This is a genomic window from Pseudomonas sp. HY13-MNA-CIBAN-0226 (assembly GCF_040310305.1).
Taxonomy (GTDB): Bacteria; Pseudomonadota; Gammaproteobacteria; order Pseudomonadales; family Pseudomonadaceae; genus Aquipseudomonas; species Aquipseudomonas gregormendelii.
The window spans coordinates 1-57,671 of sequence record NZ_JBEOPS010000004.1 but is presented as its reverse complement, the minus strand read 5'-3'; the positions used below and the strand labels follow the sequence as shown (position 1 = coordinate 57,671).

Annotated in this window: 45 protein-coding genes and 2 pseudogenes (1 of these 47 running past the window's edge); 26 read left to right on the top strand and 21 right to left on the bottom strand. The window is 59.6% G+C overall.

Annotated features, from left to right (window positions below; all coding sequences use genetic code 11):
• Positions 1-641, bottom strand: partial view of a LysR family transcriptional regulator gene (locus tag AAEZ05_RS05615; RefSeq protein WP_045058370.1) — the 5' portion only. Its footprint begins 289 nt before the window's first position; the window shows 641 of its 930 coding nt (coding positions 1-641); it begins with the start codon at positions 639-641; its stop codon lies off the left edge, out of view.
• A 265-nt stretch (positions 642-906) separates the two neighbouring features.
• On the opposite strand from AAEZ05_RS05615, the gene AAEZ05_RS05610 reads away from it, so the two are divergent.
• From AAEZ05_RS05610 to pgm, 4 genes are all read left to right on the top strand, one after another.
• Positions 907-1,929: a zinc-dependent alcohol dehydrogenase family protein gene (locus tag AAEZ05_RS05610; RefSeq protein ID WP_350646774.1), complete on the top strand. Its 1,023-nt coding sequence runs from the start codon at positions 907-909 to the stop codon at positions 1,927-1,929.
• Positions 1,930-2,494: 565 nt separating this feature from the next.
• Positions 2,495-3,949, top strand: a complete 1,455-nt coding sequence (locus tag AAEZ05_RS05605) for a hypothetical protein (protein ID WP_350646773.1) — start codon at positions 2,495-2,497, stop codon at positions 3,947-3,949.
• Complete coding sequence (locus AAEZ05_RS05600; protein WP_350646772.1) at positions 3,946-5,346, top strand: aminotransferase-like domain-containing protein; 1,401 nt, start codon at positions 3,946-3,948, stop codon at positions 5,344-5,346. The genes AAEZ05_RS05605 and AAEZ05_RS05600 overlap by 4 nt, the downstream gene beginning before the upstream one ends.
• Before the next feature lie 109 nt (positions 5,347-5,455).
• The gene (pgm, locus tag AAEZ05_RS05595; RefSeq protein ID WP_045058373.1) at positions 5,456-7,102 is read left to right on the top strand and encodes a phosphoglucomutase (alpha-D-glucose-1,6-bisphosphate-dependent); all 1,647 of its coding nucleotides are present in this window, start codon (positions 5,456-5,458) and stop codon (positions 7,100-7,102) included.
• Positions 7,103-7,178: 76 nt separating this feature from the next.
• Here the strand turns inward: pgm and AAEZ05_RS05590 are convergent, their stop codons facing one another.
• On the bottom strand, positions 7,179-7,874 hold the full coding sequence (locus tag AAEZ05_RS05590) for a pirin family protein (RefSeq protein WP_350646771.1): 696 nt from the start codon (positions 7,872-7,874) through the stop codon (positions 7,179-7,181).
• Positions 7,875-8,568: 694 nt separating this feature from the next.
• On the opposite strand from AAEZ05_RS05590, the gene AAEZ05_RS05585 reads away from it, so the two are divergent.
• Positions 8,569-11,946 (top strand): ATP-binding cassette domain-containing protein, encoded by a 3,378-nt coding sequence (locus AAEZ05_RS05585; protein ID WP_350646770.1) that lies wholly within the window; start codon positions 8,569-8,571, stop codon positions 11,944-11,946.
• A gap of 308 nt (positions 11,947-12,254) precedes the next feature.
• Positions 12,255-14,738: a UvrD-helicase domain-containing protein gene (locus AAEZ05_RS05580; RefSeq protein ID WP_350646769.1), complete on the top strand. Its 2,484-nt coding sequence runs from the start codon at positions 12,255-12,257 to the stop codon at positions 14,736-14,738.
• 85 nt (positions 14,739-14,823) lie between these two features.
• Here the strand turns inward: AAEZ05_RS05580 and AAEZ05_RS05575 are convergent, their stop codons facing one another.
• A complete protein-coding gene (locus AAEZ05_RS05575; RefSeq protein ID WP_045058376.1) occupies positions 14,824-15,096 on the bottom strand; it encodes a DUF1652 domain-containing protein in 273 nt (90 codons plus the stop codon).
• Between the two features lie 273 nt (positions 15,097-15,369).
• Between AAEZ05_RS05575 and AAEZ05_RS05570 the strand changes: the two genes are divergently transcribed.
• From AAEZ05_RS05570 to AAEZ05_RS05555, 4 genes are read left to right on the top strand one after another with little or no spacing between them, the layout of a single operon-like run.
• A complete protein-coding gene (locus AAEZ05_RS05570) occupies positions 15,370-16,182 on the top strand; it encodes a helix-turn-helix transcriptional regulator (protein WP_045058377.1) in 813 nt (270 codons plus the stop codon).
• Positions 16,183-16,230: 48 nt separating this feature from the next.
• Positions 16,231-17,637, top strand: coding sequence for an NAD(P)/FAD-dependent oxidoreductase (locus tag AAEZ05_RS05565; protein ID WP_350646768.1), 1,407 nt, complete (start codon positions 16,231-16,233; stop codon positions 17,635-17,637).
• A 28-nt stretch (positions 17,638-17,665) separates the two neighbouring features.
• Complete coding sequence (locus AAEZ05_RS05560; RefSeq protein ID WP_122840473.1) at positions 17,666-18,007, top strand: cupin domain-containing protein; 342 nt, start codon at positions 17,666-17,668, stop codon at positions 18,005-18,007.
• A 46-nt stretch (positions 18,008-18,053) separates the two neighbouring features.
• Positions 18,054-19,139, top strand: a complete 1,086-nt coding sequence (locus AAEZ05_RS05555; RefSeq protein ID WP_045058380.1) for a polyamine ABC transporter substrate-binding protein — start codon at positions 18,054-18,056, stop codon at positions 19,137-19,139.
• A 188-nt stretch (positions 19,140-19,327) separates the two neighbouring features.
• On the opposite strand, the gene AAEZ05_RS05550 is transcribed toward AAEZ05_RS05555, so the two are convergent.
• Positions 19,328-19,552: a YgdI/YgdR family lipoprotein gene (locus tag AAEZ05_RS05550; RefSeq protein ID WP_122840471.1), complete on the bottom strand. Its 225-nt coding sequence runs from the start codon at positions 19,550-19,552 to the stop codon at positions 19,328-19,330.
• Between the two features lie 147 nt (positions 19,553-19,699).
• Here AAEZ05_RS05550 and AAEZ05_RS05545 point away from each other — a divergent pair, with 147 nt between their 5' ends.
• The 4 genes from AAEZ05_RS05545 (at position 19,700) to AAEZ05_RS05530 (ending at position 26,283) form a co-directional block, all read left to right on the top strand.
• Positions 19,700-21,382, top strand: a complete 1,683-nt coding sequence (locus tag AAEZ05_RS05545; RefSeq protein ID WP_350646767.1) for a VRR-NUC domain-containing protein — start codon at positions 19,700-19,702, stop codon at positions 21,380-21,382.
• On the top strand, positions 21,379-23,658 hold the full coding sequence (locus AAEZ05_RS05540) for an ATP-dependent DNA helicase (protein ID WP_350646766.1): 2,280 nt from the start codon (positions 21,379-21,381) through the stop codon (positions 23,656-23,658). Before AAEZ05_RS05545 ends, AAEZ05_RS05540 begins: the two co-directional genes overlap by 4 nt.
• An 84-nt stretch (positions 23,659-23,742) precedes the next feature.
• Positions 23,743-25,665 (top strand): hybrid sensor histidine kinase/response regulator, encoded by a 1,923-nt coding sequence (locus AAEZ05_RS05535; protein ID WP_350646765.1) that lies wholly within the window; start codon positions 23,743-23,745, stop codon positions 25,663-25,665.
• 81 nt (positions 25,666-25,746) lie between these two features.
• The gene (locus AAEZ05_RS05530; RefSeq protein ID WP_045058385.1) at positions 25,747-26,283 is read left to right on the top strand and encodes a hypothetical protein; all 537 of its coding nucleotides are present in this window, start codon (positions 25,747-25,749) and stop codon (positions 26,281-26,283) included.
• Between the two features lie 55 nt (positions 26,284-26,338).
• On the opposite strand, the pseudogene AAEZ05_RS05525 reads toward AAEZ05_RS05530, so the two are convergent.
• From AAEZ05_RS05525 to AAEZ05_RS05510, 4 genes and pseudogenes are all read right to left on the bottom strand, one after another.
• Positions 26,339-26,467: pseudogene (locus AAEZ05_RS05525) on the bottom strand (hemerythrin domain-containing protein); the annotation flags it as partial.
• Positions 26,468-26,477: 10 nt separating this feature from the next.
• Entirely contained in the window at positions 26,478-26,765 is a 288-nt protein-coding gene (locus AAEZ05_RS05520) for a hypothetical protein (protein ID WP_350646764.1), read from the bottom strand.
• A gap of 116 nt (positions 26,766-26,881) precedes the next feature.
• The gene (locus tag AAEZ05_RS05515) at positions 26,882-28,225 is read right to left on the bottom strand and encodes a cation:proton antiporter (protein WP_350646763.1); all 1,344 of its coding nucleotides are present in this window, start codon (positions 28,223-28,225) and stop codon (positions 26,882-26,884) included.
• A gap of 111 nt (positions 28,226-28,336) precedes the next feature.
• Positions 28,337-29,194 (bottom strand): SDR family oxidoreductase, encoded by an 858-nt coding sequence (locus AAEZ05_RS05510; protein WP_045058388.1) that lies wholly within the window; start codon positions 29,192-29,194, stop codon positions 28,337-28,339.
• A gap of 168 nt (positions 29,195-29,362) precedes the next feature.
• Here AAEZ05_RS05510 and pssA point away from each other — a divergent pair, with 168 nt between their 5' ends.
• From pssA to AAEZ05_RS05475, 7 genes are all read left to right on the top strand, one after another.
• Positions 29,363-30,706 carry a CDP-diacylglycerol--serine O-phosphatidyltransferase gene (gene pssA, locus AAEZ05_RS05505; RefSeq protein WP_045058389.1) on the top strand — a complete coding sequence of 448 codons (1,344 nt, stop codon included), beginning with the start codon at positions 29,363-29,365 and terminating at the stop codon, positions 30,704-30,706.
• Positions 30,707-30,959: 253 nt separating this feature from the next.
• On the top strand, positions 30,960-31,976 hold the full coding sequence (locus tag AAEZ05_RS05500) for an AraC family transcriptional regulator (protein ID WP_350646762.1): 1,017 nt from the start codon (positions 30,960-30,962) through the stop codon (positions 31,974-31,976).
• 258 nt (positions 31,977-32,234) lie between these two features.
• The gene (locus AAEZ05_RS05495) at positions 32,235-33,899 is read left to right on the top strand and encodes an AMP-binding protein (protein WP_045058391.1); all 1,665 of its coding nucleotides are present in this window, start codon (positions 32,235-32,237) and stop codon (positions 33,897-33,899) included.
• A 16-nt stretch (positions 33,900-33,915) separates the two neighbouring features.
• Positions 33,916-34,677 carry an SDR family NAD(P)-dependent oxidoreductase gene (locus AAEZ05_RS05490; protein ID WP_045058392.1) on the top strand — a complete coding sequence of 254 codons (762 nt, stop codon included), beginning with the start codon at positions 33,916-33,918 and terminating at the stop codon, positions 34,675-34,677.
• Positions 34,678-34,688: 11 nt separating this feature from the next.
• On the top strand, positions 34,689-35,882 hold the full coding sequence (locus tag AAEZ05_RS05485) for an acetyl-CoA C-acyltransferase (RefSeq protein ID WP_045058393.1): 1,194 nt from the start codon (positions 34,689-34,691) through the stop codon (positions 35,880-35,882).
• Positions 35,883-36,004: 122 nt separating this feature from the next.
• A complete protein-coding gene (locus AAEZ05_RS05480) occupies positions 36,005-37,132 on the top strand; it encodes an acyl-CoA dehydrogenase (RefSeq protein WP_350646761.1) in 1,128 nt (375 codons plus the stop codon).
• 14 nt (positions 37,133-37,146) lie between these two features.
• Entirely contained in the window at positions 37,147-37,920 is a 774-nt protein-coding gene (locus tag AAEZ05_RS05475) for an enoyl-CoA hydratase (RefSeq protein ID WP_045058395.1), read from the top strand.
• Between the two features lie 86 nt (positions 37,921-38,006).
• Here the strand turns inward: AAEZ05_RS05475 and AAEZ05_RS05470 are convergent, their stop codons facing one another.
• The 3 genes from AAEZ05_RS05470 to AAEZ05_RS05460 form a co-directional block, all read right to left on the bottom strand.
• Entirely contained in the window at positions 38,007-39,158 is a 1,152-nt protein-coding gene (locus AAEZ05_RS05470) for an acyl-CoA dehydrogenase family protein (protein WP_045058396.1), read from the bottom strand.
• 3 nt (positions 39,159-39,161) lie between these two features.
• Positions 39,162-40,268 (bottom strand): enoyl-CoA hydratase/isomerase family protein, encoded by a 1,107-nt coding sequence (locus AAEZ05_RS05465; protein ID WP_045058397.1) that lies wholly within the window; start codon positions 40,266-40,268, stop codon positions 39,162-39,164.
• A 142-nt stretch (positions 40,269-40,410) separates the two neighbouring features.
• Positions 40,411-41,121: an HPP family protein gene (locus tag AAEZ05_RS05460; protein WP_045058398.1), complete on the bottom strand. Its 711-nt coding sequence runs from the start codon at positions 41,119-41,121 to the stop codon at positions 40,411-40,413.
• 427 nt (positions 41,122-41,548) lie between these two features.
• On the opposite strand from AAEZ05_RS05460, the gene AAEZ05_RS05455 reads away from it, so the two are divergent.
• The gene (locus tag AAEZ05_RS05455) at positions 41,549-42,400 is read left to right on the top strand and encodes a site-specific integrase (RefSeq protein ID WP_412548503.1); all 852 of its coding nucleotides are present in this window, start codon (positions 41,549-41,551) and stop codon (positions 42,398-42,400) included.
• 206 nt (positions 42,401-42,606) lie between these two features.
• Here the strand turns inward: AAEZ05_RS05455 and AAEZ05_RS05450 are convergent, their stop codons facing one another.
• The 7 genes from AAEZ05_RS05450 to AAEZ05_RS05420 form a co-directional block, all read right to left on the bottom strand.
• A complete protein-coding gene (locus AAEZ05_RS05450; RefSeq protein ID WP_045058400.1) occupies positions 42,607-43,164 on the bottom strand; it encodes a PqiC family protein in 558 nt (185 codons plus the stop codon).
• Between the two features lie 17 nt (positions 43,165-43,181).
• Positions 43,182-44,837, bottom strand: coding sequence for a PqiB family protein (locus AAEZ05_RS05445; protein ID WP_045058401.1), 1,656 nt, complete (start codon positions 44,835-44,837; stop codon positions 43,182-43,184).
• Positions 44,818-45,474 (bottom strand): paraquat-inducible protein A, encoded by a 657-nt coding sequence (locus AAEZ05_RS05440; protein WP_045058402.1) that lies wholly within the window; start codon positions 45,472-45,474, stop codon positions 44,818-44,820. Before AAEZ05_RS05440 ends, AAEZ05_RS05445 begins: the two co-directional genes overlap by 20 nt.
• Positions 45,471-46,067: a paraquat-inducible protein A gene (locus AAEZ05_RS05435; RefSeq protein ID WP_045058403.1), complete on the bottom strand. Its 597-nt coding sequence runs from the start codon at positions 46,065-46,067 to the stop codon at positions 45,471-45,473. Before AAEZ05_RS05435 ends, AAEZ05_RS05440 begins: the two co-directional genes overlap by 4 nt.
• A 206-nt stretch (positions 46,068-46,273) precedes the next feature.
• Complete coding sequence (locus tag AAEZ05_RS05430) at positions 46,274-47,575, bottom strand: NAD(P)/FAD-dependent oxidoreductase (RefSeq protein WP_045058404.1); 1,302 nt, start codon at positions 47,573-47,575, stop codon at positions 46,274-46,276.
• Entirely contained in the window at positions 47,572-48,660 is a 1,089-nt protein-coding gene (locus AAEZ05_RS05425) for a polyamine ABC transporter substrate-binding protein (protein ID WP_350646760.1), read from the bottom strand. Before AAEZ05_RS05425 ends, AAEZ05_RS05430 begins: the two co-directional genes overlap by 4 nt.
• 174 nt (positions 48,661-48,834) lie before the next feature.
• Entirely contained in the window at positions 48,835-50,193 is a 1,359-nt protein-coding gene (locus AAEZ05_RS05420; RefSeq protein ID WP_045058651.1) for a glutamine synthetase family protein, read from the bottom strand.
• A gap of 162 nt (positions 50,194-50,355) precedes the next feature.
• On the opposite strand from AAEZ05_RS05420, the gene AAEZ05_RS05415 reads away from it, so the two are divergent.
• The gene (locus tag AAEZ05_RS05415) at positions 50,356-51,279 is read left to right on the top strand and encodes a helix-turn-helix domain-containing protein (RefSeq protein ID WP_045058406.1); all 924 of its coding nucleotides are present in this window, start codon (positions 50,356-50,358) and stop codon (positions 51,277-51,279) included.
• Between the two features lie 72 nt (positions 51,280-51,351).
• Here the strand turns inward: AAEZ05_RS05415 and AAEZ05_RS05410 are convergent, their stop codons facing one another.
• Positions 51,352-53,739, bottom strand: a complete 2,388-nt coding sequence (locus AAEZ05_RS05410) for a DUF3772 domain-containing protein (RefSeq protein ID WP_045058407.1) — start codon at positions 53,737-53,739, stop codon at positions 51,352-51,354.
• Between the two features lie 41 nt (positions 53,740-53,780).
• Positions 53,781-54,434, bottom strand: a complete 654-nt coding sequence (locus AAEZ05_RS05405) for an MliC family protein (RefSeq protein ID WP_045058408.1) — start codon at positions 54,432-54,434, stop codon at positions 53,781-53,783.
• Positions 54,435-54,845: 411 nt separating this feature from the next.
• Between AAEZ05_RS05405 and AAEZ05_RS05400 the strand changes: the two genes are divergently transcribed.
• The 3 genes and pseudogenes from AAEZ05_RS05400 to AAEZ05_RS05390 all read left to right on the top strand — a co-directional run.
• Positions 54,846-55,190, top strand: coding sequence for a helix-turn-helix domain-containing protein (locus tag AAEZ05_RS05400; RefSeq protein ID WP_045058409.1), 345 nt, complete (start codon positions 54,846-54,848; stop codon positions 55,188-55,190).
• Positions 55,190-56,401 (top strand): type II toxin-antitoxin system HipA family toxin, encoded by a 1,212-nt coding sequence (locus tag AAEZ05_RS05395; protein WP_045058410.1) that lies wholly within the window; start codon positions 55,190-55,192, stop codon positions 56,399-56,401. The genes AAEZ05_RS05400 and AAEZ05_RS05395 overlap by 1 nt, the downstream gene beginning before the upstream one ends.
• 30 nt (positions 56,402-56,431) lie before the next feature.
• Positions 56,432-56,866: pseudogene (locus AAEZ05_RS05390) on the top strand (agmatine deiminase family protein); the annotation flags it as partial.
• A 280-nt stretch (positions 56,867-57,146) separates the two neighbouring features.
• Here AAEZ05_RS05390 and AAEZ05_RS05385 read toward each other — a convergent pair.
• A complete protein-coding gene (locus tag AAEZ05_RS05385) occupies positions 57,147-57,497 on the bottom strand; it encodes a hypothetical protein (protein WP_152644244.1) in 351 nt (116 codons plus the stop codon).
• Positions 57,498-57,671: the final 174 nt, after the last annotated feature.

The following is a 57,671-nucleotide window of genomic DNA, read 5'->3' as shown; positions in this document are numbered from 1 at the left end:
TCCAGCTCTTCATCGATAAACCCGCTCAGGTCGCCGGCGAACGACACCAGCGCATGGGGGCGGGCGCAGAAGTCGTCCAGGCTCAGGGGGCCCGGCACCGTATCGGCACGCAGCAATTTGGGCATGCTGCGGCGCAGCACCTTGCGTTTGGCGTTGGCCGGCAGGTCGGCGGTGTAGCTGACGCCGATGGAGATCTCGCCCGAAGCCAGCAAGGCCGGCATCAGGATGTAGTTGGCGCGGCGCACTACCAGCACGATCCCTGGGGATTCGGCGCGCAGGCGCTTGAGCAGCATCGGCAGCAGGGCAAATTCGACATCGTCCGACAGCCCGATGCGAAATACCGCCGTGCTGGTGGCTGGGTCGAATTCTGCTGCGCGGCTGACGGCCGTGGAAATCGAATCCAGTGCCGGGGAGAGCAGGGCAAAGATCTCCACTGCCCGTGCGGAAGGCTCCATGCTGCGTCCGGTGCGCACGAACAACGGATCATCGAACAGCCCACGCAGGCGCGAGAGCGCGGCGCTGATCGCGGGCTGGCCAAGGAACAATTTCTCCGCAGCGCGGGTCACACTGCGCTCGTGCATGAGTGTTTCGAATACGATCAACAGGTTCAGGTCGACACGACGCAGGTCATTACGATTCATCTGGAGTCCTGGCAGAGTCAAGGCTTGACGGGGGCGGTCATATGAGAACAATGACCGGCATGAATCTTACGGGGAAAGGCTGGTACTCTGCACCGAATAATTCATTTTTACCGATGCAGTTCGCCCATGTCCTGGCCAACCGTTGATCCTTTCGAGGGTGCGGAATCAATGACAGGCATGTCGACTATTAATAGCCACTGATAGTCTTGGCTACAAAGCCCATATAGAGTTCGGGGCATTAGAGGTTTCTTTGACGAGGTTTGCGATGTCACGCACGATCCGTTTTCACAAGTTTGGTCCGGCCGAGGTGCTCAAATGCGAAGAGCATGCGGCTGCTTTGCCCGCACCGGGCGAAGTGCAGGTGCGCGTCGAGGCGATTGGCATCAGCTGGTACGACATTCTCTGGCGCCAGAACCTGGCTCCCTCTCATGCTCGCCTGCCTTCGGGCCTGGGGCATGAAATGTCTGGCGTGGTCACGGCGCTCGGAGAGGGCGTCGACGATCTGGAAGTGGGCGACAAGGTTGCCAGCTTCCCGGCGCAGAGCCCGAATGATTACCCGGTGTACGGCGAACAGATTGTACTGCCACGCACTGCGCTGACCCGTTACCCGGATGTACTCAGCCCGGTTGAAGCCAGCGTGCACTACACGCCGCTGTTGATCGCCTATTTTGCTTATGTCGACCTGGCACGGGTCAAACCCGGCCAGTTCGCCCTGGTCACTGACGCCAGCCACTGTGCCGGTCCGTCTTTTGTGCAACTGGGCAAGGCGTTGGGCGTACGGGTTATCGCGGCGACGAAGAATGCCGAAGAGCGGGAAAACCTGCTGTCCCTCGGGGCGGAAAAAGTCATCGTCACCGAGGAACAGGATCTGCTGATGCAGATCAACAAGATCACCGATAACCGTGGCGTTGACGTGGTGTTCGATGGCTTGGGTGGCCCGCAGATGTCAATGCTCGGCGATGTCCTTGCACCCCGTGGCAGCCTGGTGCTGTACGGTCTGCAAGGGGGCAACCAGACGCCGTTCCCGGCCTGTGCAGCGTTCCAGAAGAACATTCAGTTCTTCGTCCACTGCATCGGTAACTTCACCGGCAAGCCGGAACTGGGCATCGTCCAGGACAAGGTGTCGCTGCAGCGTGCCCTGCGCGATATCAACCAGCTGACGGCGGACCGCGTGCTGCTGCCACTCAAGACTCGGGTGTTCCCGTTTGCCGAGTTCGTCGAAGCCCACCGCTACATGGACGAATGCCCATGCCGCGAACGGGTCGCGCTTCAAGTCGAACCGGCCTGACGTCCCCCCCCTGAAAAAGTCCGTGACCCACACGGACTTTTTTGTTTTCGGGTTTTAAACAAACCTCCTGTTTCTCTTCCGGGCAACCTGTTCAGCAACTGAACTGGTTTTTCCCCACCATCTGTATCTTCTAATCAGCCAGTAAGCCTTGATAATTGAACGATTGCTTTCATCTCAAGGAATGTGTCATGACTGAGTGTCAAGTTGTTACTTTTCAGTACAGTCCGTTGATATGCGCCAAACAATCTGTTGATCGTCTTTCAGTGATCAAAAACGCACTTGTAGCTTTATTCCTAAATTCTCGTAGTAATTATCTGTCAGACATTGTGGGATATTTCCTAGGACGCAGAGTAAGCCTTCTAACTCAAGGCTTTTGAGCGGATTCTTTGAAACTATCGGTGATGAAGCCTTGGGCGCGGCTCATTTATTTCAAATAATGTCTTGTTCCTTTAAGTGCTAGCATTTGGTAATAAATCTCCGTCGTCAGAATGGAACGGGCAAAGCGCTGCGTAAAAATTATTTGCGCGGGTCGTGATATCGATTTTCCAGCACCAGGTATATAAATATGACCAGCATCCATGATCAAGCCATGAACCATGTCTACCAACAGATATTGCAACGGCTACTGGGTTTTTTCTCTCGCGCCGAACGCACGGCGTTACAGCTGTTAATTCAGCGCCTGGTAGTTGCCGCAGGTGGCATGGAGCGCCTTGCCGATTACAAGGTATTGGCGATTCAGACCGGGTCCCGGGACAGTTGTTACACCCTGGCGCTGTTGCGTGCAGCACAGTTGAGCATCGCCGGCCGGGCACCGGCCACCTTCCAGCTGCGTGTCGCGTCGTTGCAGCAGAGCGGCGTCAGCGCCACGGCGCTGGAGAACATCCACAACAGTTACAGCGCTTTGTTTCTTTATGACGACCCGCGGGTCGAAGTGCTGAGGGTCGACAATCGCGAGGTGCTGCCGTTCACCCAGCCAGCGCCGATATCCGAGGCCGGCCGCGAGGTCAGCCGCCTGAACCTGCTGATGGTCGGACATCGCCGCGACAGCGATGATGCGCTTGATCTCTGGGACAACGGATTTCTCGCCACGGGCGAGTTCTATGGCCAGATCGCGCGGTGGGATGGTGGGGTAGACGCCTTGGTCAGTAGCGAGACACCACGCCAGCAGAAGCAATTTTTGTACGGCTTCAGGCGGGCGACCGCCAAGGCCGGCCTCCTGCCGTCGCGATACACTGAACACGGCTACGAAGATCTGTTCACGCTGCTCGATGAGCTCGGCCCGGAATACTATCAGGGGTTTGAGCCCGAGCTCATGCAGCCGCACTGGCGTCCCGCTGAACTGTTCGAAACCTGCCGGCGCGCGACCTTCATCGACATACACGACATGCTGGTCAGCAATCTTGAGCAGCGCTGGCCGCTGCTGACCGAATTCCTGGGCTTCCAGCCCGACGGACTGATGGCCTACGCGAGCGATAATGAGCTCGTCAGCCTTGAACTGAGCGCTCATGTACGCGGTTTGCAGGCCTGTTTCATGCACGGCGACAGCTATGAATCCGGGGTCGCCGAGTTCTTCCAGCGAGCACTGGTCATGATGCGCCGCAAGCAGCTATCGGATGGCTTGTGCCAGCAGGCTGCGCAAGTGTTTGGCCAAATCACCACGGATGCCGAACAGCGTGCCCTGGGCACTGCATATGCGCAGAAGAATCTTGGCCTGAGCGAAGCGCAGCTGGTGTGCCTGCTGTTCGCGCCTTTCGTCGACAAGGGCGCGAGGCTGGAGGGTTTCCTGCGCCGGTGCCATCCCGGGATGCTGATCGCCGTGCCGGATTTGCACCGAGCCATGCAAGGCCACGCTGTGCCCGAGCAGATCCTGCAATGGATGGTGGATGTCAGCGGCTTGCCGCTCGCGTTGATTGGCAAGCTTTATCGCATGGAGCGGGCAGTTGAAGATGCACCAGGCGCGTCCTCGATCAGCTGCGATACGGGCAACACCCAAGCGAGTGACTGGTCAACGGGGCGTTGAATGGCGTGCGAGAAACCGGCTTCGCCTACCAGGCGGTTTACCGCTACCTGACCCAACTGATCAATGAGTCGGCCAGGGACGCCCGGGTGCGCCTCCCTTCCTTGCGCCAATTGGCCGACCGCTTGAGCGTCTCGATCTCGACCATCCAGTCTGCCTACTCGCTACTGGAGAAAGAGGGGCGGGTTTACTCCTTGGCCAAGTCGGGGTACTACGCAGTGCCGGTGTCGTCAATCGATACCCTGGGCGATGGTGACGATCTGCTGGAAACCGTTTACGTCAACGCCCGAAACCCGTCCATGCTGGTGCTCAGCGCCGACGAGCCGACCCTGTTGCAGCCCCTGGACAGCCCTTTGCTGCTGCTGGAGCGGGAACTGCTACGCCAGTACCCGCGGCAGCCGCAATCGTCAGCGCAGCCCTGCGGCGAACTGGAACTGCGGGCGGCACTGGCGGCGCGGTATACCACCTCGCCACAGCGCTGCTGGCACGCCGAAGACGTGTACATCGGCGCGGATCTGCGTGGCGTGCTGGAGATCCTCATCGAGGTGCTGAGCCTCAGGCATTCCACGGTCGTGGTGGAATCGCCTTGCGAGTGGCCCGTGCTGCGCCTGTTCGAGTCGGCCGACGTCAAGGTCGTTGAATTGGCCGTACAAGCCGATGGCGAGCTGGATGTCGACACGCTTGAAAGGGCGCTGCAGCTGAATCCGGTGCAACTGGTGCTGTTGTCCTCGCGGTTGAATATGCCCCGCGCCAGCCTGGCGTCCGAGGACAACCGGCGCGCCATTGCGCGGCTGCTGGAGCGGCATGCCTGCTGGGTCCTGGAAAATGACTGTCACGGCGAACTCGGCTTCGATCCGGACGGCCTGCGCTTTCGCGACCTGCTGGACCCTGATCGGCTGCTGGTCTATTCAACGTTTGAAAAAATCATCGGGCCTGAGGCGCCCTTTGGCTATGTGCTTTCGCGGCAACTGCGCATGCAGTTGCAACGGCAATTTCTGTTGCGCTCGTTCCGATTGTCGCCGATTCGCCAGAAAGCCATCGCACGCCTGTACATCAACGGGCGGATTGATCAGCACCTTCAGGTGTTGCGTCGCCTGCTCAAGGATCGCTCGGTACAGATGAGCCAGTTGCTGAACGAACGACTGGGCGATGCCCTGAGCTTTGTCGAGCCCCAGGGCGGCGCAACGATCTGGGTACGCTCATTGCGCCAGGTGGATGTGCGCCGGGTGTTCCAGCGCCTGCTGCAACACCAGGTATTGATTGCCCCCGGCGAGTTGTTCAGTTTGCAGGGACTGCATGCGCAGCACATGCGTCTGAGCCATACCTTCGGCGGCGATCATGACCTGTCGGCCGCCATCGGCTTGCTCGGTGACGCGTTGCGCCTGGAGTCGCTGGATTAAGCAAAGCAGCCGGTGTCGTGCACGTGGGGGATCGATCTGATCGCGTTGTGGTCAAACTGCCAGTAAACTGCGATCCAATTCCCGAACCAATTGATTCCAGAGGTTTTGCATGACACTCAATCCTTTTGCGGGCAAACCTGCACCGGCAGAACTGTTGGTCGATATCCCGCGACTGGTAACGGCCTACTACACTGGCCAGCCCGACGCCGCCATCTCCACCCAGCGCGTCGCGTTCGGCACCTCCGGGCACCGCGGCAGCTCGTTCGATTTGAGTTTCAACGAATGGCACGTCCTGGCGATCAGCCAGGCCATTTGCCTGTATCGCCAGGCGCAGGGCATCGACGGCCCGCTGTTCGTCGGGATCGATACCCATGCATTGTCCACTCCGGCGGGCGCCAGCGCCCTGGAAGTACTCGCCGCCAACGGCGTCACCGTAATGATTGCCGAGGGTGACGAATACACCCCAACGCCGGCCATCTCCCACGCCATCCTGTGCTACAACCGTGGCCGTACCTCGGGCCTGGCCGACGGCATCGTCATTACGCCGTCGCACAACCCGCCACAAAGCGGGGGCTACAAGTACAACCCCACCAATGGCGGCCCGGCTGACACCCACATCACCAAGTGGATCGAAGCCAAAGCCAATGAACTGCTGGGCAACAAGCTCGCCGGCGTCAAGCGCATCAGTTACGAGCAAGCCCTGAAGGCCGAGACCACCCATCGCCACGACTACCTCAATACCTATGTCGCCGACCTGATCAACGTGATCGATTTCGATGCCATTCGCGCCGCCAAGCTGCGCCTGGGTGTAGATCCGCTGGGTGGAGCAGGGGTGCGTTACTGGTCAGCGATCGCCGATCACTACCAACTCGACCTCGAAGTGGTCAACAAACAAGTGGATCCGACCTTCCGCTTCATGACGGTCGACTGGGATGGCCAGATTCGCATGGACCCCTCGTCCAGCCATGCCATGCAAGGCCTGATCGGCCTCAAGGAACGCTTCGACGTGGCATTCGCTTGCGATCCGGACCACGATCGCCACGGCATCGTCACGCCGTCGGGTGGTCTGTTGGCACCCAACAGCTACCTCGCTGTGTCGATAGATTACCTGTTCCAGAACCGTCCACTGTGGCGCGCCGACGCTGCCGTGGGCAAGACCGTGGTCAGCAGTGGCCTGATCGATCGAGTGGCCAAGCGCCTGGGTCGGCGATTGTATGAAGTGCCGGTCGGCTTCAAATGGTTTGCGGACGGCCTGTTTGACGGTTCCCTGGGCTTTGGCGGCGAAGAAAGCGCCGGTGCCTCGTTCCTGCGCAAGGACGGTGGCGTCTGGAGCACCGACAAGGACGGTCTGATCCCGGCATTGCTGGCTGCAGAGATGACCGCCCGCACTGGGCGTGATCCGAGCCAGGCTTATCGCGCCCTGACAGATGAGCTGGGCGAACCGTTCTCGGTACGGGTCGACGCCAAGGCCAACCCGGAACAGAAAGCCTTGTTGAGTAAATTGTCGCCTGACCAGGTGACATCGACCCAACTGGCTGGCGAAGCAATCCAGAGCATACTCAGCCACGCACCGGGGAACGACCAGGCCATCGGCGGACTGAAAGTCATGACCGAAAACGGCTGGTTCGCCGCGCGCCCGTCCGGCACCGAAGATATCTACAAGATCTACGCCGAGAGCTTCGTCAGTGACGAGCACCTCAAGCTGCTGGTTGCAGAAGCGCAGACACTGGTGGACGGCGCTATTTCCTCGAAGTAATCAGGATAGGGGCACGCAACAGCAAAAGGGGCGACCGTTGAGGTTCGCCCCTTTTTTGCCTTGATGGCTTTGCCGTTCAAGCCAGGTCTACCAGCACCACTTCACTGTCTTCAATGGCAGTCACTCGCAGCACCTGCTCGTCTGCAATCGCCACACCGTCTCGAGCTTGTGCCTGCAAGCCATTGACTTCAATACGGCCTGTAGCCGGAACCAGGTAGGCGCGGCGGCCGCTGTCGAGGCGATATTCAGCTGTTTCCCCAGCCTTGAGGTTGGCCGCGACCAGGCGGGCATCCGCACGAATCCGCAGGCTTTCATCATCTCCCGCCTTGCCGCTGGCCAGGGTTACAAAACCTTCGCGTTGCCCCTTGGGGAACGGCTTGGCGCCCCAGGAAGGCGCCGATCCAGCTTCATTGGGAATGATCCAGATCTGGAAAATCCGCGTCTCGGTCGCTTCCAGGTTGTACTCGCTGTGGGCAATCCCGGTGCCGGCGCTCATGACCTGAACGTCTCCGGCTTCGGTGCGCCCCTTGTTGCCAAGGTTGTCTTCGTGGGTAATTGCGCCTTCACGGACATAGGTAATAATCTCCATGTCCCGGTGCGGATGCTTCGGAAAACCGGTGCCCGAGGCAATCACGTCATCATTCCAGACCCGCAGATTGCCCCAGTTCATGCGCTTGGGGTCACGGTACTCGGCAAATGAAAAATGGTGATGTGCGTCCAGCCAGCCATGATGAGCGCCGCCAAGGGAGGTAAAGGGTCTGAGTTCAAGCATGATCGTCTCCTGCCAAAAGGTGATTTATGGCGATCATCATCCATCAGTCACACATCGATAAAAAGCGTAAATAATGCCTCAATATAATCGAATTGCTCGATGTGTTGATGGCAGGATTTCTTCCGCTCGGCTAGCGATTCAACGATGATCTAGACTCGGTACGACATTGTGCGCAAGCTTGCTGGCGCAATCTCGACGAAACCATAGCCCCTAATTTCCGTCGACCCGCTCGACAAGCACGAGTTGTCGTCCGGGATTCCGGAAGCAATTAATGGCTACTCGGGTGATCAGGCCCTGTGGATTTCATGAGCAGAATTCTGAAGAACTCTAAAGTGGGTATCCAGCGCGCGATGAATCCGTTGTGCTGGTACTTGGCGCGTTTAATTGCTGTCTGAAAGTTCCTACATTCTCTAAGTAACAACGATATCAGTTTATTTCTGGTGTTGACATCCAAAAACAATGCTGAAAGTATCGCTCCCGGCCAATGATCTACTCGCTGGAATAAATAATTTTATAATCACTCGAAAAGTCATCATGTTTCAATTTTTAGCTGTGCGCAGCGCACACATAGGCGCAGTTTTTTGCACTTCCGAAACGGATGTAGGATTTTACTTACGCTAAAAAATAGAAATCGAAACATCGAATAACTAATACCCACCGCAACTCAACCTGCGCCGGTTTCAAGCTGACTCTCATGAAGACTGCAGAAATTCTGAAGACGATCCTATGGTTTCGGACGCCTGAGCCTGAACGAAATCGAGGTGCACAGGCGGTCCACGCTGCCCGCTGGCAAGGATGGTGCAAGGCAGTCATCCATGATGCGCGAGTAGGTGGGAAAGGTCGGCTTCATATCAGAATCTTTGTAGCCCTCAAACGTGATATCACGTTGGCGCTGATGGCGATCGGATTGCATACCGCGGCGGCTTTTGGCGCCGCAATCACCCTTAAATCACTGCTGGCGCAACTCATGCAGGGTGCCTCGCCAGTCCTCTCGAACATCACGCAGGGCGCCACCTGCCTTGCGCTGACTTACTGCGCCTGGCTGGCACTCAACCATACGTTCTTTCTCGCTGAACTGGTCGGTGTCGGAAGTCGTTCTTATGTTGAACAACGGCTTTTACTCAAACGGGCTGCTGCACAGAGCGATGCTTTCCCGCTCAGCCTGACTACGTTGTTTGACCGCGAGGCGGCACGTGTCGAATCGTCATGGTCAGGGTTGGTCACGATCACCCTGGCGCTAGCAACTGTCATCTTCACGTCCACGTTTTTCTTTTTTGCTCTGGGTGTTAGTGCAGTGGCCGCCTTGGCCGTCATTGCCGGCAGTTCACTGACCGTGTTCTGGATTGCCCAACGACTGAGCATGACCTATGAACAGCTGTCGTTGAACTCCACTCAGCGCATAGAAATAGGGGCATTCGCGACAAAAAATCGGCGCCAGGCCTGCCTGAAAAACTGGAATGCCGAATTGATTCGCGACTATGCCGCCAAACGAAACCTTGAAGAAGCCTCCCTGAAAAAAGCCGCCCGTCTGGTAGCGGCCATCAGCCTGATCTCGACCATGACGCCCATCGCCGCACTGTTGAGTTCGGCCCTGTTGCAACTGATCTACCTGGGCCACGTCGATATGCCTGGTGTGCTTGCAGCCATCGCATTGATCGGTGGACTGAGATCGGTCGCCAATAATATTCCGGACATTGTGCAGAGCATCTCTCAAGGGTTTGTCGGTCACCAGCATATAGAGCAATACCTGGATGGCTGTGAGCCCGGCACTCCAACTTGCGCAATGATGGCGATGCCTTCTACGACGGCGAAACATATCGCTATCGTCGGTGCTACAGGCAGTGGCAAGACGTCAGTGCTAAGAAAATGTGCGCAACGTTTTCCTGAGACTACCGGCCAGTCGATTTTCATTCCGGACGAGCCATGGATATTTACCGGCGGTGTTGGCGAAAACCTGAGTCTCTATCGCCGGGACTGTACAGGCGAAGAAGTGCGAAATGCCATTGCCCTTGCACGCTTGCCCGAGCAGTTCCACCTCGATTACATCAACGAGCGGAACTCTGGCCCCAAGACACACTGGGACGTTTCCAGGGGGCAGGGAAAACGCGTCGAACTGGTTCGCGCTTTGGTGGCGCAGCCAGATCGGATCTTCATTGATCAACCCACCTCGGGGCTGGACGGAGCGCTAGCCGAAGGATTGTTGAGGTCACTGCTGCGAGGCCCGTGGCGCGACACCAAGGTGATGTTTGTCACAGATAGCCCGGAAGAAAAAGACGCAGCGGAGGAAGTCTGGACTGTTTCAGACGGCATAGTCACTGACGTCCAAATCCAATACGCTGCCGCGCGCGCTCGACTTACCGCCGCACCGGCTGTACGTCCTGTTTCTGTCCCGTCGGCGCCAGAGGCAGATCGCTCGACGGTAAAAGACCCGGCAGAGCAGTCTCACGTCAGTTCCAGGTCAATGACCAGCAGCCTGATGAGCTTCGGCATCGGGATCATTACGCTGATTGCCTTCACCCTCCTGGCGCTCAAAGAAGTGTTCACCATTGCCGGCGACTACCTGATCGCCAGCGGATATCTTAGTACTCACCTACATGCATCCTTGATCGGACTGGCCGGCGTTTTGCTGGTGAGTGCTTTACTGTCGATTTCCGGAGCGTTGATGACGGTCAAGAAAAGCGTTGAGGCAGCGTCGGCACATTGCATCCGCTACTTCTCCCATTTTATGGCCCCTGGCCTGGATGAGCGCCTATCCCGGGAAGTCAATCGCGACAGCCAAAACAAGCTGACATGGGATCAGCGGCGCGTCGATGAAGTATTGCCCGTCCTGTTGCTGGAAACCGTCAGCGCGGCAACTTTGCTGTCCGTCACCACGGGCTACGTCGTCCTGAACAACATCTACGTACTGTTTCCGTTCATTCTAATGGGCCTGTTTTACTGGCGGGGGGCAAGACGCTCCGGCGAGTTGTTGCAGAGGTCCAATACCCGGGAAATCGACGCGACTGCCGTGTTGTTTTCACGCGTTCAAGCGCTGAACTGGGATGGCGGCCGATTTGACGGCACCACAAATAACGCAAGCATCCTGGACTGGTTGAGCGCCAGCCTGGCAACTAGGGCTTTCGCTTCTTTGGATAACGCGGCGACGCGTCGCTGGTACAGCTACAAACTGGACTTGATGGGCTTTTTTTTCCTGTCCGGCATCGTGGCTTCAACGATTTACTTTCACGCCACCGGCACAGCCACCATGGCTAACGTGCTGGCGCTGAGCCTCTCCTACAGCCTGATTGCGATTTTTGCGCGCTTGGGCAGATGCGCTGTGGAACTGCGACAAGTCCTCGATAGCGCAGATCGACTGGTGGTGGCTGGTACCTTCCCGGCGACAGCGCCAAGACGCCAACAGGCTCGCGACAATGCGCCACTGGTGTCGTTTTCAAATGTCACGTTTGTTAACCAGCGCAGCGGAACCACAGTACTTGAACAATTCGACCAGGCGTTTCACGAGAGTGATGTGGTGGTGATCATGGGAGCCAGCGGTGTTGGCAAATCAACCTTTGCCAATTTGGTGGTCGGCAGCTTGTTACCCAGTCAGGGACAGATCTCGACACTGGGTGGTACTGATGGGTATCTGGCAAGACAACATGCGGGAGAAGTGCAGTTGCTGACCTCCAGACCGATCTTCAAACCGGGCTTGCTTGTCGAACACTTCAATAGTCCGTCACGGGAAGAGCTCTACCAGAGAGCAGCTTATCTTGGACTTTCGGACGTTATCGACCGCTTGCCGGATGGATTTAATCAACAGGTTCCCTGGAGTGGTGAAATGAACCTGAGCAAGTCAGAACTTCAACGGCTCGCGTTGCTTGACCTGGCTGTGAATACGCCAGCCGTCGCCATACTTGACGAGGCCACCTCGGAGCTCAGCAGTGACGAAGAACTGCAGCTCATCAAGAAAGTGATTACTGCGCTGCCGCACACGTTATTTTTTATCATCACGCACAACCCTGAGCTTTCCACGCTTGGAAACAGAAATTTCAACTTCAACCATGAAAAGCGCCTAGTTGAAAAAACAGCATAAAAATATCCTCACAAGCCGTTATACATGCATTGTCAACATGGATTGCCCGCGCAGCGGGCTGCATTTTGGATCAGTTATTGCGTCGCTAACCCACAACTTCCCTTGAACGGGATTGCCCACTGGCTCATGCAGGCAGCTGTGCTGATCCACCGTTCCTTTAAGCGTTGCTTTTAAAACGTTTGGTATTTCTTGCCATTCGAGCTTCAATTCATCGCCTAACCCAATGACTCGCAAGCATTTCGCTAGAACTCCAGGTCAAATAAAGACACCATAGCGCCCAACAGCCTCACAGCCTGGAGTCCACCCGCGTGCCGCAACACACCCCCGATCTTCCTCCTGAACTTCGTCCGTTGGCAGAGATGCCATTGCTCAAACGCCTGGCCGCCCGGTTCTTTGGCCACGGCCTGACGCGCCTGCGTGCCCAGCACCGGGCGTCGTGGTTGCACGGGCAGGCGGATGGGTTTCGCAGCGGGCACAGTGCCGGGGTGGATTACGGGTATAAGGAAGGCAAGCTCGAAGGGCTTGAAGAGGGGCGGCAGGTTCTGTTGATTCGCGACTCGCGCAGCACCGAGCATCGCCCGCCCAACGTCGACGATTACCTGTTCGACGACTGGCGCCTGCCATTGACCGCCGAGTTGAAAAAACGCATGAAGGCCGATGTCGGACGGTTACTGCCAGCCCATGCCCAGCCGAGTGCTGCGCAGTGGAAGATGATCTTCAGCGACACTCCGTCGACCTCGGTGATTGCCGGTGCCGGAGCAGGCAAGTCGACGACCCTGGTGCTACGCATACTGCTGTTGACCCACTATCTGGGGTTCGAACTCGACTCGATGACCGTGGTGACTTTTACCCGGGAGTCACGCAAGGACTTCATCAACAAGCTGATCGAGATGTTTGCACTGTGGGGGCGGGCGCTGAGTTTCAAGGAGGCGCGCGACCTGGTGCGTACGTTTCACTCACGAATCCTGCCCCTGGTGCGCAGCTTGCCTGGATTCGAACGCCTGCAGGCCTTCGAGAACCTGAGCCTGCGCGCCACCGGCCAGGACGAAGAGGTCGACAGCAACCCGTTCGACCTGCGCATCAATGACGCCCAGCGCCAGCAGCTCAACGCCTGCTACCACAGCCTGCATACCCGTGATGCGCGCTTTCGCGACCTGATCACGCCACTGTCCCGGCATGCCCTGCAACTCAAGGAGCTGGAGCGCGATCACCCTGACGTGCAGAAACGCGTGGCGGTGACCCAACTGGCGGCCAATCGTGATGAAGAATTGTGCGATACCATCGAAGACCTATGGTTTCGCGCGGGTGCATGGCCGATCAAGGGCGTTGAGCCCAAGCGCCAGACGTTCGACATCAATGGCTCGACCTTCCATTGTCACGGCTACATTGCGACGCTGGATGCCTGGGTGGTGTTGGGTTTTGATCCACAGGAAAACCCACAGGTTAGCCGTGCAGGGTCAAAATTGTCGGTACGGGCGGAATGGGCGGTAAAGCGCACGTTGTTTCAAGCTTTCTGTCGTAAGCCATTGATATGGTTAGATACCTATCAATCTTCCAAACGAGTGCTAGCGTCGCTTGCCGGTGATGCCAGCACCGGTCCTGGCTTCGATTACAAGGTCAAGGGTGAGTTGGCTTCCGCGCCGCTGCTGGACTGTTTTGTCGCCGCCGCCGGGTTCATCGAGAACCTTGGCCTGGATGTCCCGACGGCCGTGGGTCAGATGAGCTTTGCCAAGGACGATCCCGACCGGTTCTTCTTCGAGGCGTTGAGCCTGTACTGGAGAGCCCTGGAAGATCATCTGCTGGACCAGAAACCACCGATCATGACTTATAACCGCATGTTCGCGTTGTTCAGCGAGCATTCGCCGGAAAACCTCAAGCTGCTGAGCAACGACCTGCTGCGCCCGCTGGCGCACTTGATGATCGATGAATTCCAGGACGTTTCCCCGCAGATAGTCTCCTGGATTCGCGCCAGCCTGGCCGAGATCCGCAGTCGCGGTCCCGCCATGCATGTTGGCCGAGGCGCTCAGCGTTCTTCGTTGTTGTGCGTGGGCGATGATTGGCAGTCTATTTACGGCTGGCGGGGCAGTTCGCCCAGCTATTTCATGGATTTCAACAAGGAGTTTGCGTCGCCGAGCACCACCAAGGTCATGCTCAGCGACAACTATCGCAGCCATCAGCACATCATCGATGCCGCCGAACACATCGTGCGGGCTGCTCCAGCCATTGCCGGGAAGAAAGCCAAGGCGAGCGGTGCACCCAAGGCGCTGTTACCGGTAAATGTGCTCGATCGGGATGATCAGGGCATGGCCAACCGGCTGATGGAACACTACCGTCAAGGCCATTCGATCTTGATGTTGTATCGAAAAAGCAGCGATAAGCTGTTGATTGAACAGCATATTCAGCCTGTACTTAATGTAGATTCTAACTTGCCGTATGAAGCGCGCCGGTTGAAACAGCTGACTTATCACAGTGCCAAAGGCCTCCAGGCCGACGCCGTGTTCCTGCTGGGAGACTGCCAGCACCTGACCAGCTCCCCCTACAAGAACCAGGTGTACCGTATGGCGGGGTTAGGCAAGGCGGGCGACAACGAGGCCTACGACAATGCGCAAAAGGACGAGATCCTGCGCTTGGCCTACGTCGGCATTACCCGGGCGGTGAGCCACTGTTACTGGTACGTCGATGCCCAGGACACCCAGGCAGCCAATTTGCCCAAGGCTTCTGATCGGGTCGGCAAGGGCAAGGCGTTCTTCGCCGATCACCGGGCAACCAAGACCCCGCTTGAAAAGGCATGACACCTGTGGCGAGGGACTTTGTTGTGGTAAGGGAGCTTGCTCCTGCTTGGCGGTAAAACGACCCCGCTCTTGAGCGCCAAAGATTTCAGGCATAACTCCTAAACGAAACCGGCGGAACAAACGCTTCAAGCTCGTCCTCCACCGCTTCAATGATGCGCTCCACATCCGCAGCGTTCATCACCGTCGCGCACGGAATACCGGCTATGGCAATCATGGTCTCGCCACTGACCCGATCAAACAGGCGGGCAATCATGCTCCCCGGCGCGTCCATGCTCGCCTCGAAGCCCATGGGATGAAAATGCCAGCGCATCAGCTGGCAGGCATTTGGGAACGTGACCTTGCTAAACCCTTTATTCATGTATTGCCCGCCTTCTTCATCGAGCGCTTCCGTTAGCTCATGTTAGGAGGGAAGAGCCTTCAATGGCTCAACCGGTGACTGCCATTAAAAGTAGCATCCGGATGTGAAAATCCTGTGGCTTTTTCAAACCGTTTGGCGATTGGCTGGCATTTTTTTGATGCAGATCACGCTTGGGCGCAATAGCCGGCAGCGATTCGCACTCATGGCACCTTCCCTGACCATTGAAGCGCAGGCGGAACTTGGGCAAGCTCGGGTTTTTTCATTGAGCCGTTTATGCACACCGACGATGACGGACCGCAACAGACCCTTGCCACCAGCGAAACGGTCATGCGTTACCACTTGCGCTGGAAGCACCGGGACCTGGACGGGGTAATGGCCCTTTACCACCCGCAGGTGCAGTACAGCGATTTCTTCCAGAATCGGGTAATGGAGCTGGCCGAATTGCGCGAATACGTGCGCAGCAGCATGCCCCGCGACCCCGACGAAGCGTTGGAACATAGCGACAGGATCCGCATCGACGGCGATACCGCTTTTATCCAGTACCGCATTACCCTGCGCGGCGGCGAGGGTCTGGTGTCATTCCGCGCCAGCGAAGCGATAACCGTGCGCGACGGCTTGATATGGCGGGTCAACGAGTACGCTTCACTGGTGCACGAACAATCCGGCAACAAGCCAACCGGCGACCGCCCGGCCGTCAGTCGACTCGGCTTGTCACCCCGGCAGTTGAGCTTCATGGCCGAAGACCTGCAACAGTATTTCCAGCGTCAGCAACCTTACCTAGATCCAGAACTCGACCTGCAGCGGGTGGCTGACGAGTGCGGGTACAGCCGGAACCAGATTTCGTACCTGTTGAATCAGGTGCTTGGCCAGAGCTTCTATCGCTACGTCAATCAGGCGCGATTGCAGCACCTGCTGGCCGCGCTGGATTCGGCCACGCCACCGCTGCGGGTCGATGAACTGGCCTTTGCCGCCGGGTTCAACTCGCTGTCGGCCTTCTATAGCAGCTTTCGCCGGCACACCGGGCAGTCGCCAAAAGCCTATGTCAAACAAATTTCTTTGCGTGCACGCGCGCAAGACAACCACTGAGACCACGCACTAGGATCACGTCATTGAAGTTCAGTGGCGGAGTCCAGCATGCCAGCATGGCGCACTATCAGTTTATGGATGGATCAGCTCGATGATCCTTTGACAGCGCGTGCGGCGCTGGAACAAGACCTGGATGTCGACGTGGCCATCATTGGCGCCGGCTACACCGGACTCTGGACAGCGTATTACCTCAAGCGCCTGGCACCGGGTTTGAACATCGCCATCATCGAGGCGCAAACCGCAGGCTTCGGTGCATCCGGGCGCAACGGTGGCTGGTTGATGGGCAATCTGCTCGGTGAAGACCGGCTGCTGGCGAACCTGTCCCCCGAAGATCGCCGCGCCTCCTTCGACTTGCTGCACGCTATCCCTGACGAAGTGGAGATCGTCCTCGAACGCGAGGCTATCGACTGTGATTACCGCAAAGGTGGCGCCCTGTATTGCGCGGCCCGCTACCCCGAACAGGAGACCAGCCTGCGGCGTTACCTGGACGGCCTTTACCAACAAGGCCTGACTGAAAAAGATTACCGCTGGCTCAGCCCCGAGCAACTGGCGCAGCAGATTCGCCTCGCCAAGCCATACGGCGGCATTTACGCCCCTCATGTGGCCACCATCCACCCTGCCAAACTGGTTCGCGGCCTGGCCCGCACGGTCGAGCGCATGGGCGTGCGGATCTACGAGAACAGCCCGGTCAGCCATTGGCAGTCGGGGTCGTTGCGTACGGACAAGGTACAAGTGCGCAGTCGCTGGATCGTGCCGGCCGTAGAAGGTTACTCCGTCACCTTGCCACCGCTTGGGCGGTATCAATTACCTGTGCAGAGCTTGCTCGTTGCCACCGAGCCATTATCCGCCGCCACCTGGGATGAAATTGGTCTCAGTCGCGGCCAGGCATTCAGCGAAAGCAGCCGTCAGGTCACCTATGGCCAGCGCACCGCCGACAATCGCCTGGTGTTTGGCGCCCGGGGTGGCTACCAGTTCGCCGGCAAGCTGCGCCACAACTTTGACCTGACAACCCACGAAGTGGAGTTGCGCCGGTATCTGTTCGGCGAGCTGTTCCCTCAGCTCAAGAACGTGCGAATTACCCACGGCTGGGGTGGCAACCTGGGCATGTCCCGACGTTTCAAGCCCCACATGCTGTGCGATCAATCCGGCGGCATTGCCTTGTCCGGTGGTTATGGCGGGGAGGGCGTGGGCGCCAGCAATTTGGGCGGGCGCACCTTGGCCGACCTGATCCTGGAGCGCGACACCGAACTGGTTCGCCAGCCCTGGGTCATTCCCCAGGCCGGCCTGGCCGCCCTACGGGCCTGGGAGCCAGAGCCCTGCCGGTGGCTGGGCTACAACGCGATCATCCGCAGCTTCGTCCACGAAGACCAGACCCTGGCTAACCCGACCAGCGCGCCCTGGCGGCGCAAGCTGGCGAGTGGCGTGGCGGGTTTCATGGAAGGTTTCATGCACTAAACAGCGTTTTCAACGACAGGTACTCCCCATGAGCATCACCCAATTCAAGAACACTGCCACCCTGGCACTGGAAGAATCCAACCCGGTCGCCGTGCCCCTCGGCACGCCAGTGGCTGTAGCCTCAACCACTAGTGTCGAGCGCGACGACGGGGTGGAAACCGGCGTCTGGGAATGCACACCGGGGCGCTGGCGCCGGCAGATCGTGGCCCAGGAATTCTGTCATTTCATCCAGGGCCGCTGCACCTTCACCCCGGACGACGGCGAAACCCTGCACATAGAAGCCGGCGATGCGTTGATGTTGCCCGCGAACAGCCTCGGCACCTGGGATATCCAGGAGACCGTGCGCAAGACTTACGTCCTGATTTTCTGATCCTTTGATTGCCTGCCAAAACAACAACCCAAACAGGAATCGACTCATGCTGCGAAAGACCCTGACCCTGGCCCCCCTTGCATTGGTCGCGAGCCTCAGCCAGGCGGCCGAGACTGTGAAGATCTACAACTGGTCGGACTACATTGCGCCCGACACCACGAAGAACTTCCAGAAAGAAACCGGCATCGGCTTCAGCTACGACGTGTATGACAGCAACGAAACCCTCGATGGCAAGTTGATGACCGGCAAATCCGGTTACGACGTGGTGTTTCCGTCCAACCACTTCATGGCTCGGCAAATCCAGGGCGGGGCGCTGAAGAAGCTCGACAAGAGCCAGCTGCCCAACTGGAAGAATCTCAACCCGGTGCTGCTCAAGGCGTTGCAGACCAACGATCCCGGCAACGAGCATGGTTTTCCTTACCTGTGGGGCAGTACCGGCATCGGCTACAACGTGGCCAAGGTCAGGGAAGTGCTGGGGGACAACGCGCCGGTGGATTCCTGGGACCTGATCTTCAAGCCCGAGAACATGCAAAAACTGCAGAAATGTGGCGTTGCGATACTCGACAACGGCCCGGAACTGTTGCCGGCCGCCCTGAACTATCTGGGCCTGCCACACCACAGTAAAAACCCCGAAGACTACAAGAAGGCTGAAGCGCTGCTGATCAAGGTTCGGCCTTATGTCAGCTATTTCCATTCATCCAAATACACCAGCGACCTGGCCAATGGCGATATCTGTGTGGCGGTCGGTTTCTCCGGGGACATCCTGCAAGCAGAGACCCGCGCCAAGGAAGCCAACAATGGCATCGAAATCGGCTACGCCATTCCCAAGGAAGGCGCGGCGATCTGGTTCGACATGGTAGCCATGCCCGCCGACGCCCCCGACGAAAAGGCTGGCTATGCCTTCATGAACTACCTGCTGCGTCCGGACGTCATGGCCAGCATTACCAACCATGTGCACTACGCCAATGGTAACGAGCAGGCGGACGGCCTGGTTGACCCTGCGATCAAGAACGATACCAAGGTTTACCCGAGTGAGGAGATGATGGGCAAGCTGTTTGCGCTGGAAGCCATGCCGCTGAACATCGACCGGATTCGTACGCGGGTGTGGAACAAGATTCGTACGGGGAGTTAAGCGCGAATCGATTACCTGAGGGGTTTATCGACCCACCCCCACACAAACGGCCTGTCATTCCTGACAGGTGTTTGTGTGCGTGTCCCGGGTTAATCAACACTCCAAAGCCAGCACAAGCCACTGCAAGTAACCGACTCGACAGAGAGCAAACATCGGCCTCAATCACCCTGTTTGCTCTTTGCTCTTGTTTAATCTTCCTCGCGGACCGTGGCCACTTCCGCCGCGCGGACTTTTACCTTCGACCCGGAAATATCTTCAAACTCGTAAAAACCATCCTTTGTTTCGGTTTTCGGCATGTCCTTGGTCAGGTACTGAGTGCCGTTCTGCAGGGTCACCACCGTGGCGGTGGAGCAACCTGCCAGCGCCAGAAGGGTCGCAACGGCCAGTGGCAGGCCCAGGGTCTTGATGTTCATATTCACCTCTCGAAATGCAAAAAAGCGTATCCCTATCGGCGTTGGTGCAGTGGAACGCTGAAAAGTTCGCCAGCCGCTTATCTTTTTCCATTTGCGCCTAACCGCCCAGAGCTGTTATCTGTACGCATAACCAGTACTTGTATTGCCATGGCGCCTGATTCTGTGACTGCTAACCCCCTCGACGATCCGTTCTATTACCTTAACAACTTCATGCAAGTGCTTGATTGGCTTGAGCATCGGTATGCAGACGTGTTGAGTGACGAGGAGCAGCGCTTCATTGGCGAATTCAACCAGCTGCCCCGTGAATCCCGGGCACTGCTGGTGAGGCTGATCATGCGCAAGGGCATTCATTTTCGCGCCAGCAAATTGCAGTACGTCGAAATAGGCGACATTGCCCAGGCTGCCGCGCGGCTGATCACGCTGGGCTGGATCGACGAGCACAGTGCGCTGCCCATCGAAACCCTGTTCCCGGTGTTGCTCAAGACCGAAGTGCTGCAGTGTTTTCCAAGCGCGATCACTCAGCCCAGGGGCAAGAAGAACGACTGGTTGCCGACCCTGATTGAGCTGCACCCCGGGGCCCAGAGCTTCAACCAATGGTGCGCGCCCCTCGGGGATCGCTTGTTCACCTTGACCATCATGGGCCTGTGCGATCGCCTGCGCCTGATGTTTTTCGGCAATCTTTACCAGGACTGGTCCGAATTCGTGCTGGCCGACCTGGGCATCTTCACCTACGAGAAAATCGAAATCGGCGCCGACTCGCGCGGGTTGTGCAGTCGCGAGGACGTGGATGCCTGTCTTTACCTGCACGACTGCCAGATGCGCTTCGAAGCGGGTGAAGCGCTGTCGGAGATCGTCGAACAGATCAACAGTCTCACGCTGACCAACCCCTGGCTGTCGAGGCGCCGCGGCAAGTTGATGTTCCAGATGGGCCAGCACTGCGAACGCATTGCAGATTTCGTCAACGCCGTGACCCTTTATCGTCACTGCACTTACCCAGGTGCGCGAGTCAGGCTGATTCGCGTGCTGGAGCGCTGCGCCGAATATCAGTTGGCCCTGGACCTGGCCCTGCATGCGCAGCAGTTACCGCATAGCGCCGCTGAGCAGCAGCATGTGCTCAGGATACTGCCCAGGCTGCGCCGCAAGCTCGGCGGACCGCCCATGAAGCGGGCGTCGCCGCGACAAATGCTGCGCCTGGACCTGCAATTGCCCAGGTTTGATCCCGCAGTATCGGCGGATGAACTGTCGGTGGAACGCTACGTTCAAGTGCATCTGGCAGAGGCGACGGCGCCCGTGCACTACGTAGAAAACAGCCTGATCAATTCGCTGTTCGGCTTGCTGTGCTGGCCGGCGATTTTTGCGCCTTTGCCTGGCGCGTTCTTCCATCCGTTTCAGCGCGGTCCAGCGGACTTGCTTTACGAAGACTTTCATTCGCGGCGCGCCGAGTTGTTCGCCGCGTGCCTGGCCGAACTGGAAGACGGTCGCTACCTGCAGACCATACGCGAGCGTTACTCCAGTAAATGGGGCGTGCAGTCGCCTTTCGTGTTCTGGGGCGCGTTGAGCGAGGAGTTGCTCGACCAGGCGCTGGCGTGCCTGCCCGCCGAGCACCTGCGGCACTGGTTTAATCGCCTGCTGCTGGATATCAAGGCCAACCGCACCGGCATGCCGGACCTGATCCAGTTCTGGCCGCAGGACAAGACCTACCGCATGATCGAAGTCAAAGGCCCCGGCGACCGCCTGCAGGACAATCAATTGCGCTGGCTGGAGTTTTGTCATGAGCACCAGATGCCCATTGCCGTCTGTTACGTGCAGTGGGCGGAGCAGGGCGCTTGAGCTACAGCATCGCAGTGCGGGCGTTGTGCGAGTTTACCGCCAAGGTCGGTGACTTGGACCTGCGTTTCACGCCGTCGCCTACTGCCCTGGAAGGCATCGTCGGTCACCGCACGGTTGCTTCGCGCCGCAGCGGGGACTATCAGTCCGAGGTGGCGCTCGAAGGCCATTACCGGACCTTGCGCGTCAAGGGAAGGGCGGATGGCTACGATCCAGTACAAAACTGCCTGGAGGAAGTGAAGACTTACCGCGGCGACCTGAGCAGGCAACCCGCCAATCACCGGCAGTTGCACTGGGCCCAGGCGAAGATCTATGGCTGGTTGATGTGCCAGAAAGCCGGCCTGGAGCAGATCAACCTGGCCCTGGTGTACTTCGACATCGTCAGCGAAAAGGAAACCTGCCTGGTCGAGGCGTTCAGTGCTGCACAGCTGGAGCAGTTTTTCGAGCACCATTGCCAACTGTTCCTGCACTGGGCGCAGCAGGAAGTGGCCCATCGCGAGGCACGCAACCTCGCCGCGCAGGCGTTGACGTTTCCCCACGCCAGCTTTCGTCCCGGGCAACGCCACCTGGCCGAGTCGGTGTTCAAGGCGGTCAGCACCGGGCGCTGCCTGATGGCCCAGGCGCCCACCGGCATCGGCAAGACCGTCGGCACACTGTTCCCGATGCTCAAGGCCCTGGCGCCTCAGCAACTGGACAAGATTTTCTTCCTGACGGCCAAGACCCCGGGGCGCAAACTGGCACTGGACGCGGCGCAGGTGATCATCGACAGCGCCGACGCGCCGCCGTTGCGCGTGCTTGAGATGATCGCCCGCGACAAGGCTTGCGAGCATCCCGACAAAGCCTGCCACGGTGAGTCCTGCCCATTGGCGCAAGGCTTTTACGATCGCCTGCCGGCCGCGCGCCAGGCTGCCAGCGAGCTGACCCTGCTGAATCAGGCAGCCTTGCGCGAGGTGGCGCTGGAACACGACGTCTGCCCTTATTACCTGAGCCAGGAAATGGCGCGTTGGGCCGATGTGGTGGTTGCCGACTACAACTATTACTTTGACTTCAGCGCACTGCTGTTCGGCCTGGCCCAGGCCAATAACTGGCGAGTCGCGACCTTGGTGGATGAAGCGCATAACCTGGTCGAACGGGGCCGCCAGATGTATAGCGCCAGCCTCGACCAATCGGCCCTGAACGCGGTGCGCAAAACCGCGCCCGAGGCACTGAAGAAGTCGCTGCAACGGGTCCATCGTGAATGGAATGCCCTGCATAATCAGCAACTGGGCGCCTATCAGGCTTATGACCGTGCTCCGGAAAAGCTCCTGCAGGCGCTGTTTTCCTGCAGCGCGAGCATTGGCGACTACCTCAACGATCATCCGCAAGGGGTCGACAGTGGCCTGCAGAACTTCTATTTCGACATGCTGCAATTTGGCCGAGTGGCCGAACTCTTCGATGAGCAGTACCTTTTCGATATCAGCAAGCGCGACCTTGAGCGCAAGCACAACCTCTCGACCCTGTGCCTGCGCAATGTGGTGCCTGCCGGTTTCATTCGCCCACGCCTGACAGCGTCGCGCACGGCCGTGCTGTTTTCCGCGACCCTCAGCCCCCGTCACTATTACGCCGACCTGCTGGGCACGCCGCCCGACACCGTGTGGATCGATGTCGAATCGCCGTTTCACGCCGACCAGTTGCAAGTCCATATCGTCAGCCAGATCTCCACGCGGTTTGTCCATCGCCAGGCGTCCCTGGGGCCCATCGTCGAGGTGATGGCCCGGCAATTCACCGAGCGTCCCGGCAATTACCTGGCGTTTTTCAGCAGCTTTGACTACCTGCAGCAAGTCGCGCAGCGGCTGGCCGAGGCCCATCCGCACATCAACCTGTGGTCGCAATCGCGAGGCATGGGGGAAGGGCAGCGCCAGACTTTTCTCGACCAGTTCACCGCCGACAGCCAGGGCATCGGCTTCGCGGTGCTGGGCGGCGCGTTTGGCGAGGGCATTGACCTGCCCGGCGCGCGCTTGATCGGTGCTTTCATCGCCACCCTGGGCCTGGCACAGTTGAACCCGATCAACGAACAACTCAAGCATCGTATGGCAGCGATTTTCGGCGCCGGTTATGACTACACCTACCTCTATCCCGGCGTGCAGAAAGTGGTTCAAGCGGCCGGACGGGTGATACGCACCCAGCAGGATCAAGGCGTCGTCATGCTGATCGATGACCGTTTCGCGCAGGGCAAGGTCAAGCAATTGCTGCCACGCTGGTGGGCGCTAGGTCCCGCCGCCTGTCTTGCTGGCGGATAAAGGCAATTGATTGCCTCTAATTGCAGCTTTTCAATTCCGCCGGATGTCCCATACTCTCGAAAACCAAATTCACGTGAGGGTTGAATGAGCGAGGATCGGAGGAAAGCCGGTGCCATCGAAGAGAAGCGCTTTCGCTTGTTGATCGATGCCGTGGTCGATTATGCGATCTACATGATCGATCCCGATGGCACAATCGCCAGTTGGAACTCCGGGGCCAAGCGTTTCAAGGGGTATGAAGAGGCGGAGATCCTGGGTCAGCACTTTTCACGGTTTTACACCGAGGACGACCGTCGCGCCGGCCTGCCCCAACGAGCGTTGGATACCGCGATCCGCGACGGCCGTTTCGAAGGCGAGGGCTGGCGCGTGCGCAAGGATGGCTCGCACTTCTGGTGCCATGTAGTGATCGACCCGATTCGTGACGCCGATGGTCAATTGCTCGGTTTTGCCAAGATCACCCGCGACCTCACCGACCGCAAGATGGCCGAGGAAACGCTCAAGCAAAGCGAGCAACAGTTCCGCCTGCTGGTGCAGTCAGTCACTGACTACGCCATCTACATGCTCGACCCACAAGGGCGCCTGACCAACTGGAACCCAGGGGCTCAACGAATCAAGGGCTATGCCCCTGAGGAGGTGGTGGGCCAGCATTTTTCGATGTTCTATACCCCTGAAGATCGCGTTGCCGGCGAACCGCAACGGGCGCTGGACACGGCGGTGCGCGAAGGCCGGTTCGAGAACAGGGCCTGGCGTATGCGCAAAGACGGTACGCGGTTCATGGCGCATGTGGTGGTCGACCCCATCTGGGGTGAGACCGGAACCTTGCTGGGTTTTGCCAAGATCACGCGTGATATCACCGAGGCCACCACGGCACAGCGCACTCTGGAACAAACCCGCGAAGCGCTGTTCCAGGCGCAGAAAATGCAGGCGATCGGTCAACTCAGTGGCGGGATCGCCCACGATTTTAACAATTTGCTGACGGTCATCCTGGGCAACCTGGAGATCATTCGCAAACGCGCAGTCAACGAACCAAAAATCACCCGCCTGGTGGACAACGCTACCCAAGGTGCCTTGCGCGGGGTTTCCCTGACCCAGCGTATGCTGGCTTTTGCCCGACGCCAGGAGCTCAAGACCGAGCCGGTCCAGGTTGCGGAAATGGTGCAGGGGATTACCGGACTGTTACGCAGCGCGCTGGGGCCGTCCGTGCGTTTGGAAACCCATTTCCCGCCAGGACTCCAGCCGGCCCTCGCCGACATGAACCAGCTTGAATTGACCGTGATGAACCTGGTAACCAATGCCCGCGACGCCATGCCCCAGGGCGGAGAAATTCTGGTCAGTGCCCAAGCCGTGGAGATTCATGCGCAATCGACTCTGTCTCTGGCGGCCGGGCAATACATCTGCCTGAGCGTGAGTGATAACGGCGAAGGCATGGACGACGCCACGCTCGCCTCGGCAATGGACCCGTTCTTCACCACCAAAGGGCTTGGAAAGGGCACCGGCCTGGGCCTGTCGATGGTGCACGGGTTTATCGAACAGCTGGGTGGCCGTTTCATCCTCAAGAGCCACAAGGATAAAGGCACCACGGCCGAGTTGTGGTTGCCGGTGGCGGCTGCCAGCGGCACAACCCAACCGCAGGCCGAAACCCAAGCGTCTGCGCCTGTTTCACGGATAAGCATACTGGTGGTGGACGATGACAGCCTGGTCCTGACCAGCACCTGTCTACTGCTGGAGGACCTGGGCCATAAGGTCACAGGTGCGAACTGCGCAGCGAAAGCGCTGGAATTGTTCAGCGCAGATCAGCCATTCGACCTGGTGATCACTGACATGGCCATGCCGCACATGAGCGGCGCGCAACTGGCGCATGCCATCCAGGAGATAAACCCCGGCATCCCCATCATCATCGCCACCGGCTTCGCCGAGCGACTGGAAGGTTTCGCTGCCAATCTGCCGCGGCTGTCGAAGCCATTCAACCAGCTCAACCTGGTAGAAATCATTGCCTCGACCTTAAAGTAAGTGCAGGCCAGGGAACGAAATCCGGCTGAACTAGTTTCAAGCCGGATCTTCTAATTCTTTTTCCGACCTGATAGAACCCCCGTGCCCAGAATATTGACCGAAGCCCCGGCTGAAGACGCCTTGACCGAACACAATGCCAAAATGTTCGGTTCGCCCAAGGAACGCCTGGATTTCTACCGCAGGGAAATCCAGTATGAGACCAGCATCCTGGCCAACCGCACGGATGCCTACCTGGCCGCGCAGTCGTTCCTGGTCATTGCGTTTGCATCCTGTATGGCAAACCTCAACCCCGAGTGGGGCAAGCTGTTCACCTTGGTCGTGCCGCCATTCCTGGCGCTGCTGGGGTTGCTGAGTTCCCTGAATGCCTGGCCCGGCATCAGGGCGGCGTACGACATCATCGATCACTGGCATTTCAAACAGAGCGAACTGTTGAGAAGTGAACCCCTCATGGGCCTGGCCTACGATGAATCGCCTTTATTCAGCGAGATGGAGTCTTCGCACAAGGGGTACCGCAAGTCGCTACTGTTTTCAGTGCGAACCCCGTGGATTTTTGCGACGTTTTGGGTATTGCTGGGCACTTATGCGGTATTTATTCAGGTGACCAATCCTGGTGGTTGATCAGCCCTAGGCCTGTGGCGGGGGGCTTGCCCTCGCCATAGGCTAGCATTTGCAATCAAGCCGCCAGATTAGCGGCGCTCATCTCTTTCTTGTACTGTGCTTTCAAACTCTCCATCTGCGCCCCAAGTTCTTGCAGCTCAGCCTTGCCCAACAGCTCCCGGGCTTCAGGGAACCTAACCTGTTCGCATTAGATATCACGCTCTGGATTCGTGCGCGGGTTTGGGATTGGCAACCGCCATCGGCATCGAAGGGAAGTCCTCGTTCAACAGGCGCAGATGCTCAATGGCTTCTTCGAATTTCAAGTCGGCTTTTCTGCGCATTGCCTGGTAGCGGTCGAACTGCTCGCCATCCAGCTCGCTGCCTTCGAGGAGGGCGAAGGCGGCTTGATTCAGCGTCTCGGCTTCTTCAAATAGCTGGCGGTTGCGTGCCAGGGCGAACTCGCGGCAGGCTGAAATTTCATCACGGGTGGAGTAGTGGATCATGGCTGGCACCTTTGTTCGGACTGTTAATGATTAATAGGCAGCGGCACCGGCGAAGGATTTCAAATTTATGAGCGTTAAATTTCGATTATTCCGACGATAAAACCCTGAGCAAAAAATCAGTTTTTTCGTTTTTTACGCTGTTCGTATCGAGCAAGGATGGGTTGGGTGCTGATCCCGTGCACGAGGATGCTCAACGCCACCACCGACAACGTCAGGTTGGTGCACAAGGCCGCGACTGACGGGTCCAGCCCGTGGTTCAGGGCGTAGAACAGGTAATACAGGCTGCCGATCCCGCGGATCCCGAACCAGCCGATCAACAGGCGCTGGCGACTTTCGAGCAGACCGCCCCAGGGCATGGCCAGGACGCTCAGCGGTCTGATCAGCAGGAACAATGCGCCACCTATCGGCAGCGCGCGCCAGTCCCAGTGCGCAATCAGCACCACGCCGAGCAAGGTCACCAGGAATACTTCCATGGCGCGCTCCACCAGACCGCCAAATGCCAGCATGTCGCCCATCATGATGCCGGCGGCCACTTGGGAATCTTCAAGATTATCGGTGTCGCCATGCACCGCTTGCTGCGGATCTACGTTCTGGTGACCGACCACTGGCTGCACAAGGTGTTCGGCCGGCACCTGGGCATCGCCCGTGGACTTGACCTCTTCCTGACGCAACCCCAGGCCAGCGGCGAAAACAGACAGGAAGCCGTAGGCGTGAACCCACTCGGCGCCGACATAGGCCAATGCGATCAGGGCCAGGGCCAGATAGTCGTTGGGGGAGAGTGTGCTGTCTTCGTTGGCAATGCGCAGGGACAAGGTCAACCGGCCGATTCCACGGCCCATCCAGTACCCGATCAACAGCCCCGCCGGCACTGCCCAGAGCAATCGGCCGAGCGCCCAATCACCGAGCCAGCCAGGATTACCGTCTTGTTGCAGCAGGAGCAATCCAAGAATCACGAACGGGAAGGCGACCCCGTCATTCAGGCCGGCCTCGCCGGACAGCCCGAACCGCACGCTGTCGTCGTCGCGGGCATCGTTAACCTGCACCAGAGACGCGAGCACCGGGTCGGTCGGCGCCAGGATCGAGCCGACCAGTACGCTGACACCCCAAGGCAACTGGAACGGGAAGTGCAGCAGCAGACAAACCCCGGCGATGCTCAGCATCATGACCGGGCCCGCCAGGCCCAGTGCCACTCGCCAGTTCTTTTGCCTGAAGGGAGCGCGCAGCTTCAAACCGCAAACGAACAGGGAAAACAACACCGCCACTTCGGTCAGGTGTTCCATCCACACTGATGCATCGTCCACATCCAGTTTCAATACGCCCAGGCCCGTGGGGCCGATGCCGACGCCCAGCGCCAGGCATACCGCCGAGGTGGTAACGGGTTTCCAGCGCAGATAGGACGACGTCAATGCCAGGGTCAGCAACACGGCACCCAGGACGGCCATCCAAATGGTAAAGCTCATGCTTGCGTCCCGCAGGAAGGTGGCCGTGAAACAGCGTGGAGTATGCTCAACCGACGTTCGCGCGCCGGTTGATGGTCAGCAGGCACAGCCCGAGGACTGGCTGCGCGACGGTTACAGCATTGGTTTACCACCGGTAACCCCGTAGCGCTGACCTGTGATGTAGCTGGCTTCATCCGAGGCCAGCAGCACGTAGATCGGCGCGACCTCCACAGGCTGCCCGGGACGCCCCAAAGGGGTCTCGGCGCCGAAGTTCTGCACTTCTTCGTCGGGCATGGTCGAGACGATTAGTGGCGTCCAGATGGGCCCGGGTGCGACGCTGTTGACCCGGATGTTCTTCGGCCCGAGCATCTGCGCCAGGCCGCCGGTAAAGTTGGCGATAGCGCCCTTGGTGGTGGCGTAGGCGAGCAGGGTAGGCTTGGGCATGTCCGAGTTGATGGAGCTGGTATTGATGATCGAGCTGCCGGGCTTCATGTGTTTCAACGCCGCCTGGCAGATGCGGAAGATCGCGGTGATGTTGACATCGAACGTCATCACCCACTCCTCGTCCGGGATATCTTCGAAATTCTCGTGGGTCATCTGGAACGCAGCGTTGTTGACCAGCACGTCAATGCGACCGAAGCGTTCGACGGTCTTGTCGACCACCGCCTGGCATTGGGCTTTTTGCGCCAGGTCGCCTGGCACCAGCAGGCACTGGCGGCCGGCCTGTTCGACCCAGCGGGCGGTTTCCTCGGCGTCTTCATGTTCGTTGAGGTAGGCAATGACCACGTCGGCGCCTTCGCGGGCGAAGGCAATCGCCACGGCGCGGCCGATGCCGCTGTCGGCGCCGGTGATCAGGGCAATCTTGCCTTCCAGCCGGCCGGAGCCTTTGTAGCTTTGTTCGCCGCAGTCCGGGTAGGGATCCATTTTTTTCTGGGAGCCGGGGACGGGTTGTGCCTGTTTGGGGAAGGGCGGTTTTGGATAGTCGTTCATCGTGAATCTCCAATCTCAAGGCGAAAGAGTCAGAGGGTGGACCCTGGGCTTTTGGCGTGGGTTCGGTTGGATTTTCGGTGAAAGGGTTGAACGGTCAACACGCTGTGCCAGGCGCGACGCCATGGTGTAAGCTCTGCGACTCTTCGGATTCGACCCTTTGCGAGCCCTATGCCGTCGCTTTTCAAACGCTCCCTGCTGCCAAAACTGCGCAGTTTCCCGCTGACCGCCGAGGCCGTCACCATCCTCTCGGGCGCCGCCGAGTTTCGTCGCTGCCTGTTGGAAAAGATCACCAGTGCAACCCGACGCATCTACATCGTCGCGCTGTACCTGCAACAGGATGAAGCCGGCCAGGAGATCCTCGATGCCCTGCATGCCGCCAAACTGGCGCGCCCGGAACTGGATGTTGTGGTGGTCGTCGACTGGCTGCGCGCCCAGCGTGGCCTGATCGGTGCCGGCAAGCAGCCGGGCAACTCGGCGTGGTACCAGGAAACCACACGCACCCATGCCAGCGAAGTGCCGGTGTACGGCGTGCCGGTGCAGAGCCGTGAGCTGTTCGGCGTGCTGCACTTGAAGGGTTTTGTAATTGATGATTGCGTGATCTACAGCGGCGCCAGTCTGAACAACGTTTACCTGCACAAGTTCGACAAGTACCGTTATGACCGTTATCACCTGTTGCACAACCGCGACCTGGCGGACTCGATGCAGCACCTGGTGCAGCACGGCCTGATCGCCTCCAAGGCGGTCAATCGCCTGGATTTGCCCAATCTGCCAACCACCCGCAGCCTGCGCAACGATATCGGTGACCTGCGCAGCCGCCTCAAGCACGCGACGTATGACACCACCAGTGGGACTACGGACAAAGGCGGGCTGTCGGTCAGCCCGCTGCTCGGCGTGGGCAAGAACAATCCGCTGAGCCGGGTGATTGGCGAGTTGATCGCCAGCACCCAGCAGCAGCTGACCATCTGCACGCCGTATTTCAACCTGCCGCTGGCCGTGACCCGGGAAATCAATCGGGCACTGGCACGGGGCGTGAAGATCGACATCGTGGTCGGGGACAAGACAGCCAACGATTTCTACATTCCACCCAGCGAGCCGTTCAAGGTGATCGCGGCGTTGCCATACCTGTACGAAATCAGCCTGCGCCGTTTCGCCAAGCGTCATCAGCGTTATATCGACAGCGGCCAGTTGAACCTGCACCTGTGGAAGGACGGCGACAACACTTACCACCTCAAGGGTATGTGGGTCGACCAGCGTTATACCTTGCTCACCGGTAATAACCTGAACCCGCGGGCGTTCCGTCTCGACCTGGAAAACGCCTTGCTGATCGATGATCCCAAAGGTGAGCTGCTGGCGCCGCGCAGGGAAGAGCTTGGGCAGATTTTCCAGCACACCACGCGCATTGGCCGATACCAGGACCTGGAAACGCTGGTGGAATACCCGGCAGCGGTGGCCAAGTTCCTCAAGCGCGTCAGCCGCGTGCGGATCGAGAGGCTGCTGTACCGGATCCTGTAACTTGCAGGAGCGAGCTCGCTCGCGAAAAACCCGAGTGCGTCACGGGGTGTCAGGTTTCCCGCGTTATCGTTATCGCCCATCGCGAGCAAGCTGGCTCCTACAAATCTGTGTAGGAGCGAGCTCGCTCGCGAAAAACCAGAGGCCGCCTCGGGGCATCAGGCACCCCGCGTGATCGTTAACGACCATCGCCAGCAAGCTGCCTCCTGCATGTAAGATGGCGATATTCGAATAACAACCTGGCCTGCCTGATTTAATGTCGGAAAAAGACACTATCTCCATCCAACTGGTGCGCGAAGCCCTGTTGCAAAGTTGTGCGCCCGGCGTGGCAACCGCCGAAGTACTGGAAAAGGTCGGCATTGCCCCGGCGTTACTCGGTACCGCGCATGCCCGGGTGCCGGCGACGGCCTATGCACGGCTGTGGCGGCTGCTGGCCCGACGGGGCGACGATGAGTTTTTTGGCATGGATCCGCGCCCACTGCGCTCCGGCAGTTTCGAATTCCTCTGCCGCAGCGCCATGGCCCAGCCCAGCCTGATGACGGGCCTGACCTGCGGCCTGGACTTTCTCTCGCTGATGTTCCAGCACCTGCCTGCGCAACTGGTGCGTCAGCAGAGCCTGGCGGAAATCGTGCTGATCGAGGATGAGCAACCCGCCAAGCGCGCGTTCACCTACTTTACCTACTGGATGATCGTGCACGGCGTCGCCTGCTGGTTGGCCGGGCGGCGAATACCGATCCTGGCGATTGAACTGCGCTGCCCGGCACCGGATTTTCTGGACGACTACCAGGTGATGTTTTCCGAGAACCTGCGCTTCGATCGACCCCGCACTCGCATGATTTTTGCCGCCGATTGCCTGGACATGCCGATCCGCCGCAGTCCCGAGGAGCTCAAGCGCTTCCTGGCCCATGCCCCGGCCAATATCCTGGTGAAATACCGCGATCCACAGAGCCTGGCCAGCCGGATCAAGCACGATTTGCGGCAGATCACCGCCCAGGACTGGCCGGAGACCGAGGCACTGGCGCAACAATTGTGCATGTCGGCCTCGACCTTGCGCCGCCGCTTGGCGGAGGAGGGGCAGACTTACCAGGGGCTCAAGGACAGCGTGCGCAAGGAGCTGGCGATCGTCTGGCTGGCGGACCCGGCGATCAGCTTTGCCGAAATCGCCACGCGCCTGGGGTTTGCCGATGCCAGCTCGTTCTACAAGGCGTTTCGCAAGTGGTCGGGGTCCAATCCCGGGCATTACCGCAGTCTTATACTGAATGAGCCGGACTGAGCGGGATTGTGTAGTGGCCTGACTGGCCCCATCGCGAGCAAGCTCGCTCCTACAGTTTTAGCGTCAGCACACAGCTCCTGTGGGAGTGACCGTGCCCGCGATTAGGCCATTGCAGCCGCAACGCCTACCTAACCTTGGCCAAACCAGTCAGACAACTTGATAGCTTTGACCATTGTCCCGCCCGGCGCACAGAGCGACTATTTCTCCTGTTGATTACGGTTCCCCCCAACCTAATAAAAATACAGAGGGATTCTGGCAATGCACGACTACCTGACTGCCACTTCACAGTTCGATTATCAGCACACCGTCGATGCCGCACTGGCCGGCGACCTCACGGCGCTCAATGCCTGCGTCGAGTGTTGCGACCGGCACGCACTGCCCGGGCGCATTGCGCTGTTCTGGGAGGGGCGCGACGGTTCGAGCGCGACTTATACGTTTAGCGACTTGCAGGACAAAGCCGCGCGTTTCGCCAATTTCCTGCTGGAGCAGGGCGTGCGCAAAGGCGACAAGGTTGCCGGCTTGCTCCCTCGCAATATCGAACTGCTGGTCACGGTGTTCGCGACCTGGCGCATCGGTGCGGTCTATCAACCACTGTTCACCGCCTTCGGCCCCAAGGCCATCGAGCACCGTCTGGGCAGTTCCGGTGCCAAGGTGGTGGTGACCGATGCGGGTAATCGCAGCAAGCTCGCCGACGTCGAGAACTGCCCGACCATCGTTACCGTCGCAGGACCAAAAGGCCAGGGCATTGTTCGTGGCGATTTCAGCTTCTGGGCTGAGCTGGCCAATTACCCTGCTGTCTGCGAACCGTTGCTGCTCACTGGCGAAGACCCTTTCCTGCTGATGTTCACCTCTGGCACCACCGGCCCGTCTAAAGCCCTGTCCGTGCCCCTGAAGGCCATCGTCGCGTTCCAGAGTTACACCCGCGATGCGGTCGACTTGCGCCCCGAAGATGCATTCTGGAACGTCGCCGATCCCGGCTGGGCCTACGGCATCTATTTCGGCGTGACCGGGCCACTGGCGATGGGGCATCCGATTACCTTTTACGACGGCCCGTTCACCCTCGAAAGTACCTGCCGGGTCATCAACAAATATGGAATCACCAACCTCACGGGCTCGCCAACGGCCTACCGACTGCTGATCGCCGGCGGCGACGAGTTCGCCCGGTCCATCAAAGGCAGGTTGCGCATTGTCAGCAGTGCCGGTGAACCGCTGAACCCGGAAGTGATCCGCTGGTTCGCCGACAACCTGAACGTGGTCATCCACGACCATTATGGCCAGACCGAACTGGGCATGGTGCTGTGCAATCACCACGGCCTGGAACACGCGATTCACATGGGCGCCGCCGGCTTTGCCTCGCCCGGCCACCGCATTGTGGTGCTGGATGAAGCCTGCCAGGAACTGAGCGTCGGTCAGCCGGGCATCCTGGCCATCGATCGCAGCCAGTCACCGATGTGCTGGTTCGCCGGTTACGAAGGCGCGCCCACCAAAGCGTTCGTCGGCAACTACTACCTGAGCGGCGACACCGTCGAGTGGAACCCCGATGGCAGCATCAGCTTCGTCGGGCGCAGTGACGACGTGATCACCACCTCCGGCTACCGGGTCGGGCCGTTCGACGTGGAAAGCGCGCTGATCGAGCACCCGGCCGTGGTCGAGGCGGCGGTGGTCGGCAAGCCTGATCCGGAGCGCACCGAGCTGGTCAAAGCCTTCGTTGTACTCAGTGCGCAATACCGCGCCGACCCGGCGCTTGCCGAAGAACTGCGCCAGCACGTGCGCAAGCGACTGGCCGCGCATTCTTACCCCCGTGAAATCGAATTTGTCAGCGAATTGCCGAAAACCCCAAGCGGCAAATTGCAGCGCTTTATCTTGCGCAACCAGGAAATCGCCAAGGCTCAAGAGGCCGCCGCGAAGAACGTTTCAGCTTGAATCCAAGGAAACTGTGATGCAGATCGAAAACAAGGTTTTTCTCGTCACCGGCGGTGCGTCCGGGCTCGGTGCCGCCACCGCTGAAATGCTGGTGGCCGCCGGTGCCAAAGTGATGCTGGTAGACATGAACGCCGACGCCGTCGCCGCTCAGGCCCAGCGCCTTGGCGCGCAGAGTGTGGTCGCCGACATCAGTGATGAGGCCGCCGCCGAAGCCGCAGTGCAAGCCACGGTGAAAGCCTTCGGCGGCCTCAATGGCCTGGTCAACTGCGCCGGTATCGTGCGCGGCGAAAAAATCCTCGGCAAGACCGGCCCGCATGCGCTGGCCAGCTTCAGCCAGGTGATCAATGTCAACCTGATCGGCAGCTTCAATATGCTGCGCCTGGCGGCAGCGGCGATTGCCGAGACTGAAGCGGATAGCGACGGCGAGCGCGGGGTGATCATCAATACTGCGTCGGCCGCTGCCTACGACGGCCAGATCGGCCAGGCGGCTTACGCAGCGTCCAAGGGCGCTATCGTCAGCCTGACCTTGCCCGCCGCTCGCGAGCTGGCGCGCTTTGGCATCCGCGTGATGACCATTGCCCCGGGCATTTTCGAGACGCCGATGATGGCCGGCATGACGCCTGAAGTACGCGCGTCCCTGGCGGCTGGCGTGCCGTTTCCACCCAGGCTCGGGAAACCGGACGAGTATGCCGCGCTGGTAAGGCATATCATTGAAAACAGCATGCTTAATGGCGAGGTGATCCGTCTCGACGGTGCCTTGCGCATGGCCGCCAGGTAGGAGAATTCGTCATGACTATTGCCAACGATCCGATTGTTATTGTCAGCGCCGTGCGCACCCCCATGGGCGGGTTCCAGGGCGAACTGAAAAGTCTCACCGCACCGCAACTGGGTGCTGCCGCGATCAGCGCCGCCGTCGAACGCGCCGGCATCGCCCCTGCTCTGGTCGAGGAAGTGCTGTTCGGCTGCGTCCTCTCCGCAGGCCTTGGCCAGGCCCCGGCGCGCCAGGCCGCGCTGGGTGCCGGGCTGGACAAATCAACCCGCTGCACCACGCTGAACAAAATGTGCGGCTCGGGTATGGAAGCGACGATGCTGGCCCACGACATGCTCGTCGCCGGCAGTGCCGAGGTGGTCGTCGCCGGAGGCATGGAGAGCATGTCCAACGCGCCGTACCTGCTGGACCGCGCACGCAGCGGTTACCGCATGGGTCACGGTCGCGTGATGGACCACATGTTTCTCGACGGGCTTGAAGACGCCTACGACAAGGGACGCCTGATGGGCACCTTCGCCGAAGACTGCGCCGAGACCAACGATTTCAGCCGAGAAGCCCAGGATGCCTTTGCCATTGCCTCGACCACCCGTGCACAGCAGGCGATCAAGGACGGCAGTTTCAAGGACGAGATCGTCCCGCTTACCATTACCGTCGGCAAGGAACAGGTGCTAATCAGTAACGACGAACAGCCGCCGAAAGCCAAACTGGACAAGATTGCTTCACTCAAGCCGGCGTTCCGCGACGGTGGCACCGTGACTGCGGCCAACTCCAGCTCGATCTCCGACGGCGCTGCGGCCCTGGTGTTGATGCGCCGCTCCGCTGCCGAAAAACAGGGGATCAAGCCGCTGGCAGTGATTCACGGGCATGCTGCCTTTGCCGATACCCCAGGCCTGTTCCCGGTCGCCCCGGTGGGCGCGATCCGCAAGTTGATGAAAAAGACGGGTTGGTCCCTGGACCAGGTCGATCTGTTTGAAGTCAACGAAGCGTTTGCGGTGGTCAGCCTGGTGACCATGGCCAAACTGGAAATCCCCCATGAAAAAGTCAACGTGCACGGCGGGGCTTGCGCACTGGGCCATCCAATTGGCGCATCCGGCGCGCGGATCCTGGTGACCCTGCTCTCGGCGCTGCGCCAGAAAGGCTTGAAGCGCGGCGTTGCAGCCATCTGCATCGGCGGCGGTGAAGCCACGGCCATGGCTGTGGAATGCCTGTACTAAAACCCGCACCCCCCCTGTAGGAGCTGCCGCACGCTGCGATCTTTTGACCTTGAAGATCATCATTAAAAGATCGCAGCCTGCGGCAGCTCCTATACGGGGTATTTCATATTCAAGGATTTGGCATGATTCCCAATGACGAACAATCCCAGATCAGCGACGCGGCACGGCAGTTTGCCCAGGAACGGCTGAAACCGTTCGCCGCCGAGTGGGACCGCCTGCATCGTTTTCCCACCGAAGCCATCGGCGAAATGGCCGACCTGGGCTTCTTCGGCATGCTCGTGCCGGAGCAATGGGGCGGCTGCGACACCGGTTACCTGGCCTACGCCATGGCCCTGGAAGAGATCGCGGCCGGTGACGGTGCGTGCTCGACCATCATGAGCGTGCACAACTCGGTGGGCTGCGTGCCGATCCTCAATTACGGCACCGATGAGCAGAAAGAACGCTTTCTCAAACCCCTGGCCAGGGGCGACATGCTCGGCGCTTTTGCCCTCACCGAACCCCAGGCCGGTTCCGATGCCAGTGGCCTGAGAACACGTGCCCGCCTGGAAGGCGACCACTACGTGCTCAACGGCTGCAAACAGTTCATCACCTCCGGGCAGAATGCCGGCGTGGTGATCGTGTTTGCCGTGACGGACCCGAGCGCAGGCAAGCGCGGGATCACCGCCCTGATCGTCCCCACCGATTCACCGGGCTACAAAGTCGCGCGGGTCGAAGACAAGCTCGGCCAGCACGCCTCCGACACCTGCCAGATTCTCTTCGAAGACGTGAAGGTGCCAGTGGCCAACCGTTTGGGCGAGGAGGGTGAAGGCTACAAAATCGCCCTGGCCAACCTAGAAGGCGGTCGTGTCGGCATTGCTTCGCAATCGGTGGGCATGGCCCGAGCCGCGTTCGAAGCAGCCCGGGACTACGCAGGGGAGCGGGAAAGTTTCGGCAAGCCGATCATCGAACATCAGGCTGTCGCGTTCCGCCTCGCCGACATGGCGACCCAGATTGCCGTTGCCCGGCAGATGGTGCACTACGCAGCGGCTTTGCGTGACAGCGGCAAGCCCGCCCTGGTCGAAGCCTCGATGGCCAAGTTGTTTGCCTCGGAAATGGCTGAAAAAGTCTGTTCTGCGGCCTTGCAAACCCTGGGCGGCTACGGTTACCTGAACGACTTCCCGCTGGAGCGCATCTACCGCGACGTGCGGGTGTGCCAGATCTACGAGGGCACCAGCGACATTCAACGCATGGTTATCTCGCGCAACCTTTGAACAGGAGTCCATTTGTGAACTACGAAACGATTTTGCTGGAAATCCACGGTCGTGTTGGCCTGATCACCCTGAACCGGCCCCAGGCGTTAAACGCATTGAATGCGCAGATCGTCAGCGAACTGAACCAGGCGCTCGATGGCCTGGAAGCTGACTCGAACATCGGCTGCATCGTGCTCACCGGTTCAAAAAAAGCCTTCGCGGCCGGCGCCGACATCAAGGAAATGGCCGAGCTGACGTATCCGCAGATCTACCTCGACGATCTGTTCAGCGACAGCGACCGCGTGGCCAATCGCCGCAAGCCCATCATTGCTGCGGTGAACGGTTTTGCCTTGGGTGGCGGTTGTGAACTGGCACTGATGTGCGACTTCATTCTGGCGGGCGACAATGCCCGGTTCGGCCAACCGGAAATCAACCTCGGTGTGCTCCCGGGCATGGGCGGCACCCAGCGCCTGACCCGCGCAGTCGGGAAGGCCAAGGCCATGGAAATGTGTCTGAGCGGACGTTTGATCGACGCCGTGGAAGCAGAGCGCTGTGGCATCGTGGCGCGCATCGTGCCGGCGGATGAGTTGCTGGCCGAGGCATTGAAAGTCGCCGCGTTGATCGCCGCTAAATCCCTGCCGATTGCGATGATGGTCAAGGAAAGCGTCAACCGCGCGTTCGAAGTCAGCCTGTCTGAGGGCGTGCGCTTTGAGCGTCGTGTATTCCATGCGGCGTTCGCGACGCAGGATCAGAAGGAAGGGATGGCGGCGTTTATTGCCAAGCGTGAGGCGCAGTTCCAGGGCCAGTAATCGCGTAAGGCTATCGCGGGCGAGCCTTGCTCCTACAGGTTATCAGTGACTGTGGGAGCAAGGCTTGCCCGCAGTGCTTGCAGGCCCTAAACCAGATAGTTCTTCAATTCTCGGGCGATCACCATCCGCTGAATCTCGCTCGACCCCTCATAGATCTGCGTGATCCGCGCATCGCGGTAGTAGCGCTCCACCGGGTAGTCTTCCAGGTAGCCATACCCACCATGAATCTGTATCGCCGAAGAGCAGACCTTCTCGGCCATTTCCGACGCGAACAGCTTGGCTTGTGACGCCTCCGACAGGCAAGGCTTGCCGGCGCTGCGCAAGCGCGCCGCGTGCAGGATCAACAGGCGCGCCGCGTTCAGCCGGGTGTGCATGTCGGCGAGCAGATTGGCAATGCTCTGGTGCTCAATGATCGGCTTGTCGAACTGCACCCGACCACGGGCATAGTCCAAGGCTGCTTCAAATGCCGCGCGGGCGATGCCCAGCGCCTGGGCGGCGATGCCGATGCGTCCACCTTCAAGGTTGGACAGGGCGATGGCCAGGCCCTTGCCGCGTTGACCCAGCAGATTGGCTTCGGGGATGGTGCAATTGTTCAGGGTGACTGCGCAGGTATCGGATGCGCGAATGCCCATCTTGTGTTCGGTGCGATCTACGATGAAACCGGCGGTATCAGTCGGCACCAGGAAGGCGGAAATTCCGCGTTTGCCCAGGTCCGGGTCGGTCACGGCGAACACGATGGCCAATTTGGCGCGCTTGCCATTGCTGACAAATTGCTTGGCGCCGTTGATCACCCACTGGCCATCGCGCAGTTCCGCGCGGGTGCGCAAGTTGTGTGCTTCGGAACCGGCTTGGGGTTCGGTCAGGCAGAAGCAGCCAATGGCTTTGCCGCTGGCCAGGTCCGGCAGCCAGGCCTGTTTCTGTTCTTCGGTGCCGAAGTTCAGCACGGGCCCGCAACCGACGGAATTGTGGATGCTCATCAGGGCGCCGGTGGCGCCGTCACCTGCGGAAATTTCCTCCACCGCCAGCGCATAGGCCACGTAGTCGACATAGGTGCCGCCCCATTCCTCGGGTACCACCATGCCCAGCAGGCCGAGCTCGCCCATCTTCGCCACCAGGGCGTCATCAATCCAGCCGGCCTTTTCCCAGGCCTGGGCATGAGGCGCGATTTCACCCCGGGCGAAATCCCGGGCCATGTCGCGGATCATCACTTGCTCTTCGCTCAATTCGATATCGTGCATGGCTCAGCTCCCGCTCCGATCGAAGCCTTCAAAGAAACTCTCCACATGCCCGGCGCCCAGCGCCTGCAAGGTGGGCGGGTTCCAGCGTGGCGTCTTGTCTTTGTCGATCAGCAAGGCGCGCACGCCCTCGATCAGGTCACCACGCTCGAACCACTGGCGGTCCAGGTGCAGTTCAAGGGCAAAACAGTCTTCCAGACTCAGGTGGCGACCACGGCGCAGCATTTCCAGGGTGACCCCCATGGCCAGCGGCGAGCGCGTCTCCAGCAGGTCAGCAGTCGCCAGCGCCCAGTCGTGGCTGTCAGCCACCGTGACTGCACGCAGTTGCTCAACCATACTCGGCACGTCGGGCAAGGCGAAGAAGTGATCGATGGCCGGGCGCAGCGCAATGAACGGTGCCTCGGGCAGTTGCTGCACCGCGAGCCGGGCCAGTACGCCCTGCAGGTCCTTGAGCGCGGTGTCGTGCCATGCCATCTGATCAAGCTGCTCGTCCAGGATGGCGATTTTATTGCTGTCCAGGTACCAGTCGGCCAGCCCGCAGTAGAGAGCATCGGCTGCGCGAATCTGCACGCCGGTGACGCCCAGGTAGATCCCCAGCTCGCCGGGCACGCGAGGCAGGAAGTAGCTGCCGCCGACGTCCGGGAAATAGCCTATGCCCACTTCCGGCATCGCCAGGCGGCTTTTTTCCGTGACCACCCGCAGGTCGGCACCTTGCACCAGGCCCATGCCGCCGCCCAGGACAAATCCGTCCATCAGCGCCAGCACCGGTTTGCGGTAGTGGTGAATGGCGAGGTCCAGGGCATATTCCTCGACGAAGAAATCCTGGTGCAGCGAGTCGCCGTTCTTGAAGCTGTCGTACAGCGAGCGGATGTCACCACCGGCACAGAAGGCTTTTTCTCCGGCGCCGCGCAATACGACGGCGTGTACCGTCGAATCCTGCGCCCAGGCGTCGAGCTGGCGCTGCAGGTTACGCACCATGTCGAGAGTGAGGGCATTGAGACCGGCGGGACGATTGAGGGTAAGGTGACCAATGTGGTTGCGTACTTCGGCCAGCACGTCGTTGTGCGTGGCATCCATGGACTGAGTCCCCGGAGAAGAAACCTGAGCAGTCATCACTAACTCCCTGCTTTTATTGTTCTTTATAGAGAAGCTCGCACGCGAGCGATCAAGGATCGTACCAGTGCAAATTTGTGATGTACAACCGGGATATCTGCAGGTCCAGTCTGCAGATATGCATGCAGCGAGCGGAATCTGACTACGCGGACCGTTCAGTGAACACGTCGCCAATGCTACGCCGCCGGGCGTGCACTTCACTGGCATGGATCAATTGCTCGAGGTCTTCGGGCGTGACGTCGTAGAAGGCCTCCAGGTCTGCCAGGGCCAGCTTCAAATCCTGGGCGGTGATGCCTTGGCTGTCGACCACGGCGGGACCGGCGGTCACTGCCACCGGGGGCTCGCCTGCACGTTTGGGATAACGGATGCGCGTCAGGTTGTTGTAGAGCAGGGCACATAACAACAGGGTGGCAGCCCCGAGCATGACGGGCCCCAGAGCTTGCCAGTCAAGGGCGATGGTCGCAGGGTCGGCCAGCACCAGGGTCAGGGCCAAGGCGCCGGCTGGCGGGTGCAGGCAACGCAGCCAGCACATCAGGATCAGCGCAACACCCGCCGCCAGGCATGCGCTGGTCAACGTGCGACCGAGCACGTGCGCTACCAGCAGAGCTACCACTGCAGCACTCAGGTAGCCGCCCAGGATCGCCCAGGGTTGGGCGAGGGCACCGGATGACACGGCAAACAGCAGCACGGCCGAAGCCCCCAGCGGCCCGATAAGGTGTTGGGCCACTTCGACGCCGAATACCTGGCTGCACAGCCAGACGGTGAACATCGTACCTATGGCCATGCCAATCGCGGCGCGGCTCCATTCAGTGGGGCGAGTGTTGATGGCGGCAGGTAACCAGCGAGCAAGCATGAATTAAACGATCCGTGAAAAGCAGGCGAAAAAAAAGGCTCGGCTGGAAACCCAGTAAGCCCTTGAAAGTGTTCCCTCTGTTGGGGGAGGAACGCGCACAGTTTGCCTCGCTATACGGTCACTGACAAATTCATATTAATGCAGGTTGAATGCATTAATTATGAGTTTAATTGGAGCGTTGCGATTTTTAAATGACAGCTGATTTGACTTTTGCAGCCCCGGCCGGCAGGGTTGGGAGCCCCACCGGGGCACGTCAGATGATGGAGCTTGTGATTCGTCCCGCACCTGACCACCGCAAGGCAGCCGATTGCTGTTTTTTGCTCCATGACACCGATTTCAATCAAGGCCGTTTCGTTTGACTGACTTACCCGCTTCCAAGGCTAATCCGCTCACTGTCTACCTGGCGCGATTGGCACCCTCCAGCCAAATGACGATGCGTTATGTCCTGCAGGATGCCGCCGATCGCCTGGGTTTCGAAGACATGAACGTCGAGGAAATTCCCTGGCATCAATTACAGCCAGAGGATGTCGTTGCGCTGGTTGCAGCGCTGCGCGAGGACGGTTATGCGCCCAACACCTCATCGCTGTACGTCAACGCCGTGCGCGGGGTAATGAATGAAGCCTGGCGCATGAGCCTGATCAGCCAGGAACACCTGTTGAAGATGCGCTCGGTCAAGGGCATCGCCGGCACGCGGCTGTCCCAGGGGCGCAACCTACGCCGTTCGCTGATCCAGGAACTGATGGCGGTGTGTGCCGCCGACCCCAGGCCACAGGGGCTGCGCGACGCCGCTATCATTGCAATTCTGTATGGCTCGGGGATGCGCAAGTCGGAGTCGGTCAACCTGGACCTCAGTCAGTTGGATTTTGCCGAGCGCAGCCTGCGAGTGACGGGCAAGGGCAACAAGCAGTTGATCAAATATGCGCCCACCTGGGCCTTTGCCAAGCTCGACGCCTGGCTCGAACTGCGCCGCTCGCAGCTCAAGGAGGGGGAGGTGGATGACCCGTTCCTGTTCAACCGCATTCGTCGAGGCAGCCACATCACGCGCGAGCGCATCACCAAACATGCGATCTATTACATTGCCCGCCAGCGTGGCGCGCAGGTCGGCGTGAAGATCATGCCCCACGATTTTCGGCGGTCGTTCATCACCCGGGTGATCGAGGAGCACGACCTGTCGATCGCGCAGAAGCTGGCGCACCACAGCAATATCCAGACGACCGCCAACTACGATGTGCGTGACGACAACGAGCGGCGGCGGGCGGTGGATCGTTTCGATTTGTGATGCCGTTGTAGGAGCGAGCTCGCTCGCGATGGTCGTGAACGATCTCTCTGGCAGCCTGACACCCCGCGTTATCGTTGACGACCATCGCGAGCGAGCTCGCTCCTACAGTGGGTGCACCTGAACGATGGCCCTGGCAGCCTGATATCCCGCTTGAACAGTGCCGAACATACAGTGGGGGCAACGCCCGGCGCAGGATTTGTCAGTGTTTACAGGCTGGTGGGGCAGGTGGTTTGCGGATTGCCTGCCGCCTGGCTGATCAGCGCGGCCAGACGCTTGACGTTGTTCTGCTGCGCATCAACCAGGTCGTCAATCGAAGGCCCGGAAGGGGTCTTCAAGGTGCTGCGGCAGGTGAGGGTGCCCTTTTCAGTGGCGCCTGCGTCGCGCAGGCGCCATTTTACGTCGATCAGCCCATATTGACCCGGAATCGAGTCGAACCGCTGCACCTCAAGGCGCACCGAGATATTGCGCCTGGGGTTGCTGTTGACCATCTGGTCGACCAGCGCGCTGCGTAACTCATCCACCAGGCTAGCGCCCCACCATTGGGTTTCAAGAATCGCGATCCCGGTATTGCCCTGGCGCACGACGATCTGCGGACGATCGACCTGGGGCGGCACCGTGAGTGATTCGATCTGGATCTGCGCCGTGGACTGCGAATTCGCGTTCAACTGCGCCGGGGTCAACGTATGGAACTGAATCGGATCACTGCGGCAGGCGGCGAGCAATGACAGCGCGGCGAGCAGGGTGATCTTCAGCGGAAAAGCCATGGGTGATGCTCCTGTGGTCATTTGCTCGGCGGCCCTTGCAGGTCGATAGGCGCGGCATTATTGGGGCGTCCGCGAATCAGCGATTCGGGGTGGCGTCCCAGGTAATCCGCCAGGTCGCGCAAGGAACGCGAGGTACGGCCCAGATCGTCCAGGGTTTCGGACAGTTGCTCACGTTGCGGCGAGTCCTCGGCCAATGTCGAGTTGGCCGACTGCAAGGTCTTGCTGACGTCGGCCAGGGTGCTCTGGACGCCGGGCAACGTCTTGGCATTGAACTGGGTCAGGCCCTTGCGCAGCTCGACCAGATTGGCATCGAGGTTGTTGGCGATTCGTTCGATCGGCAGTTTGTTGATCTTGTCGACCATCGCCTCCAGTTTGCCCTGAATCTCCTCCAGGCTGCCCGGAATGGTTGGAATGCTGACGGGGCGGGCAGTCGCATCGAACGCGACCTTTGGCGCCTTGGGATAGAAGTCCAGCGCAATGTACAGCTGTCCTGTCAACAGGTTGCCACTGCGGGCCTGGGCGCGCAGGCCGTTCTCGACGAAGGAGCCCATCAGGCGCACACCGGCGGCCTCGTCGTTGGAGTCGTGATTCAACACCTTTTGAATCTTGGTATGCGCCGTGCCGAGGCGTTGCGGGTAGATGACGATGCCGACATTCACCGGAAAGCTGCGCTTCTGCGCATCGAAATCGAGGTTGACCGAAACGACTCTGCCGAACTCCGTACCGAGGAACTCCACCGGGGCGCCGACCTTCAGCCCACGCAGCGCCTGATCGAAACGCAGGCTCAGGTACTGCGCCTTGCCATTGGGCGGGGCGAGGGCGGTCTGCTGGTCAGGGAACAGCTCGTAGGCATATTCTTCTGCCGCGGGTTTGTCGTCAGGGCTGTACTCAGGGGCGCGAAAGGCGATGCCGCCGACCAGTATCGAGGACAACGACTCGGTCTTGAGCGCAAAGCCGTTGGCGCCGACACTTACATCAATGCCGCTGGCGTTCCAGAACCGGGTGTTTTGTGTGACATAGGCATCATTGGGCGAGTGGACGAACACGTCGATGTTCACCCCTTTGCCATCGGGGTCCAGGGCGTAGGCCACCACCTGGCCGACCGGGATCTTGCGGTAGTAGACAGGCGAGCCGATGTCCAGCGAGCCCAGGTCCTGGGTGTGCAGGGTAAAGCGCTTGCCCGGTTCGCCGTAGGTGATCGGCGGCGGGTTTTCCATGCCCTGGAAGCGCTTCGCCCGGGTGTTGGCCTGGCCGATATCAGCGCCGATGTAATCGCCGGACAGCAGGGTGTCGATACCCGACACACCGCCAGCCCCGATGCGCGGGCGCACGACCCAGAACTTCGAGTCTTCACGGGTAAAGCTTTCCGCCTGCTTGGCCAGTTTTATCGTGGCATTGACACTTTTCTGGTCGTCACTGAGTTCGACTTCCGAGACATGGCCGATCACCACGTTGCGGTACTTGACCTCGGTCTTGTTGGCGGTGAGGCCGGCGCCCGTCTTGAACGTGATGGTGATGGTCGGCCCTTGCTGCAGGATGCTGTGCACCACCAGCGAAATACCTACCAGTACCGCAACGATCGGCACGATCCACACCAGGGAAACGCTGAACCTGCGGGTCTTGATCGGGGCCTGGCCGGGGGCCTGGGGCCCGTCAGTGGCTTGCGACTTCATCCATGACCTCCTCGATATGCGGCTTTTCCCGCGATTCATTCCAGATCAGGCGTGGGTCGAAACTCATCGCCGCCAGCATGGTGAACACCACCACCAGGCCAAAAAACAGAATACCCGGCCTTGGCTCGATATCGGCCAGGGCCTGAAATTTCACCAGGGCGGCGACCAGCGCCACGACGATGACGTCGAGCATCGACCAGTAGCCGATCACCTCGACGAAGCGATACATTTTCGAGCGCTCCCTGCGTGCCCACAGGCTGTTGCGCTGGACGGTCACCAGCAGCAGCGTCAGGGCCACGAACTTGATGCCCGGCACCGCGATGCTGGCGATGAAGATGATCAGGGCGATGTCCCAGGCACCCGCTTCCCAGAACTCCAGCACGCCACTCATGATCGTGCTGTCGGCGCCATTGCCGACCATCTTTGTGTTCATGACCGGCAACAGGTTGGCGGGAATGTAGAACACCAGCGAGGTCAGCAGGTAAGCCCAGGTCCGGGTGATCGAGTTGGTCTTGCGTCGGTGCAAGGGCGCGTCACAGCGTTCGCACTCATGGGGTTCATGCGTCATGTCGCACGCCAGGCCGCAACTGTGACAGAGGCATAGGTCGAGGTCATGCGCCACTGGCGGTCGGCTCATAGGGTGTCCCACAGATCACGCACGTCGCGCCCGGCGATGCGGATCATCATCAGGCTGAGCACGGCAAGGGCGAACAGGCCGATGCCGGGCAATACATCGAGCAACCCTGCCAGTTTGATCACGGCGACCATGGCCCCCAGCAGGCAGACTTCGAGCATGCTCCAGGGGCGCAGGGTTTCCAGCCAGCGCATGCAGGGTTTGAAGCCGGGGCAGCGTTGCCCGGAGAGGGCGAAACCGAGTACCCAGATCAGCAGCACCAGCTGAAAGATCGGGGCGATGATCATGGCGATGGCTGCGACCATGGCGATGAAGGTGATGGGGCCCTGGCTGAGGGCCAGTACCGAATCCCAGAGCGTGGCACTGTTTTTCAAGCCCTTGAGGCTGATGCTCATTACCGGGTAGAAGTTGGTGAAGATCCACACCACCAGCGCCGTGAGGCTCAACGCCAGGCGCTGCTCTATGGTCAAGCCGTTATAGCGCTGGAGCACCCCGCCACAACGTGAGCACAGGGTTTTCTGATGTTTGGCGAGCGTCGCTTTTTGAAACACGCAATCGCAATGCTCGCAGATGATCAACTGGTCGTTCGAGGCCATGGGTCGCGCTCAATAAGAGGCTTTAAAGGCAGAGCACCTCCTCAATATAGAGGCGAGTGGCGAATCAGCAAATCGAAATTGAATCAAAGCCATGAGACGACAGGATGCATGAACCCTGCAGGAGCTGCCGAAGGCTGCGATCTTTGCCTTTATTTAGGGTCAAGGTCAAAAGATCGCAGCCTTCGGCAGCTCCTACGGGGGCGGATTTAGCCCAGGATTTCGCGCACCCGATACCACAACATCCCCAGCGCCAGCAGCGGCGAGCGCAGCATCGGGCCGCCGGGGAAGGTCATGTGCGGCACGGCGCTGAATACATCGAAGCCCTGGCTGTGTCCGGCATGTATCGCTTCACCCAGTAGCTTGGCGCACCAATGGGTCACGTTCAGCCCATGCCCGGAGTAACCCTGGGCATAGTAGACATTCGGGTGCTGGCCCAAGCGACCGACCTGGGGGAAGCGATTGGCGCTGATGCCGATCTTGCCGCCCCATTGGTAGTCGATGCGCACATCCGCCAGTTGCGGGAACACCTTGAGCATCTGCGGGCGCATATAGGCGGCAATGTCCGCCGGGTCGCGGCCGGAATAATGACAGGCACCGCCAAACAACAAGCGTCGGTCGGCCGAAAGCCGGTAATAATCCAGCCCGACCTTCTGATCGCACAACGCCAGGTTGTGGGGGATCAATGCACTGGCGGCATCCGCGGTCAGCGGCTCGGTCGCAATGATGTAGCTGCCGGCGGGCAACACCTTGCCACTGAGTTTGGGCTCGAGTTCATCCAGGTGCGCGTTGCACGCCAGCACCAGCCTGCCCGCACGCACCGTGCCACCCGCGCAACGCACCTGCACCGTATCGCCATGGATCAACTCCAGCACCGGACTCTGCTCGAAGATCTGCACCCCGAGGGACGCAGCCAGGCGTGCTTCGCCAAGGATCAGGTTGAGCGGATGCAGGTGCCCCGAGCCCATGTCCACCAGGCCGCCGGCATACACGCCGGAGTCCACCACTTCCTGGCGGATCTGCTGCGGCCCCACCAGGCGGGTTTCATGGGCGTATCCACTCGTCTGCAGTTGCTGCTGCTCAGCCTTGAATGCGGCGAACTGCGCCTGGGTGTTGGCCAGTTCGCAAAAGCCCCAGCGCAAGTCGCAATCAATGGCGTGCTCGCGAATGCGCTGGCCCACCAGTTCGACCGATGCTGTGCCGGCGTGCTCCAGATAACGCACGCCATCCGCCCCGATGTAACGGCCAAACCCGCTGACGTCATGGCCGATCCCACGGATCAACTGTCCACCATTGCGCCCACTGGCGCCCCAGCCAATCCGCCGTGCTTCGAGCAGAATCACCGAAAGCCCACGCTGCGCCAGCTCGATCGCGGTATTGACCCCGGTAAAACCGCCGCCTATCACACACACGTCAACTACCCGATCAGTCGCCAGGCTCGGGTAGGCCGTCAGGTCCCGGGCCGTGGCGGCGTAGTAAGAGTGCGCATGTTCCTGAGTGTACTGGTTCATTTGTTGGACTTCACTTTGCTCCACGAACGCGTCATCAGTCGCATGATCGCCTGGGGCGGGGTAGTCGAGATGTAGAGCTTGTCGAGGACGGCCTGAGGAGGATAGACCTCGGGGTTGTTTACCAGCTCCGGGTCCATGAATTGTTTGGCGTCAGGGTTGGGGTTGGCGTAGCCGACCGAGGCGCTGACTTTGGCAATCACTTGCGGGTCGAGCAGGTAATTGATGAACGCATGGGCTTCTTTAGGGTTGCTAGCGTCGGCTGGAATCGCCAGCAGGTCAAACCACAGGTTGCTGCCTTCCTTGGGGATGGCGTAGGCGATGTTCACCCCGTTCCCGGCTTCCTTGGCGCGGTTGGCGGCCTGGAACACGTCGCCGGAATAGCCGAAGGCGACGCAGATGTCACCATTGGCCAGGTCGGACACATACTTGGACGAGTGGAAATACGTGATGTATGGGCGGATGCTCAGGAGTTTGGCTTCGGCTTTCTGGTAATCCTCGGGATTTTCACTGCGCGGGTCCATGCCCATGTAATTGAGAATGGCGGGGAACACTTCGTCCGCCGAATCCATCATCGAGACGCCGCACTGGCTGAGTTTTTTCAGGTTTTCCGGCTCGAACATCACGGCCCAGGAGTCGATCCGGTCGATGCCGAGCACCTGTTTGACCTTTTCAACGTTGTATCCGATGCCGTTAGTGCCCCACAGGTACGGCACCGAATGCTCGTTACCCCGGTCGTTGCTTTCCAGCAGGGCGAGGAGCTTGGGGTCCAGGTGCTTGTAGTTAGGCAATTGCGCGCGATCGAGCTTGAGGAACGCGCCGGCTTTTACCTGACGGGCGAGGAAGTGGTTGGACGGCACCACCACGTCGTATCCGGTCCGCCCGGCGAGCAGCTTGCCTTCGAGGGTTTCGTTGGAATCAAAGACGTCATAGATGACTTTTATCCCGCTTTTCGCCTGGAAGTCGACCAGGGTGGTCTCGCCAATGTAATCGGTCCAGTTGTAGACACTGACGGTAGGCTGGGCCTGAGACACTGCGCTGAACAGCAAGGCCAGCGTTGCCGGGACCACGGATTTCAATAGACGCATTCGACACCTCTTGGAGTTATTGGATTTTTCAGGTGTTTCTGTCGTGTTGTTGGTGGCTCATCGCGAGCAGGCTCACTCCCACAGTTGACGGCATTCCAAAGTGGGAACGAATGGCATGCATTCCCCTGAGGGAGCGAGCCTGGTCGCGATGGGGCCTTCGCAGACGCCTGATACCTAAACGCTGAACAACAGAAATTCACGCTCCCACGAACTGATCACCCGCTTGAAGTTCTCGTGTTCGGCGCGCTTCACCGCGACATACCCGCGCACGAATTTGCTGCCCAGGACCTTTTCGATGGTCTGGCACTCTTCCATTTGCGTCAGGGCGTCCTCGATGGTGATCGGCAGGCGCAGGTTGCGCCGCTCATAGGCGCGACCCTCTACCGCCGCGCTTGGCTGCACGCCTTCGATCATGCCCAGGTAACCACACAACAGGCTGGCGGCAATCGCCAGGTAGGGGTTGGCATCTGCGCCGGGCAGGCGGTTCTCCACGCGCATCGCCTCGGGGCTTGAGGTCGGTACCCGCAGGCCGACGGTACGGTTCTCCTCGCCCCATTCGACGTTCACCGGGGCCGAGGTGTCCGGCAGGAAGCGGCGGAACGAATTGACGTTGGGCGCGAACATCGGCAGCACTTTGGGGATGTACTTCTGCAGGCCGCCAATGTGGTTTAAAAACAGCTCGCTCATCTTGCCGTCGGCGTCGACGAAAATCGGCTGGCCGGTGCTGATGTCCACCACGCTCTGGTGAATGTGCATGGCGCTGCCGGGCTCATCGCCGATGGGCTTGGCCATGAAGGTTGCCGCCACGTTGTGCTTGAGCGCCGCTTCGCGCAGCGTGCGCTTGAATACGGTGATCTGGTCGGCAAGGTCCAGCGCGTCGCCGTGACGGAAGTTGATCTCCATCTGCGCCGGGCCGTCTTCGTGGATCAGTGTGTCCAGGTCAAGGCCTTGCAGTTCACACCAGTCGTAGACGTCTTCGAACAACGGGTCGAATTCATTGGCGGCGTCGATGGAAAACGACTGCCGGCCACTTTCCGCACGGCCCGAACGGCCCAGTGGTGCCTTGAGGGGCAAGTCCGGGTCTTCGCAGCGCTGGGTCAGGTAGAACTCCATTTCCGGCGCAACAATCGGTCGCCAGCCTTTGTCGGTGTACAACTGCAGGACTTTTTTCAGGACGTTGCGCGGTGACAGTTCAATGGGGTTGCCGAACTTGTCGAACGTGTCATGGATAACGATAGCCGTCGGCTCGATGGCCCACGGCACCACGTACACCGCGTCGGCGTCGGGCTTGCAGACCATGTCGATATCGGCCGGGTCGAGCAGGTCGTAGTAGATGTCGTCATCGACAAAGTCCCCGGTCACCGTTTGCAACAGCACACTTTCCGGCAGGCGCATGCCTCGCTCATGCAGGAACTTGTTGGTGGGTGCAATCTTGCCGCGTGCAATGCCGGTCAAATCGCTGACGACGCACTCGACTTCGGTAATCTTGTGATCTTTCAGCCAAGTGAACAGCTGATCGAAAGGGACATTCATACAGACCTCGTTATTGGTTTTATTAACGCCGGGGAGGGCGGTTTCATCCACCACACCCTTCCCCTGGGACGCGTTGACGACTATCTTGGGCGAGCCTTGCAGTTCCATCTATCCACTTTCAGCAGCACCAAAACGCACCAAACGAGTGCGTAAGGTTCACCCATGACAGCGTCCAGCCCGTTACAAGTCCAAGCGTTCAACACCGAAGATGTGGCCGAACAGATCCGCGCCACGCCCGGGTGGGTGCAGCAATACCAGCAGATGTCACCGGGGCATTTCGCCGGGCGCGTGCGTTACCTGGACCTGCAGGGCGTGGAGATTTACGAAGAGCAGATGAACACCCGGGTCGAGCAGAATTTCAGTGCGCCCCAGGGGGCGCTGGCGTTCTGTTTCGATCGCAGTGACAACGCGTTGTATGTGCTCAATGGCGAGAGCCGCAACATCTGGATCACCCCGGAGAACTACCAGGAAATCGCCGTGGTGTTCGGTCCGGACTTCGTGCGACGTCACGGCCTGGACGTTGCCAGGCTCGAGGGTCTGTTCCTGGCGCCGTTGAATTCAGGACAGAACGCCTTGTTCAGTCGCTGGCTCAGCAGCACCTTGACCCAGCTGACACAGACAATCGATCCACCCAGCAGGGAAGCCCTGACCCAACAGTTGCTCGAGGACTGCCTCTATCTGCTCGACAATGCCAGTGTGTGCCTGGATCACGGTGGTCTGCAGCGCCGCACCGAGGAACGGGCGGTGATGAAGCGCATTGGTGAGTGGGCAGCGGACTCGCCGGAGGAAACCCTCAACCTGCTGCAACTTGCCCAGGTTGCCGGGGTGTCGTTGCGCCAGGTCCAGCACGCGTTCAAGGCCTACACCGGCATGACGCCCACCCACTGGCTGCGCTTGCGCCGACTGAACAGTGCGCACCGCGAACTGCTCGGGTGCAGACCCATGGACACTACCGTGGCCGAGGTCGCGATGAAGTGGTCGTTCTGGCATCTGGGGCGGTTTTCCAGCAGCTACCGTGCGTTGTTCAAGGAACTGCCAAGCGAGACACTCAAGCGCAGTGGCCGAAACCACCGCGCAACTGGATGATCCTGTGTCTGCCAATCCCTGTGGCGAGGGCGCTCGCTCCCGCTGTTTTTCGCAGGCGTATCTTTATCCCAATCAGACTGTCGGCGCAGGTGTGGCCAACGCGATTCCCGCCGCGCCTAACCGCTTCAGTATCTCGAACAACAGATCACTCTTGGTCGCGGCGACGATCCTCGGGCTGCTGACGTAGCCCGTGACGGTCAGCGTGATGCCCTCGGGGCTGAGCTTGCTGAAGCGCACCATCGGCGCAGGCTTGTCGAGAATGGTTTCGTGCTCGCAGTAGGTGTCGTACAGCAGGTTCTTGACTTGCTCGGGGTCAATGTCCAGCGGAAAGGTCAGCTCCAGGCTGGCCACCCCCTGCGCGCTGCCGCCCAGGGTCACATTGCGCAGGTTCTGCGAGATTAGCTGCGAGTTAGGGACGATGACGATGGAGCGGTCGCTGAGCTGAATTTCCGTGGCCCGCACGTTGATCCGGCGAATATCGCCTTCGACCCCGCTGATACTGATCAGGTCGCCTACCTTTACCGGGCGCTCGGTCAGCAGAATCAGGCCGGAAACGAAGTTCTTCACGATCTCCTGCAAACCGAAACCGATGCCCACCGACAGGGCGCTGACGATCCACGCCAGGTTGGTCCACTGGATACCCAGGGACGACAGCGTCAGCAGGATCACCAGCGCGTAGCCGATGTTGGCAAATAGCGTGCTGAGGGACGCGCACATGCCCGGATCCATATTGGTCTTGGGCAGGAACTCGTTATCCAGCCAGCGGCGCAGCGAGCGGATCAGGTAGATGCCGATCAGCAGCGCCAGCACCGCGTTGAGCAAATGAGCCGGAACCACATTGAGTTTGCGCAAGCCGTCGCCACCGAGGATAGCCACCACCTGGCTGAATAATTGCCCCAGCGTGACTCCGACGCCACCGACGAACATGGAAATGATCGCCAGCAACAGCAACGCGGCGCGGCCCACACCGGACAGCACGATGGAAATTTGCTCGAGACGAGTGTCACCGATGCCGAGCAATTGTTTGAGCGCCTTGCCGCTCGCGCTCTTGGCGGAGAACAGGTATTCACAGCTGTCCTTGAGCAGCTGGATGAGCAGGTAGAAACCGCAGAGGACGAGGAAGCCCCAGACCAGTTCATAGGTGATGAAGCGTGCCAGGGACACGTAACCGATCAGCAGGGCGAACAGCGAAATGATCATGGCCACGGTGGCAGCGGAATAAATCAGCCCGGCCAGCGTGGTACTGGCCTCCGGTGAGTCGCCGGCCACCACTACGGCCCTGCGGGCTTTGTTGGCGCGGCGAAACAGCATCGCAAACAGCACGGTGACGACCAGGGCAATCACCCCGCGCCCCAGCAATATGGCCGAGGCGCTCATGCCGCTGACATTGCTGATTTGCGCCAGGCCCACCAATACCAGCAGGGTGCAGGCCACTATCCGCGGAAAGGGTTCGAGTGCGTGGGCCACGGAGTCGGAGATGGTCGGCAGCCGCCACGACGGATGCGCGGTCGACAACAGCGCGCGGCTCAACCCGGTAATCATCACGCACAGATAAATCAGCTTTTCAAACTCGTCGGCGAAATTCTGCAGCATTGGTGTCAGCGGCAGCTGGCGGGTGAGTGCGTAGAACAGCAACTGCATCGCCAGCGCGGTAGCGAGCACCGTGGCGATCACCGAAGCCAGGGCAAGCGAACTGCGACGCAAACGTCCTTCAGGCATGCGATGAATACACAGCCAGGTCAGTCCGCGATCAGCCACCCTGCGGCCCCAGCTCCAGATTGCCAGTGCCAGCACCACCAACAACACGGTAGCCAGACGTTTGCCCGGTTGCCAGGCGACTGCCAGGGCGTCTTGGGCCTGCTCTACGAACTCGCTCAAGCGCTGGCGATCGTCTTTGCGCGGGCTGAACAACGGCGACCAGAACTCCGGCCCCAGGATGCTGCCACTGCGCAGGGTGACCTCGCTCTCCAGAAGGCTGCGGCGAATGCCGGCGATCTGCGGGATGAGCCCGGCGGCGCTGGCTCTGAGCGCTGCCAGTGTGGTGAGGCTGGCGTCGATCCGGCGCTTTTGCTCAGACAGGTCAGCGCGTTGCATGGCGATTTCCGACTTCTCTGCGCCGACCTCGACCGGCGACACCGGCCCCAGCACGTCCAGTTGCGCCTGCAACTGCTTCTGCTCGGGCAGCAGCGTTGACTGCAGGGTGTCGATGTCATTGATATACAGCTGCACCGAATCCTGCAGGCCGACCATCAGGCTCAGGTTGTTCGCCTGGGAGACTTGCTGCTTGATGCGATCCAGGCGAACCTGCAAGTCCTGCAACTCGCTTTGGGACACCGAAAATGAGGGCGCTCCCGGGACTGCGGAGATCGGGTTTGGCGCCTCCGCCGCCCAAAGCACTGCGGTGCTGGCTTGAAACAGCATGACTACGCTCAACACCAGCCACTTCAATGCATCACCCATACACGCGTCCCGCCCCCTGACTTTCCGAAGTAGATAGTGCATCACCCCGTCGGCTCCATTTTGCAGCGCAGTGTCCCGGAGCCCGGCTTCTGGAATAGCACATCATCACCGGTTTGCGAAAAACTAAAGTAACCCGTGTTGTCCTTGCCGCTGTAGCGCCGACCTGTCCCCGCAGGTTCCTGGCTCAGGGTGATCGACGAGTTGGCCCAGCGCAGGTAAACCACACCGGGGTCGGCGTTGAACCAGGTAGCGGCGATCAGCGCATTAAGCCCCGCACATCGAATCGCCAGCGGGCCTTCGGTGAGCCGGTCCGGGTCCTTGGTCCTGACGATGGCAGAGCCCTGGCGCAACTGATGGGCGCGTTCGGCATAGCGGCTCACCGTACACGCCTTGGGATCCGCTTCGATGAAGCATTGATTGCGCGTCAGTGTCCAGATTTGCTGGTCGGTGCTGACTTTTCCCGGGGGCGGAACCGAGTGCTCGTCCGTGAGCGCCAGGCGGTAGAGACGGTCCAGTTCACGGTCCATTCGCGCCAGTTGCGAGTCACGACAGATCAGCTTTTCCACCGGTGCACTCGCGCTGGCGCAATCGAAGCTGGTTTTAAACAGGGGGGCAGGGGTGGCAGCCCTGGCGCAGAGGCTTGTCGCCGCGCTGGCGGCAAGCAGACAGGTGCAGATAACCGTGAGCGTTTTCATGATCGATCCAGTTTAATCGGAGATCGGCAGCACCACGGACAGCCAGGCGATCCAGCCTTTGGGGCGATGCCTGCAATCCTCCTGGTCATCGGGATTCTCGTTCTGTGATCGAAAGTCAGCTCGCACAGGCTTTTATAGTAGACACAGACTGCGACCGCCGCCGGGAAGTGCACAAGACGTTGCCTGGCATGCAGGCTCCAAGAGCGACGCTGAGCAAAGGCAACAGGATGCGGTGATCGCCAGGAACCTATGGGGGTAATTTTCCAAGCAGTGCCGCACGCCCATAATGTTAACCAATACCAGCATAAGACTGTTTAATACTGATTCCGATGCGCTTTATATTTTTAATACACCTTATAAAGCATGCTATGGTTAACCTTATTAAGGTTAAAGCTCCAATTGGTGCATGTTATGAACGACTTTTTTCCGGTTGCCTGCAGCGATACCCTCTGCAGGATAGGTCTCCTGGTGAAATCCCGGCGACTGGCTCTGGGCCTGCGTCAATCTGATCTCAAATCCGCATTGGGCATCTCCGAGCACATCCTGCGCAAGATCGAAAATGGCTCGGAGTCAGTCGATCTTCGCTCATTCATGTTGGTGCTGTGGCGCCTGGGGATCAACGAGACGGTCTTTGCGTCACTGGACGGGGTGGAAACCACGTCGCAGGTTGCTCGCTACGTCACTGACGCGGATGCCTACCAGAGCATCGCCAACAAGCGCGTGCGCCTGCCGAAAACCAAGGCGGAGGAGTTCTGATGTCCCGTGCCTATATCTACATGGAGCACCCGGACACTGGTGAACTGCTGACCCTGGGCCGGGTGACGCTGCAGGGTAAATTCGGCGAGTTCATTTATGCCCCCGACTACGTCGAGCGCGGCGGCTGGGTGCCAGATCCGATCAACTATCCCTTGCGTACCGAAGCCTATACCGGCATCAGCAAAAACCGCGGCATCCCCGGCTTCGTCAATGACGCAATGCCGGACGGTTGGGGCGAGCGCCTGCTGCAGCGTGCATTTGGGCAGGTGCTGGCACCTATCGATTTCCTGCTCAAGTCGCCGAACAACGACCGGGTCGGCAACCTCCTGGCTGGCACTGCGACTGTGCCCGCGCCCGGATTGGGGGAAGGGCCGGTGCCTACGCTCAAAGGCCTGGGGAAGTTTATCGAGGCCTGCGAAGCGGTGTACGACGGCCAGCTCGATGAGCAGTCGATCGCCATGCTCAACATCCGCCAGCAGCGCTCGTCCCTGGGCGGTGCACGACCCAAGCGCACCTTGCAGGACAGCGGAATGCTGATCCTGGCCAAGCCCCGCGATCGTTTTGACCTCTATGATTTCCCTGCAATCGAATACGCCTGCATGACCTTTGCCGCGTCGAAAGGGCTGAACGTGGCCAACACCGCATTGCACGCCGAATCACCGTCGACGCTGCTGATCGAGCGTTTCGACCGCACCCCGCTGGCCGACGGCGCCCGACGCATCCCGATGCTCAGCGCGCTGACCTTGCTTGACTCCGAATGGAACGAGCAGTACCACCGTGACTGGCGCTACGCCTCGGTGGCTGATGAAATGCGCCGGCGCGGCGTGCCCGACGGCGATCTGCAGGAGCTGTTCAAACGCATGTGCTACAACGCTCTGGTGGGTAACAGCGACGATCATCCGCGCAACCATTCGATCATCTGGCTTGGCGGGCAATGGCGTCTGTCACCGATGTACGACGTTTTACCGATTATCGATGAGGGACCTGCCCAGACCTTGTCCATGGCGGTGGGCCGCGAAGGCACCAGGATCAGCCGCGTCAACCTGCTCAGCCACCACGCGCACTTCGCCCTGACCCGCGAACACGCCGAGCACCTGCTGGACGAAGTCATTGGCTGGGAGGAAGCGCTCAAGGACTACTACGCCACCTGCCTGCGCGGCGAAGAACTGGTCATGTCCCGGGCTGCGGTCAGCACCGAGCGGATGCGGTAGCCGGCGCCTGCAGATTGGCTTGCAACCATTCTGGCCGCTGTTGTCGCCCAAACCAGCGAAGCTGTCTATCTGCGCAGCGAACTGGTGGGAGAGGGCGGTGCCATCGAAGTGGACGGCCATGGAACCGGGATCATGGCCGAGAGCAGCTGGATCAAATCCAACCGCAACCCCGACTGGAGCAAAGCCGAGGTCGAACAAGCGCTCAACGAACGCCTGGGTTTACGCAAAATCATCTGGCTACCGGGCATCAAAGGCAAAGGCATCACCGAGACCCACGTGGATTTTTACGCACGTTTCGTCAAGCCGGGCGTGGTGATCGCCAACCTCGACAACGCAGATGCGAAGGCACTGGAACTGCTGTCCGGACTTTATCCGGACAGGGAGATGGTAATGCTGAACATTGACGCGATTGCAGCGGGTGGTGGCGGGATTCACTGCGTGACCTGCCATCAACCTGCGGTGTGACAAAGACGGAGATGGAGGTGATCTGGGACGCGGTAAAATCTAATTCAACTAAAGAGACATTTAGTATAGTTAAATTCTACCTTCGTTCAGCTGTCCAATAGAGCAGGTCTTTTATTCTAGATCACAGCCAGAGCGAGTGTTCACTTGGAATGCTGGGCTGTACCTCTGGTTTGCGGAAGATTGCTCGCCAAATTATGGTTTTAGCGCTTCAGGCACCTCACACTCAGGCCAATTAACTCTCTTGCTTCTTAAGGGAATAGGCGTTTTTCACGAATCGACATCAATGCCAGTTGGCTGACAGACCATAACGCCAGTCAACAAACAGGCCATGGGTCTCGTCCTCAATACGGGTCAACACTGCGAGCTCAAATCTCGACAACAGCAAGCCGGGGCAAAAATCCATCTCCATCATGATCACGCGAAACATCGTAAACACCGTAGGAGCTGCCGAAGGCTGCGATCTTTTGACTTTGACTTTGAGATACCGCACCAACTGAACCACCAAGCAAAAGGTTTTCAAACTGAGAAATGCAGCGCCGACCAAACCAAGTCGAGGTAGAGGACAACGAAGCGCAAACGCAGTTGTGCAATCATCTTCAAGATCAACACAAGCAAACCAGATCTCAAGCATCCGAACCGGTCCCAAGAGCCCGACGATCAAATGACCACCATTTGAGAAGAGGCCACCTCGAAATCCACGCCCAACCGGGCTAACCGCGCAATCCAACGTTACGCATAATGACGGGCGTTACGTTTAACGGCCTATGGAAACTGGCTTGGCCACCATGGGTCGTTTAATGTAACG

Bases quoted from the DNA above. Each gene is read 5' to 3' on its own strand.
- AAEZ05_RS05515 (WP_350646763.1), bottom strand. From the start codon at position 28,225: ATGAGCTTTACCATTTGGATGGCCGTCCTGGGTGCCGTGTTGCTGACC.
- AAEZ05_RS05610 (WP_350646774.1), top strand. From the start codon at position 907: ATGTCACGCACGATCCGTTTTCACAAGTTTGGTCCGGCCGAGGTGCTC.
- AAEZ05_RS05585 (WP_350646770.1), top strand. From the start codon at position 8,569: ATGAAGACTGCAGAAATTCTGAAGACGATCCTATGGTTTCGGACGCCT.
- AAEZ05_RS05520 (WP_350646764.1), bottom strand. From the start codon at position 26,765: ATGATCCACTACTCCACCCGTGATGAAATTTCAGCCTGCCGCGAGTTC.
- AAEZ05_RS05410 (WP_045058407.1), bottom strand. From the start codon at position 53,739: ATGGGTGATGCATTGAAGTGGCTGGTGTTGAGCGTAGTCATGCTGTTT.
- AAEZ05_RS05470 (WP_045058396.1), bottom strand. From the start codon at position 39,158: ATGCACGATATCGAATTGAGCGAAGAGCAAGTGATGATCCGCGACATG.
- AAEZ05_RS05405 (WP_045058408.1), bottom strand. From the start codon at position 54,434: ATGAAAACGCTCACGGTTATCTGCACCTGTCTGCTTGCCGCCAGCGCG.
- AAEZ05_RS05440 (WP_045058402.1), bottom strand. From the start codon at position 45,474: ATGAGCCGACCGCCAGTGGCGCATGACCTCGACCTATGCCTCTGTCAC.
- AAEZ05_RS05495 (WP_045058391.1), top strand. From the start codon at position 32,235: ATGCACGACTACCTGACTGCCACTTCACAGTTCGATTATCAGCACACC.
- AAEZ05_RS05435 (WP_045058403.1), bottom strand. From the start codon at position 46,067: ATGGCCTCGAACGACCAGTTGATCATCTGCGAGCATTGCGATTGCGTG.
- AAEZ05_RS05485 (WP_045058393.1), top strand. From the start codon at position 34,689: ATGACTATTGCCAACGATCCGATTGTTATTGTCAGCGCCGTGCGCACC.
- pgm (WP_045058373.1), top strand. From the start codon at position 5,456: ATGACACTCAATCCTTTTGCGGGCAAACCTGCACCGGCAGAACTGTTG.
- AAEZ05_RS05480 (WP_350646761.1), top strand. From the start codon at position 36,005: ATGATTCCCAATGACGAACAATCCCAGATCAGCGACGCGGCACGGCAG.
- AAEZ05_RS05490 (WP_045058392.1), top strand. From the start codon at position 33,916: ATGCAGATCGAAAACAAGGTTTTTCTCGTCACCGGCGGTGCGTCCGGG.
- AAEZ05_RS05550 (WP_122840471.1), bottom strand. From the start codon at position 19,552: ATGAACATCAAGACCCTGGGCCTGCCACTGGCCGTTGCGACCCTTCTG.
- AAEZ05_RS05430 (WP_045058404.1), bottom strand. From the start codon at position 47,575: ATGAACCAGTACACTCAGGAACATGCGCACTCTTACTACGCCGCCACG.
- AAEZ05_RS05425 (WP_350646760.1), bottom strand. From the start codon at position 48,660: ATGCGTCTATTGAAATCCGTGGTCCCGGCAACGCTGGCCTTGCTGTTC.
- AAEZ05_RS05445 (WP_045058401.1), bottom strand. From the start codon at position 44,837: ATGAAGTCGCAAGCCACTGACGGGCCCCAGGCCCCCGGCCAGGCCCCG.
- pssA (WP_045058389.1), top strand. From the start codon at position 29,363: ATGCCGTCGCTTTTCAAACGCTCCCTGCTGCCAAAACTGCGCAGTTTC.
- AAEZ05_RS05415 (WP_045058406.1), top strand. From the start codon at position 50,356: ATGACAGCGTCCAGCCCGTTACAAGTCCAAGCGTTCAACACCGAAGAT.
- AAEZ05_RS05450 (WP_045058400.1), bottom strand. From the start codon at position 43,164: ATGGCTTTTCCGCTGAAGATCACCCTGCTCGCCGCGCTGTCATTGCTC.
- AAEZ05_RS05510 (WP_045058388.1), bottom strand. From the start codon at position 29,194: ATGAACGACTATCCAAAACCGCCCTTCCCCAAACAGGCACAACCCGTC.
- AAEZ05_RS05420 (WP_045058651.1), bottom strand. From the start codon at position 50,193: ATGAATGTCCCTTTCGATCAGCTGTTCACTTGGCTGAAAGATCACAAG.
- AAEZ05_RS05555 (WP_045058380.1), top strand. From the start codon at position 18,054: ATGCTGCGAAAGACCCTGACCCTGGCCCCCCTTGCATTGGTCGCGAGC.
- AAEZ05_RS05385 (WP_152644244.1), bottom strand. From the start codon at position 57,497: ATGCTTGAGATCTGGTTTGCTTGTGTTGATCTTGAAGATGATTGCACA.
- AAEZ05_RS05395 (WP_045058410.1), top strand. From the start codon at position 55,190: ATGTCCCGTGCCTATATCTACATGGAGCACCCGGACACTGGTGAACTG.
- AAEZ05_RS05565 (WP_350646768.1), top strand. From the start codon at position 16,231: ATGCCAGCATGGCGCACTATCAGTTTATGGATGGATCAGCTCGATGAT.
- AAEZ05_RS05455 (WP_412548503.1), top strand. From the start codon at position 41,549: ATGACGATGCGTTATGTCCTGCAGGATGCCGCCGATCGCCTGGGTTTC.
- AAEZ05_RS05545 (WP_350646767.1), top strand. From the start codon at position 19,700: ATGGCGCCTGATTCTGTGACTGCTAACCCCCTCGACGATCCGTTCTAT.
- AAEZ05_RS05570 (WP_045058377.1), top strand. From the start codon at position 15,370: ATGCACACCGACGATGACGGACCGCAACAGACCCTTGCCACCAGCGAA.
- AAEZ05_RS05605 (WP_350646773.1), top strand. From the start codon at position 2,495: ATGACCAGCATCCATGATCAAGCCATGAACCATGTCTACCAACAGATA.
- AAEZ05_RS05500 (WP_350646762.1), top strand. From the start codon at position 30,960: ATGTCGGAAAAAGACACTATCTCCATCCAACTGGTGCGCGAAGCCCTG.
- AAEZ05_RS05400 (WP_045058409.1), top strand. From the start codon at position 54,846: ATGAACGACTTTTTTCCGGTTGCCTGCAGCGATACCCTCTGCAGGATA.
- AAEZ05_RS05560 (WP_122840473.1), top strand. From the start codon at position 17,666: ATGAGCATCACCCAATTCAAGAACACTGCCACCCTGGCACTGGAAGAA.
- AAEZ05_RS05575 (WP_045058376.1), bottom strand. From the start codon at position 15,096: ATGAATAAAGGGTTTAGCAAGGTCACGTTCCCAAATGCCTGCCAGCTG.
- AAEZ05_RS05590 (WP_350646771.1), bottom strand. From the start codon at position 7,874: ATGCTTGAACTCAGACCCTTTACCTCCCTTGGCGGCGCTCATCATGGC.
- AAEZ05_RS05465 (WP_045058397.1), bottom strand. From the start codon at position 40,268: ATGACTGCTCAGGTTTCTTCTCCGGGGACTCAGTCCATGGATGCCACG.
- AAEZ05_RS05535 (WP_350646765.1), top strand. From the start codon at position 23,743: ATGAGCGAGGATCGGAGGAAAGCCGGTGCCATCGAAGAGAAGCGCTTT.
- AAEZ05_RS05460 (WP_045058398.1), bottom strand. From the start codon at position 41,121: ATGCTTGCTCGCTGGTTACCTGCCGCCATCAACACTCGCCCCACTGAA.